The following is a 56,145-nucleotide window of genomic DNA, read 5'->3' on the forward strand; positions in this document are numbered from 1 at the left end:
GGGTTCAAATCCCTATCTCTCCGCCATATCGAAAAAGCCCCGTAGATACCCAATCTACGGGGCTTTTTTTTGCCTGTTTCTCCGACAATGACCATTGGCTTGCGCGCGCGCAGCATTGTTTGACAGCACGTACTACGCTGTCTGACACCGTCTTCCCGGTGCAGCGCTCGCTCTGCCGACCGGGCTGGAGTCTTGCGCAGGAGTCGACCGTTGACCGTCTCTACCTCTACCTCTAGAGCGACGTTGGACACGACCCGTCGATTCACCCACGCCGTGTCAGCTCAACTCGATGCTGCTTTGGGCCATGACTGGCCGCAGTCGGCCATTACGCGCTGCTGCGACAGGCTTGCAACGGCCACGTGCGACATCGCCGAACATGCGCAGCGCCGACACGCCCCGGCGTACCTCGCTGCGCTGTTTCATCGAGCATTGAACGATGCCCGGGCGACCACGCCCTCCGTGCGCCCCGTGCTCGAGACGATGCTGCCGTTATTGGCACATGCCGATTGGATGAAGCGCGAGGCAGCGCCCGGCGAAGACTGCCATTTCGTCGAACGCCATCGTCATGCCTTGCTGCTGGGCCCTCGCACGCCCATCGCGTGCACATCGCTGCTGCTGGGTGTCGCGATCCTAGAGCCGCAGGTCACCTATCCTTTCCATGAGCATCCGCCCGAAGAGTTCTACCTGGTGTTTTCTCCGGGGCGCTGGTACCAGGAGGGGCGGGGCTGGTGGCAGCCGGGGTCGGGCGCAGTGGTGCACAATCCGCCCGGCGTGCGTCACGCGATGGCGGCAGGCGATCAGCCGCTACTGGCCCTGTGGGGGTTGCTGCTCTAGGGCTTGGGCGTCAACGGCTGGGTCGAAACGACCGACAGGCAACCGGGCTTACCACCGCACTTACCGTGAGTTGACAGGCATCCCTTGCTAAGCAATCTGTCGGCCTCGCGCCCCCTGTCTGCCACGGGCAACCACAAGAGGTCGCTGTCATCTGCGTTCGCGACCGGTACAATCGCTCGCTGCCAGCATGGCGACTCCACCCCCTTGCGCCTCAATGACGGCCGATCTCACTCACGAGCCCCAGCATGCCCTTCTCCAACGGTTTCCTCCTCAGCCTCTCCCTTTGCCTGGACATCGGTGTCGCCAACATCGCCATGATCACCCTCGCCATGCAGCGCGGTTTTCTGCAGGGTTTCTGGCTTGGGCTCGGCACCTGCGTGGGCGACCTGATCTACGCCATCGCCGCGCTGGCCGGCATGACCGTGCTGCTGCAATTCGAGGCGGTGCGCTGGGTGCTGTGGCTGGGCGGCTCGGCATTGTTGGTGTGGTTTGCGCTGAAGATGCTGTGGGCCGCCTGGCGCGGTGGGCACGTGCAGGCGCAAGGAGAGGCGAAGGTCGAGTCCGGCTGGCGGGAATTCATGCGTGGCATCGTGCTGGCGATGTCGTCGCCGAGCGCGATTCTCTGGTTCGCGGCGGTGGGCGGGGTGCTGATCTCCCGGTCAGGGGCTGGCGGTGGGATGGAGGCGGGGTTGTTTCTGACGGGGTTCTTCGTGGCTGGGCTGGTCTGGTCGGCCACCTTGTGCTCGGTGGCCAGTCACGGCGGCCGCTTGCTCGGAGCACGTTTGTTGACCTGGTCGTACCTGGTCTCGGCGGGGATCTTCTGTTACTTCGCTGTGTACGTGATTGTTTCGGGCTACCGCGAGTTCATGGTGGCGGGGGGCTAGGCCGCATTGCGGCGGTCGGCCGTGAAGCGGGACGGGGTCAGTAGAGGTCTGTGGTGATGGGCTTGCAGCGCAGCGCGTGTGGTTGCGCCCGTGTAGGCGAGGTGGTCTCAGGAGGATCGCGCTGTCTGAGACGCACAGGCCCTATCGCGCAGGCCTGGGCCGCACGCCATGCGGCTCAGGCCTTTCCCTTCACTGTTGGAACACCTGCTTGAAGAACCGCTGCAGGTCCGCCCAGGCGCGTTGATCGGCGGCCTTGTCGTAACCGATATCAGGCCCGCCGTGCTCGCCATGGCTCAGGCGATCGGCGTCGGGGTTGCTGAAACCGTGTTTGGCGCCTGGCAGGCTGACGAACTCGACATTGGCCTTGGCGTCGGCCATCTCCTGCTTGAAGGCCGCCACTTGCTCAGGGGTGACCATGCTGTCGGCCTCACCGTGCTCTACCAGGATCTTTGCTCTGACCACGCCCGGCTGGGCCGGGGTTTGCGTCACCAGCGCGCCGTGCACGCTCACCACACCGTCAAGCTTTTCCCCGCGCCGTGCCGCATCCAGCACGACCTTGCCGCCGAAGCAGTAGCCTACGGCGCCGATACGGTGCTTGTCGGTCTGCGGTTGCAGCTTGAGCAGGTCCAGGCCGGCGTCGAAGCGGCGCGCGGCGGCCTTGGGGTCTTTCAGGGCGGCGGCCATGAAGGCCTGGGCATCTGCCGGGTGCTCGGTGTGCTTGCCGTCGCCGTACATGTCGATGGCCAAGGCGTTGTAGCCCAGGCCCGCCAGCTCGCGGGCGCGGCGCTTGGCGTAGTCATTCAAGCCCCACCATTCATGCACCACGAGCACCCCGGGGCGTTTGTCGCTGAGCGCGTCGTCGTAGGCGTAGTAGCCGACCAGGCGGTTGCCGTCGGCGTCCTGATAGGGAATTTCTCGGGTCTGCACCGCCGCCTGGGCAAAGGCGGCGCTGCACATCAAGACCAGGGCGAGCGGGAAACGCATGGGCGGTACTCCTAGCAAAAGGTTCGTTCAGCTGAGGTTCAGCCAGGGTTCAGCGGTCGTTCAGTGTGCGCTCCTTACTCTAGCCCTCAGACACATTCAGCGCATCTAAACGGGAGTGACCTTCATGAAAACCCTCAACAGTCTGCTGGCCGCCATGGCCGTGTGCGCCGCCGGTATCGCCACCACCGCCCAGGCCGACGACACCTTCGCCAGCCTCACCTATGGCCAGACCAGCGACAAAGTGCGCAAGTCCGGCCTGCTGCAGCGCAACACCGATCACCTCAACAGCGACGGCATCATCGGCAAGGACAGCACCTGGGGTATCCGCCTCGGGCAGCTGAACGAGCAAGGTCGCTACTACATGACCTACGACAACGTCTCGGGTGAGCACAGCGGTTTGAAACTGCGCCAGGAAAACCTGCTGGGCAGCTATGACCTGTTCTACCCGGTCGGCGACACCACCAAGCTGTTCGGTGGCGTCAGCGCCGGCATGACCAAACTCACCCAGACCTCCTCGGGTGTCAGTCGTGACACCGATTACGGCTATGCGGTCGGCCTGCAGGGCGGTGTGATCCAGCAGCTCACCGACAATGCCTCGGTCGAACTGGGCTATCGCTACCTGCGCAGCAACGCCAGCGTGGAAGTGTCGCCGCATGACGAACCCAAGGCCGGCGCGTTGCGCCTGACCAGCAGTGCACAGACCTACCTCTCGGCCAACTACACGTTCTAGACGCTGTACGAAAGGCCCTGATACTCGTTCATGCTGCGTTGGACACCGCCGGTAGGCCAACGCCGACTGGGCGTACCCGACCAAGCGTCCCCGACTAGGCGTCCCCGACGCACTGCTCATGTACGCCCGTACACGCGCTTGCTCGCCGGTTTTTGCGGGGCCGCCATCGGCCTTGCCTGACCTTCGTCTCAGGGCTCTTCCTGTAGAGCCTGAGCCGCAGCTCGGCTGATATGCTGTGCCGGCTGCCGATGTCGGCCGCTGCCCACCTGTGAGGAGAGACGGATGAAACTGCTGGTGGTCGAGGATGAGGCGCTGCTGCGCCACCACCTCTTCACGCGCCTGGGCGAGAGCGGCCATGTGGTCGAGGCCGTGGCCAACGCCGAGGAAGCGCTGTACCAGGCCAGTCAGTATCACCATGACCTGGCCGTGATCGACCTCGGCCTGCCGGGCATGAGCGGGTTGGAGCTGATCGGCGAGCTGCGCCGCCAGGGCAAGACCTTCCCCATCCTCATCCTCACCGCGCGCGGCAACTGGCAGGACAAGGTCGAAGGCCTGGCGGCCGGCGCCGACGATTATGTGGTCAAGCCGTTCCAGTTCGAGGAGCTGGAGGCGCGCCTCAACGCCTTGTTGCGCCGCTCCAGCGGGTTCACCCAATCGACCATCGCCGCCGGCCCGCTGATCCTCGACATCAACCGCAAGCAGGCCAGCCTTGACGACCAGCCGCTGGGGTTGACCGCTTACGAGTACCGGATTCTGGAGTACCTCATGCGCCATCACCAGCAGGTGGTGGCCAAGGATCGGCTGATGGAGCAGCTGTACCCCGATGACGACGAGCGAGATCCGAATGTCATCGAGGTGCTGGTCGGCCGTTTGCGGCGCAAGCTTGAGGGCGACAGCGGCTTCAAACCCATCGACACCGTACGCGGCCTGGGCTACCTGTTCACTGAGCGGTGCCGATGATTCGTTCGCTGCGCGTGCGCCTGATGCTGGCGGCGGCCGTGCTGGCGGTGTTGTTCATGCTGGCCTTGCTGCCGGCGCTGCAGAAAGCGTTCAGCCTGGCGCTGCAAGAATCCATCGAGCAACGCCTGGCCTCGGACGTGACCACGCTGATTTCCTCCGCACGCATCGAGCATGGCCAGCTGCGCATGCCGGCGCTGCTCCCCGACGAGCGCTACAACCTGCCTGACAGCGGCCTGATGGGTTACATCTTCGACCGCCAGGGCCACCTGGTCTGGCGATCGCGCGCCACCACGGCGCAGAACATCGAGTACCAGCCACGCTATGACGGGCGCGGCAACGAGTTCGCGCGTACTCGGCAGAGCGATGGCGAAGAGTTCTTCGTCTATGACGTGGAAATCAAGCTGCTCGGCGGCAAGAGCGCGGCCTACAGCATCGTCGCCTTGCAACCGGTGCGCGAGTACCACAACACCCTCGATGGCCTGCGTGAAAAGCTCTACCTGGGCTTTGGCGCGGCCTTGCTGGCGCTGTTGATCCTGCTATGGGCCGGCCTGACCTGGGGCCTGCGCTCATTGCGCCACCTGAGCCGTGAGCTCGACCAAGTCGAGGCGGGGGCTCGTGAAGGCCTGAGCCGCGAGCACCCCAGCGAGTTGCTGCGCCTGACCGGCTCGCTCAACCGCCTGCTGCACAGCGAGCGTGAGCAGCGCCAGCGCTACCGCGACTCGCTCGATGACCTGGCGCACAGTCTCAAGACCCCCCTGACCGTGCTGCAAGGGGTGAGCGAAAGCCTGGGCCAGACCCCCGACGAGCGCGAGCAGGCGCGGGTGTTGCAGAGCCAGATCGAGCGCATGAGCCAGCAGATCGACTATCAACTGCAGCGCGCCTCGTTACGCAAGAGTGGCCTGGTGCGCCATCAGGTCGATGTACGGCCGTTGCTCGACAGCCTGTGCAGCACGCTGGCCAAGGTCTACCGCGACAAACACGTGCAGGTCAGCCTGGATATCCCGGCGCAGGCGCAGGCGCAGGTGCCGATGGAGCAGGGCGCCTTGCTCGAACTGCTCGGCAACCTGCTGGAGAACGCCTACCGCCTGTGCCTGCAGCAGGTGCGCGTGAGCCTGCGGCAAAGCTCTGGGCAGGTCGAGCTGTGTGTCGAAGACGACGGCCTCGGCGTGCCGGTCGAGCAGCGCCAGCGCATTCTCCAGCGTGGCGAACGCCTCGATGCCCAGCACCCTGGCCAGGGCATCGGCTTGGCCGTGGTCAAAGACATCATCGACAGCTACGACGCCGAGCTGCGCCTGGATGATTCAACGTTGGGCGGCGCCGCCTTTCGCATCGTTTTCCCCCGCGGCTGAGCGTCGATAGGCGGATTCCCGCCATACCCCTGTACATTTCCCGCCATCGGGCGGAAAACCGCCAGGCGTTACGTGCCGTGTTGCGCCATTGCGGCGCATCGACCCCGCGAAACGCGGGCGCGTGCACCCTGGCTGGGCATATTGGCATCACCTTTGCTTTGTCACTGGCAGAGGCCTGCACCACGCAGCTCGAACACAACGACAAATCCCTCCATGTGCAGGAGGGTTAGCGATTCAGGTGTCACACCGCCCCGCTCAAGGGTGGCGACGGCACACTCGAGGAAATCTGAGCCATGACGAAACGTCAGCCGCTGTACAAGTCCCTGTATATCCAGGTGTTGGTCGCCATCACCATTGGTATTCTGCTCGGCCACTTCTATCCGGAAACCGGTGTCGCCCTCAAGCCGTTGGGTGATGGTTTCGTCAAGCTGATCAAGATGGTCATCGCGCCGATCATCTTCTGCACCGTGGTCAGCGGCATCGCGGGCATGCAGAGCATGAAGTCGGTCGGCAAGACCGGTGGCTACGCGCTGCTGTACTTCGAGATCGTCTCCACTGTCGCCCTGATGATCGGCCTGATCGTCGTCAACGTGGTCAAGCCAGGCGCTGGCATGCACATCGACGTCACTACCCTGAACGCCAGCAGCGTGGCCGCCTATGCCGCCGCCGGCGCGCAGCAGACCACCGTCGGCTTCCTGCTCAACATCATCCCCAACACGGTGGTCGGTGCCTTCGCCAACGGCGACATCCTGCAAGTGCTGATGTTCTCGGTGATCTTCGGCTTCGCCTTGCATCGCCTGGGCAGCTACGGCAAGCCGCTGCTGGACCTGATCGATCGCTTTGCCCACGTCATGTTCAACATCATCAACATGATCATGAAGCTGGCTCCGCTGGGCGCCTTCGGTGCCATGGCCTTCACCATCGGCCAGTACGGCGTTGGTTCGCTGGTGCAGCTGGGCTACCTGATGGCCTGCTTCTACGTGACCTGCCTGCTGTTCGTGCTGGTGGTGCTCGGTGGTATCTGCCGTGCCCACGGTTTCAGCGTGCTGAAGCTGATCCGCTACATCCGTGAAGAGCTGATGATCGTGCTCGGTACTTCGTCGTCCGAGTCGGCACTGCCCCGCATGCTGGCCAAGATGGAACGCCTGGGTGCGAAGAAATCGGTGGTGGGTCTGGTGATCCCCACTGGCTACTCGTTCAACCTCGACGGTACCTCGATCTACCTGACCATGGCCGCCGTGTTCATCGCCCAGGCGACTGACACCACCATGGACATCACCCACCAGATCACCCTGCTGTTGGTGCTGTTGGTTGCCTCCAAAGGCGCTGCGGGTGTGACCGGTTCGGGCTTCATCGTGCTGGCCGCCACCCTCTCGGCTGTGGGTCACCTGCCGGTGGCAGGCCTGGCGCTGATCCTGGGTATCGACCGCTTCATGTCCGAAGCCCGCGCGCTGACCAACCTGGTCGGTAACGCCGTGGCTACCGTGGTAGTGGCCAAGTGGGTCAACGAAATGGACGACGACAAGCTCAAGTCCGAGCTGGACTCTGGCGGTGCACCGCTGGAAGAAAGCCGTCCTACCGATGACCTGGGTGTCGCTGAAGGCCCTGCTCGCTGAGTCGAGCCGCCTGAGGTGAAAAAGCCTGTCTTCGGACAGGCTTTTTCGTTTCTGTGATCGCGCTGGCGGGCCTGCTATGGCGGACGTCACTCGCTGCGCGTTTCGCCGCTGTAGGTGAGCACCTGCCGACACCGCTTGCACACGTAGCGCCGGCCTTTGCGCACCAAGGTGTGGCGCTGGGCGCTGAACGGGAAGTCGCTGCCAGGGCAGGGGCAGCGATAGACGTAGCGTGTGGCAACCCGCCGCTCGACCGCGTAGCTATGGCAGCGGTGGGGCGGCAGTTCATAGACCCCGCGCATGATCAGCTGCCACTCCTGACCATGCGCCTGGATGCTGCCGCCGAACAGTTGATGGGCGACCAGGTGGGCCACTTCGTGGGGGACGGTCTGGCGCAGGAAGTCGTCCTGGTTGGCCTGGTACAGCTGTGGATTGAAGCGCAGCAGGTTGTCGTGCAGGTGGGCAACGCCGGCTTTCTGCCCGCGCAGCTTGAGGCTCACCTCAGGGCGTGGGAAGGTCCGTTTGAAGAAGGCCTCGGCCTGCACGTAGCAGGCTTCGACCCGTTGTCTGAGCAGCTCGGGCATGGGCGGGGGGTCTCCTGGCGGCGCATTATGCCGCACGCCTCGCCTGGCGCCCAAGCCGCTGGTCAGGGTGCACCCGCCAGTGCACTCAGCTGCGCATGCAGGCTCAGCCAATGTACATCGGGCCCATGCCCAGGCCCCAGATGATCACCGTTGCAGCCATGATCGCCACCAGCACCACCAGCCCTACCGCCAGCACCGAGCTTGAGAACAGAAAGCCTTCATCGGCGGGGATGTTCATGAAGGTCGGCAAGCCGACATACAGCAGAAAGACCGTGTAGGTCACCGCGGCGGCGCCGACCAGCATGCCGATCCACACATGCGGGTAGAGCGCCACCAAGCCGCCGATGAACAACGGCGTTGCGGTGTAGGTGGCAAAGGCAATGCAGCGTGCCAGGGAAGGGGTGGCGTCGTAGGTGCGCGCCATCCAGTGAACGAATGCTCCCATGATCGCAATACCCACCAGCATGGCGATGTACGACATCACACTCATCGTCAGGGCGCTCTCCACGGTGAGCAGTACCGGGAGGCGGCCTGCCTGGGTCCAGCCGAACTGTGAGGTGCCAATGAAAGCCGAGACAGCGGGAATGGCGGCGAGGATCAGGGTGTGGGTGAGGTACAGGTGGCTGATGGATTCTTCCTCGCCACGGATTTGCCGCCACTCCTGATCAGGGTGGGTGAAAAGCCCCAGAACGTGATGGATCATGGCGGTCGCTCCTGTCGTCGAAGGCAGGCGCGCGTCGCAGGCGCCTGCAGCCCGTGGCCATGGTACCCACAGGTGCGCGGTAGGCTGGCCATGCTTGGGATTATAGAAGCGGGTTCTGCGCACGAAGGGCGGTGTTTAGAGCAAATTGCGCTTTACAAGGGCGATGTCATTCCCATGCAGTCTTTGTCCGATGGGCCTACGCGTGAGGCGTCTTTGTGCGTAAAATGGCCGGCTTTTGTCACACCTCGCGGATTCAAGCGCTATGGGCACCCTCTCGGTCAACCAGAACAAACTGCAAAAACGCCTGCGTCGTCTCGCTGGCGAAGCCATCACCGACTTCAACATGATCGAGGATGGCGACAAGGTCATGGTCTGCCTGTCGGGCGGCAAGGACAGCTACACCATGCTCGATGTCCTGCTGCACCTGCAGAAGGTGGCGCCGCTCTCGTTCCAGATCGTGGCGGTGAACATGGACCAGAAACAGCCTGGCTTCCCCGAGCACATTCTCCCGGCCTACCTCAAGGAACTGGGCGTCGAGTACCACATCGTCGAGAAAGACACCTACTCGGTGGTCAAGGAACTGATCCCGGAAGGCAAAACCACCTGCTCGCTGTGCTCGCGCCTGCGCCGCGGCACCCTGTACACCTTCGCCGACGAGATCGGCGCGACCAAGATGGCTCTGGGGCACCACCGCGACGACATCGTCGAGACCTTCTTCCTCAACATGTTCTTCAACGGCGCCCTCAAGGGCATGCCGCCCAAGCTGCGTGCCGACGATGGGCGCAATGTGGTGATCCGCCCGTTGGCCTACTGCAACGAGAAGGACATCCAGGCCTACTCGGACATGAAGCAGTTCCCGATCATCCCGTGCAACCTCTGCGGCTCGCAGGAAAACCTGCAGCGCCAGGTGGTCAAGGACATGCTGGTGGAATGGGAGCGCAAGCACCCGGGCCGTACCGAGAGCATCTTCCGGGCGATGCAGAACGTGGCGCCGTCGCAGTTGGCGGACCGCAACCTGTTCGACTTCACCAGCCTGAGCATCGATGAAACCGCCGCGCCACGTTTTCTCGATGTGGTCAATATCTGACCATGCGCGACTATCAGTGGCTGCATGAGTTCTGCCTGAACCGTTTCGGCTCGGCCAAGGCCCTGGAAGCTGCGCTGCCGCACGCGCGCACGGCGGCGCAGCTGCGCGCGATCGCTGCTGACCGTTACCTCTCGACCCTGGCCTTGCGGGTGTTTCGCGCCGGGCTCAAGCACAGCTTGGTGGATGCCAAGTGGCCGGCGTTCGAGCAGGTCTTTTTCGGCTTCGATCCGGAAAAAGTCGTGCTGATGGGTGCCGAGCACCTGGAGCGGCTGATGCAGGACACGCGGATCATTCGCCACTTGGGCAAGCTCAAGAGTGTGCCGCGCAATGCACAGATGATTCTCGACATCGAGCAGGCTCATGGCAGCATGGGCGCGTTCGTCGCCGATTGGCCGGTGACCGATATCGTCGGGCTGTGGAAGTACCTCGTCAAACACGGCAATCAGCTCGGCGGCCTGTCGGCGCCACGCTTTCTGCGCATGATCGGCAAGGATACCTTCGTGCCGAGTGGCGATGTGGCTGCCGCGCTGATCGCACAGAAGATCGTCGACAAAGCCCCCACCAGCCAGCGTGACATGGCTGCGGTGCAGGCCGCGTTCAACCAATGGCATGCGCAAAGCGGCAGGCCACTGTGTCAGCTGTCGGTGATGCTCGCGCATACGGTCAATCATTGAGCCGGAGGCAGCGGGCACAAGGCTGCAACCTCCTATACCTGTCACTGCGCGGGGCCTGAGTCAGGCCGGCGCGATCCGGGGGCTGCTCAAGGCCGTTCAGCGCCCTGATCCAGCCATGACCGGGTTACCCACCTTCCCCCGCCAGCCGCCGCTCTTGTTGGTATTTCCAGCGTACATAGAGCAGCGCCGATAGAAACAACCCCAGGCTCAAGCCGACTTCCAGCGCGCCCAGCACCTGGCGCGCAGGGTCGAACGCCGCCAGTACACCCTTGATGAAATACACGTTGACCACAAAGCAGGTCCAGGCATGGGCGCGGGCGCTACCCAGCAGCACGCCGGGCAGCAGCAACAACAGCGGCAGCAGCTCGATCGCCAGGATGACCCCGGTCCGCGCGCCGTGCAGGTCGGCGAAGAACAGGGTGTTCAGGCTGAGCAGGAGCATCAACCCAAGAAAACACACCAGGCTCAGGACACGCGTCACGGCCACTCGCGGTGCGAGCCACGCCAATGCGGGCAGCGGCTGGCGCGTTTTAGCCACGACGCGGCTCCAGCGCCTTGGCGGTCACGCCGATACGTTGACCCAGGGCGCGGCACAGGCTGATCTCGTGGGCGTCCAGCTCGCGTTTACCGTCGGCGCCAGCATGGTGACTGGCACCATAGGGGGTGCCGCCGCCGCGGGTGTCGATCAACGCCGACTCGCTGTAGGGCAGGCCCATCACCAGCATGCCGTGGTGCAGCAGCGGCAACAGCATCGACAGCAAGGTGCTTTCCTGGCCGCCGTGCAGGCTGGCGGTAGAGGTGAACACCGCAGCCGGTTTGCCCACCAGTTCACCACCCAGCCACAGGCTGCTGGTGCCATCGAGGAAATATTTCAGCGGGGCTGCCATGTTGCCGAAGCGCGTCGGGCTACCGAGGATCAGGCCTGAGCAGTGGCGCAGATCATCTAGGGTGGCGTACAGCGCGCCATTGGCCGGGATGTCCGGGGCGACCGCTTCACATTCGGTGGAAATCGCCGGCACCGTGCGCAGGCGCGCTTCCAGGCCGCTCAGCTCGACACCGCGGGCAATGTGCCGGGCCATTTCGCTGGTGGCGCCGTGGCGGCTGTAATACAGGACCAGTATGTAGGGTGCGCTCACGGCAGGATCTCCAGCAGGTTTTCCGGTGGGCGGCCGATCACGGCTTTGTCGCCGGCGACCAGGATCGGACGTTCGATCAGGATCGGTTGCTCGACCATGGCCGCGATCACTTGTTCGTCGCTGAGGCTGGGGTCGGCGAGGCCGAGGGTTTTGTAGGCGTCTTCGCCGGTGCGTAGCAGTTGGCGGGCGCTGAGACCGAGCTTGATCAGCAACTCGCGCAGCGTCGCAGCGTCGGGCGGTGTGTCCAGATAACGCACCACGGTGGGGGCCAGGCCACGGGTTTCGAGCAGTTCCAGGGCGCTGCGGGATTTCGAGCAGCGCGGGTTATGATAGAGCGTCAGTTCAGTCATGACGGGGGTCGCATCCAGCCGGAGGTGGCCAGCATTCTAACCGCTCGGGCTGGCCCAAGGCTTTTAACTTCGAGAAGGATTGACCCATGGCAAGGCGTTTGGCAGTAGCACTGGCCATCACCGCGAGCCTGTTGCTCGGCGGTTGCGGTGCGGACTATGGCGTAGACCAACATGGCAAGACGGTGAAGGTGGAGCAACTCGACGGTCACTGGCTGGTGCTCAATTACTGGGCCGAATGGTGCGGGCCGTGCCGCACCGAAATCCCGGAATTGAACGCAGCAGCCAAGCAGTGGCAGGCTCAGGGCATCAAGGTCGTGGGGGTGAACTTCGACGGTCTGCAAGGCGCCGATTTGAAAGAGGCGACCGACGCACTGGGTATCGAATTCACCGTGCTGGCGCAGGACCCGGCCGAGCGTTATGAGCTGCCGCGCAGCGAAGCGCTGCCTGTCACCTACCTGATCGACGACAAGGGCAAGGTGCGCGAGCAACTGCTTGGCGAACAGACTTTCGAAGGCCTGCAAGAGAAGATCAAGGCGCTCAAGGGCGGCGCCTGAGGCCATCGCGGCTGCCCAGAGCGGCGGATTGGCCGCCCTATGCGACCGTCGCGGGCAAGACCCGGCGTTCTGCTAGCTGTGCCCTATCTCGGAAACGCGATCCAAGTACAAGCGGCCGGTCCGGCGCTCCGGATGGCTGCGATGGCCGGCGCAGCCGGCCTGACCCAGGCGCCGCGCACTGGCCGGAAAAGCGAGGTGCCAGCGTTTGGCCGGCATAGCCGGCCCGATTCAGGCACCGTGAAACGGCAGGGAAATGGAGGTTGCAGCCTTGGGGCGGCGTTGCAGCCCCTCGCGGCAGTCCGGGGCGCCGGACCGGCCATTCCTACGGTTTGATAGATCAACGATTCAGGTTGTTCTGCGGGAACTTGAGCCCGGATGGGGGGTGGTTCTGAACGCGCTGTCAGCCTTCGTCGGGCCAGAAGCGCAGTGCCTTGCCGTCATGCGGCCAGAAGCGCACTTGCCCTTCATGCGAAACGTCCCAGCGCTGGACAGTTTCCAGTGCCTTGAGAAAACGACCTTCCTGCTCCATCAAGGCCGGTGCGCACAGCTTGCGGGTGCTCCCCACGTGGCCGAAGTGCAGCGCATCGCCGTTCAGGGTGTAAGGCGCGAACCAGTGGTTGCAGCCCGCGTTGCCGTAGGCCCGGCCATCAGCGCCGAGGGTCAGGGTGACATGGCTGAAATCCATCAGCGGCCGCTCGCCGATCCACTCCAGCACGTAGCTGTGGTCTTGTTGCAGCACGTCAGGCGCGCTGGCGCACCCGGCCAGCGTCAGCGCGATCACGGCGCCAGCCAGCCTGGCTTTCATGACGGGTTCGCCTGGCAGCGCGGGCATACATGCCGCTCGCCCTGAGTGACCCAACCCAGCTCACGCAGGCGCGCATTGGCGGCCGGCTGCCGGGCCTTGTTGCCCAACGAAGAGTCCACCGCGAACTCAAGGTCGAGCTGCGTTTCGCAGCGGTCGCACTTGACCTGCCAGGTCAGGATCTCCAACTCCTTGAACGCAGGCCCCGTGGCCGTGGCGACCCACTGCCCCTGCGGGTTGATCAGATGGCGCACGGTCTGCACGGTCAGGCGCATGGACAAGCCCTTGCTGCCTTTGAGGCTGACCAGCAGAACGTCGTCCTTCTTGATCGAGCCGCCGTTGCCGGTCACTTGATAGCGGCCGGGCACCAGCGCGCGGCATTCGATCAGGGTGTGTTGCGGGTTGAAAAGGGTGTAGCGGAAATCGTGCTCGACCATGGGTCCTCCAGAAATGCGGCGTATCCTAGCATCAACCTGGCACTACATTAACTGCGCACCACGTTCTGCGGATTGCCTGCCGTCCAGCCGATCACGTTGGCCAGCGTCGTTGCGGCGATGGCATCCAGCGCCTCGCGGGTCAGAAACGCCTGGTGCGCGGTGATGATCACGTTGGGAAAGGTCAGCAGGCGTGCCAGCACATCGTCCTGCAACGGTTGGTCGGAACGGTCCTGGAAGAACAGCTGCGCTTCCTCTTCATAAACGTCGAGCCCCAGGTAGCCCAGCTGGCCACTTTTCAGTGCCTCGATCAGTGCGGGGGTGTCGACCAGCGCCCCGCGCCCGGTGTTGATCAGCATGGCCCCGTGTTGCATCTGCGCCAGCGATTGCGCGTTGATCAGGTGGTGGCTGTAGTCGTTCAACGGGCAGTGCAGGCTGACGATCCGTGACTCGCGCAACAGCTCGGGCAGAGGCATATAGCGGGCGCCCAGGGCCAGCAGGCGTGGGTTGGGGTAGGGGTCGTGGGCCAGCAGCTGGCAACCGAATCCGGCCATGATGCGCGCGAATGCTTCACCAATCTGCCCTGTGCCGACCACGCCGACGGTCTTGCCGTGCAGGTCGAAGCCGGTCAGCCCATGCAGCGTGAAGTCGCCTTCACGGGTGCGGTTGTAGGCGCGGTGCAGGCGGCGGTTCAGGGCCATCACCAAGGCCACGGCGTGTTCTGCTACGGCGTGCGGCGAATAGGCCGGCACTCGCACTACGGTCAGCCCCAGGCGCTCGGCGGCGGGCAGGTCGACATGGTTATAGCCGGCCGAGCGCAGGGCGATCAGTTGGGTGCCGCCGGCTGCAAGCAGCTCCAGAACGCTGGCATCGAGCTCGTCGTTGATGAACGCGCAGACCGCCGGGTAGCCGTGCGCCAGTGGCGCGGTGTCCAGGGTCAGGCGGGCGGGTTGGAAGTGCAGGTCCATGGGCAGGCCGCTGCTGGCCCGCTCGAAGCTTTCCTGATCGTAGTGCTGGCTGCTGAACAACAGCATGCGCATGGGCGGTACTCCTTAGGCTCTGTCTGAAATGTATCTGCAATCGCCCGTACGGCGTTGAAACGGGACCGCAAGGCCGGCTCCGACCAGGCGTCCTCGATTAGACGTTCCCAGCCAGGCGCTCCCCACTAGGCGTCCGCGACGCAATGCTCATGCCCTCCAGCGCACTGCGCTTGCTTGCCGCATTTCGCGGGGCCGCCACCCGCCTTTGCTGGCCTGCGCGCAGGCACAGTCCAAACAGTGCCAGAGGCGGCAGTGGACAGGCCGGCTGCGCACCGGCCTGTGGGGCGTCAATCGTTTCAGGCACCCAGGTGGGCTTGCGCGGCCAGGCGCCCGATCGCCCGGTCCAGTTCGTCGAGGGCCTGCATCATCTGCGGATGCTCCTGCTTGAGCAGGGTTTCGCTGCGCTGGCAGGCCGCGCGTAACTGCGGCACGCCGCAGTAGCGCGACGCGCCGTTGAGCCGGTGCACGCGCTCGATCATTGCCTGCCGGTCGCCGCTGTCACGGGCGTGGCGGATCGCCTCGCGGTCCGCCTCCAGCGAGGCCAGCAGCATGGCCAGCATGTCGGCCGCCAGGTCCGGCTTGCCGGCGGCCAGGCGCAGGCCTTCCTGCGGGTCGAGCACCTTCAGTTCGATGCTTTCCGTCGCGCGTGGCTGGTCAAGCTCGGGCTGTGGGGCGCCGAGGCTCAGCCCCGTCCACTTCAACACCACTTGCGCCAGCTGCCGCTCGCTGATGGGTTTGGTCAGGTAGTCGTCCATGCCGCTGTGCAGCAGGGCACGCTTTTCGTTGGCCATGGCGTGGGCGGTCAGCGCCACTACCGGCAGGGGTGGATTATCCAGGTTGGCTTCCCAGCGACGGATCTGCTCGGTGCACGCCGGCCCGTCCATGCCGGGCATCTGCACATCCATCAACACCAGGTCGAAGGCTTCGTCTTCAATGGCGCGCAACGCGGCCTGGCCGCTGTCGACGGCCACTACGGTAGCGCCCATGTCTTCGAGCAGGGTCTGTACCAGCAGCAAGTTGGCCGGGTTGTCGTCCACGCACAGAATGCGCGGCAGCCGCTGCCCACTGAGTGGTTGTGAGAGGCGCCGCTGACGCTGCGGCTGCACCAGGTCGAGCAGCACCCGGCGCAACTTGCGGGTGCAGGCCGGTTTGGACAGCAGTTGCCCATGGCCATTGCTCAGGTGCGACTGGTACAGGCCCTGCTCGGTGGTGGGGCAGAGCACCAGGCACTGGCAGCCGTGGCGTTCCAGCTGATCGTTGATGCGGCCCAGGTGTTCAGGGGTGAGACAGCCCAGGTTGACCCCCAGCACGGCAAATTCAAAGGGCGTGCCCGCCAGGGCCGCCGCTTCGACGGCCTGGGTCAGTTGCTCGAAGCTGCCGAAGGCCGTGACGTTCAAGCCGCAGTCCTGCAACTGATGATCCAGGGCCTGGCAGGCCAGCTCATGGCCCTCGACAATGGCCACGCGCCGTTCCAGCAAGGCCTGCAGCGGCGCCTGATCGATGTCGTCGTGGGCCTTGGGCAGGGTCAGGTTGATCCAGAACTGCGAGCCTTCGCCCGGGGTGCTGTCGACCCCGATCTCACCGCCCATCTGCTCGATCAGGCGCTTGGAAATCACCAGCCCCAGCCCGGTGCCGCCCGGCTCGCGGGACAACGAGTTATCCGCCTGGCTGAACGCCTGGAACAGCGTGCGCACATCGCTCGGGGTCAGGCCGATGCCGGTGTCTTGCACGCTGATGCGCAGTTGCACGCTGTCTTCCTGCTCGTCTTCGAGCATGGCGCGGACCACGATGGTGCCTTCGCGGGTGAACTTGATCGCGTTGCTCACCAGGTTGGTGAGGATCTGCCTGAGCCGCAGGGGGTCGCCGATCAGCGACAGCGGCGTGTCGCGGTAGACCAGGCTGACCATCTCGAGCTGCTTGGCATGCGCGGCGGGGGCGAGGATGGTCAGGGTGTCCTGGATCAGGTCGCGCAGGTTGAAGGGGATGCTGTCGAGCACCAGCTTGCCGGCCTCGATCTTCGAGAAATCGAGAATCTCGTTGATGATGCCCAGCAGGTTACCGGCCGATTTCTCGATGGTGCCCAGGTAATCCTGCTGGCGCGGGCTGAGCTCGCCCTTCTGCAGCAGGTGGGTGAAGCCGACGATACCGTTGAGCGGGGTGCGGATTTCGTGGCTCATGTTGGCCAGGAACTCCGACTTGATACGGCTCGCCTCCAAGGCTTCCTTGCGCGCCATGTCCAGCTCGATGTTCTGGATCTCGATGGTTTCGAGGTTCTGGCGCACGTCTTCGGTGGCCTGGTCGATGCTGTGCTGCAGCTCTTCGTGGGCGCTCTGCAGGGTCTGCGCCATGCGATTGATACCAGCCGCCAGTTCGTCCAGCTCATGGCTGCCCATGGCCGGCAGGCGCTCTTCCAGGTTGCCGTCCTTGAGCTGATTGACCGCGTGCTTGATGCGGTTCAGCGGCTGGTTGATGGCACGGCTCATGCGCATCGCCAACAGCCCCGTCAGGCCGAGGCAGAGCAGGATCAGCAGCATGCTGGTGAACAGATTGCGGTAGCCGCGCAGCAAGGTGCCATCGTGGGACAGCTCCACTTCCACCCAGCCCAGCAGGCGTTCGGCCTCGGCGGGCACGGCGTGGGTGACCAGGTCGCGGTGATGGCCGAATACCGGCATCAGGTAACGGGTGGCGTCATTGCCGCCGCGCTCGAGCAGCTGCGTGCCGCTGCCGCCGCTGGGCGGCGGGTTGATCATGCTCGGGCCGGCGTGGGCCAGGCGGCTGCGGTCGGGGGCCAGAAAGGCCACGGCGCGCACATCCACCTGCTCCAGGGCCTCGGCAGCGATGCGCTCGAGCTGCGCCCCGGTGCGCAGCGCCAGCGCCGGCGCGGCCAGCGGCGCCAGTTGCTCCGCCAGCAGGGTGCCGCGTTGCAGCAACTGCGTACGCAGTTCGGCCTGCTGCTGCCAGTTGAAGTAGATGCCCAGCACCAGGGCCATCAGGCTGGCGGGCAGCAGAGCGAGCAACAGCACGCGGCTTCGTATTCCCAGACGATCAAGCACATTGTTCTCCTGTCATGTGCCAGCGCATGCAGCGCGCTGCAATCGCGGAAGGTACTCCGCCAGGGCGGTACTTGCACTGATTTGTGCCAAGGTGGAGGTTCACCTGGACCACCTGGGGCCCATGAGCAGGGCGCCAAGAGCGGTATATAGCCAGTGGCTATAACCTCCAACCATTGCGAGATATGGCCGTTGCAGGTTTGCCGGTATGATAGGCGCCCCTTGTCGCCCGGAATGCGAAATACACCATGACCTCGCAGTACCCAACCATCGCCGATTGCGTCGGCAATACGCCCCTGGTGCGTCTGCAGCGTCTGGGCGGCGACACCAGCAATACGCTGCTGCTCAAGCTCGAAGGCAACAATCCGGCAGGCTCGGTCAAAGACCGTCCGGCGTTGTCGATGATCACCCGTGCCGAGCTGCGCGGCCAGATCAAGCCGGGCGATACGTTGATCGAGGCGACATCCGGCAACACCGGCATTGCCCTGGCCATGGCGGCTGCGATCAAGGGTTACAAAATGATCCTGATCATGCCCGACAACTCCACTGCCGAACGTAAAGCGGCCATGACCGCCTACGGCGCCGAGCTGTTGCTGGTCTCCAAGGAAGACGGCATGGAAGGTGCTCGCGACCTCGCTGACAAGCTCCAGGCCCAAGGCCGTGGCCAGGTGCTTGACCAGTTCGGCAACGGGGACAACCCGATTGCCCACTACCACAGCACCGGGCCGGAAATCTGGCAGCAGACCCACGGCAGCGTGACCCACTTCATCAGCTCCATGGGCACCACCGGCACCATCATGGGTTGCTCGCAGTACCTCAAGGAGCAGAACCCAGCCGTGCAGATCGTCGGCCTGCAACCGATGGACGGCTCGTCGATTCCGGGCATTCGTCGCTGGCCCGAAGCGTACCTGCCGAAGATTTTCGATGCCGCGCGTGTCGACCAGGTCCTCGACATGTCCCAGGAAGAAGCCGAGCAGACCACCCTGCGCCTTGCCCGCGAAGAGGGCATTTTCTGCGGTGTGTCCTCCGGTGGTGCAGTGGCCGGCATGTTGCGGCTGTCCCGCGAGCTGGAAAACGCTGTGCTGGTGGCGATCATCTGTGACCGCGGCGACCGCTACCTGTCCACCGGCCTGTTCGACGCGCCGTGATGTCGAAGAAAAAGAACAGCAGCAGCCTGCGCTTCCAGCCCGCCGGCGGTGAGCGCGCCGCGCAAGTGCCTGTGGGCAAGAAGCAACGCCTGGCCATCGAACGCCTGGCCGGTGACGGCCGCGGCATCGCTTTTCATGAAGGGCGAACCTGGTTCGTCAGCGGCGCGCTGGCCGGTGAAAGCGTCGAGGCGCGGGTGCTCAATGCCCGTGGCAAAGTGGTCGAAGCGCGCCTCGAGCGCCTGCTACAGGCCAGCGCCGAGCGCCGCGAAGCACCCTGCCGGCACTTCCAGCAGTGCGGTGGCTGCAACCTGCAGCATGTGCCCCATGGCGATCAGCTGGCACTCAAGCAGCGCACCTTGGCCGAGCAATTGCAGCGCGTAGCTGGCATTCAGCCGGATTCCTGGGCCGAGCCACTGGCCGGCCCCGAGTTCGGCTATCGCCGCCGCGCCCGTGTCGCGGTGCGCTGGGATGCCAAGGCGCGCCAGTTGCACGTGGGTTTTCGCGCCGAGGCCAGCCAGGACATCATCGCCATCGAAGAATGCCCGGTGCTGGTACAGCCCTTGCAACCGATCATGCGCCATCTGCCCACGCTGCTGCGCAGCCTGAGCAAACCGCAGGCCCTGGGCCATGTCGAGCTGTTCAGCGGTAGCGCCGAGGCGGTGCTGGTGCGGCACGTGGCAGCGTTGCCCGATGAAGACCTGCAGCGTTTGCAGGCGTTCTGCCTTGAGGCCGGCGCGCAGCTCTGGCTGCACGGCGACGGCGAACCGGCACCGTTCATCGCAGGCGCCACGCTGGGCTTCACCCTGGCGCCCTGGCAGTTGCAACTGGCCTGGCGCCCCGGTGACTTCGTGCAGGTCAATACGCCGGTGAACACGGCGATGATCGAACAGGCGCTGGCGTGGCTGGCACCGCAGGCAGACGAGCGTGTGCTCGACCTGTTCTGTGGCCTGGGCAACTTCGCGTTGCCGCTGGCCCGACAGGCTCGCGAGGTGGTCGCCATCGAAGGCGTGCAAGTGATGGTGGAACGAGCGGCGGCCAATGCCCGGGATAACGATGTGCATAACGCCGCGTTTTTTCAGGCCGATTTAACCCAGCCTTTGGCCGGCGCCCAGTGGGCAGCCGAGGGCTTTTCTGCGGTACTCTTGGACCCACCGCGCGACGGTGCTTACGAAGTTGTGCAACACATCGCACAGCTTGAAGCGAAAAGGCTGGTTTACGTGTCATGCAACCCAGCCACCCTCGCGCGTGATGCTCAGGTGCTGGTCAACCAGGGGTACCGGTTAACGAGAGCCGGGATTCTCGACATGTTTCCTCAGACGGCGCATGTCGAAGCCATGGCGTTATTCGAAGCGGGCTAGCGACGCGGCCCGTTCGGTGCGGTGTCCAGGGACTGGAGGCCGCGCAGGTGATAGCCAGTGCGCCCGTGCGGCGCGCTGTATGGAAAGGTAGAACACAGATGGTACAGGTGAGAGTGCACCAGCCGGTCAACACCGACGGCACTATCAATCTCGAAGGATGGCTGGATCATGTAACGAGCGTGGATGCCGCGCTCGATCGTAATGAGCTGGCACTGGCCTGCGAGTTTGCCCAGGAAGTCGAAAAGAATGGCAACCCCGCCAAGCATTCGTGGGCCGACGGTACGTCGAGTTTCCAGGCGGGGCTGGAGATCGCCGAAATCCTGGCCGACCTCAAGCTCGACCAGGATTCGCTGGTCGCGGCGGTCATCTACCGCGCGGTGCGCGAAGGCAAGGTGACCCTCGCCGAGGTTGGCCAACGCTTCGGCCCGGTGGTGTCCAAGCTGATCGACGGCGTGCTGCGCATGGCCGCCATCAGCGCCAGCTTGAGCCCACGCCAGTCGATGGTGCTGGGCTCGCAGGCGCAGGTCGAAAACCTGCGCAAGATGCTCGTGGCGATGGTCGACGACGTGCGCGTGGCGCTGATCAAACTGGCCGAACGCACCTGCGCCATTCGCGCCGTGAAAGCCGCCGACGACGACAAGCGCCTGCGCGTGGCGCGCGAGGTGGCCGATATCTATGCGCCCCTGGCCCATCGCCTGGGCATCGGCCATATCAAATGGGAGCTCGAAGACCTCTCGTTCCGCTACCTCGAGCCCGATCAGTACAAGCAGATCGCCAAGCTGCTGCATGAGCGGCGCCTTGATCGCGAGCGCTTCATCAGCGACGTCATGGGCCAACTGCAGAACGAGCTGCTGGCCACCGGCGTGAATGCCGACATCAGCGGTCGGGCGAAACACATCTACTCGATCTGGCGCAAGATGCAGCGCAAAGGCCTGGAATTCAGCCAGATCTACGACGTGCGTGCGGTACGTGTGCTGGTTCCGGAAATCCGCGACTGCTACACCGCGCTCGGCATCGTCCATACCCTGTGGCGGCACATCCCCAAGGAGTTCGACGACTACATCGCCAACCCCAAGGAAAACGGCTACCGCTCGCTGCACACTGCGGTGATCGGCCCGGAGGGCAAGGTGCTGGAGGTGCAGATCCGAACCCACGGCATGCACGAAGAGGCCGAGCTGGGCGTCTGCGCGCACTGGAAGTACAAAGGCACCGACGTCAAGGGTGGCTCGAACCACTACGAAGAGAAGATTTCCTGGCTGCGCCAGGTGCTGGAATGGCACGAAGAACTGGGTGACATCGGCGGCCTGGCCGACCAGCTGCGGGTGGATATCGAGCCTGACCGGGTCTACATCTTCACCCCCGATGGCCATGCCATCGACCTGCCCAAGGGCGCCACGCCACTCGATTTCGCCTACCGCGTGCACACCGAGATCGGCCACAACTGCCGCGGCGCCAAGATCAACGGGCGCATCGTGCCGCTCAACTACATCCTGCAGACCGGCGAGCAGGTTGAGATCATCACCAGCAAGCACGGCAGCCCGAGCCGCGACTGGCTGAACTCCAACCTGGGTTACGTCAATACCTCGCGCGCGCGGGCGAAGATCGTCCACTGGTTCAAGCTGCAAGCCCGGGACCAGAACGTGGCGGCCGGCAAAACCCTGATCGAACGCGAGCTGAGCCGCCTCGGCCTGCCGCAGGTGGACTTCGAGCGCCTGGCGGAAAAAGCCAACGTCAAGACGGCCGAAGACATGTTCGCCGCCCTCGGCGCGGGCGATCTGCGCCTGGCGCAGATGGTCAACGCCGCGCAGCAACTGCTCGAGCCGGACCGCAGCGAACAGGTCGAGCTGATCACCCGCAAACCGACCAGCCGGTCGACCAAACGCGGCGATATCCGCATCCAGGGCGTGGGCAACCTGCTGACGCAGATGGCCGGCTGCTGCCAGCCGCTGCCGGGCGATGCCATCGTCGGGTACATCACCCAGGGTCGCGGCGTCAGCATCCACCGTCAGGACTGCGCCTCGGTGCTGCAACTCGCTGGCAAGGAGCCCGAGCGGATCATTCAGGTCAGCTGGGGGCCGATTCCGGTGCAAACCTACCCGGTCGACATCGTGGTCCGTGCCTACGACCGGCCCGGCTTGCTGCGTGACGTCTCGCAGGTGCTGCTCAACGAGAAGATCAACGTGCTGGCGGTCAATACCCGCTCGAACAAGGACGACAACACCGCGCAGATGTCGCTGACCATCGAGATTCCCGGCCTTGATGCGCTGGGGCGCTTGCTGGGGCGCATCTCGCAGTTGCCCAACATCATCGAGACGCGGCGTAACCGCACGCCCTGATCCACCGGCGTTCACTGCGCCAGCCTTTGCCGTCATCGGCTGGCGCAGTGAACACCATGAAGGACTTGCCCCATGACTTACTCGCTCACTGACCTCCTGCACCTCATGGCGCGCCTGCGCGATCCGCAGCACGGCTGCCCGTGGGACCTCAAGCAGACCTACGCGAGCATCGTGCCGCACACCTTGGAAGAGGCCTTCGAGGTCGCCGACACCATCGAGCGCGGCGACTTCGAGGACCTGCACGGCGAGCTGGGCGACCTGTTGTTTCAGGTGGTCTATTACAGCCAGTTGGCCCGCGAAGAAGGGCGCTTCGAGTTCGACGGCGTGGTCGATGGCATCACCCGCAAGCTGATCCGCCGCCACCCGCACGTGTTCCCCACCGGCGAGCTGTACGCGACGCTGGACACCCCGCAGCTGAGCGAAGACCAGGTCAAGGAACGCTGGGAGGCGATCAAGGCCGGGGAGCGTGCACAGAAGAGCACGCCCGAGCAGCTGTCATTGCTCGATGACGTACCCACCGCGCTGCCGGCGCTGTCGCGCGCCGCCAAACTGCAGAAGCGCGCCGCCACCGTCGGCTTCGACTGGCCTGAAGCCTTGCCGGTGCTGGACAAGGTGCGCGAAGAACTCGACGAGGTGCTGCAGGCCATGGCTGACGGCGACACCGATGCTGTGCAAGGCGAGCTGGGCGACCTGTTGTTCGCCGTCGTCAACCTGGCCCGCCACCTCAAGCACGACCCGGAACAGGCCCTGCGCCGCGCCAATCGGAAATTCGAGCGGCGTTTTCGTTTCATCGAGCAGGCATTGCGCGAGCAGGGCCTGCCGATCGAAGATCGCACCCTCGACGAACTGGACGCCCTCTGGGGCGAAGCCAAACGTCAGGAAAAGAACCTGCCCAGCTGCGGCTGAGCTGATGCATAAGTGAGTAGACATCGATGAGCCTTTCCCTTCGCGACCAATTGCTCAAAGCCGGTCTGGTCAACCAGAAACAGGTTTCCCAGACCAACAAGGCCGAGAAAAAACAGAAACGCCTGGTGCACAAAGGCCAGGCCGAAGCTGATGACACCCAGCAGCGGCTGGCCAAGGAAGCGGCGGCAGAAAAAGCCAAGCGTGACCAGGAGCTCAACCGCGCCCAGCAGGAAAAGGCCGAGCTCAAGGCGCGTGCTGCGCAGGTCAAGCAATTGATCGAAGCAACCCGCCTGCCAAAACTGACGACCGAGGATTACTACAACTTCGTCGACGACAAGAAGGTCAAGCGCATTGCCGTCAACGCCTTGATGCGCAGCAAGCTGAGCAATGGCTCGCTGGCGGTGGTGTCGCACGGTGGCGGCTACGAGGTGATTCCGCGAGAAGCGGCGGTGAAGATTCAGGAGCGCGATCCGCACCGGATTCTGTTGCTCAATACGCACACCGAGCAAGCCGATGAGTCGGACGATCCCTACGCGGCGTACAAAATTCCTGATGACTTGATGTGGTAACGAGCCAGTCAGGCTGCGCTTACCCGGTTGCAGCATTCGCGGGTGGACCGGCGCTTGGGTTCACTCGCGAATGCTGTTGGTCTGGCGAACTCAATGACGACCTGCAGGGTCAGTGCGCTTCCGCCCGCTGACCTTCCTGCTCTTCCAGTTCGCTGCAGTACTGCTGGGCCTGCTGTTCATCATGGAACATGCCCACCAGCTGACCTTGCTGATGCACATCCCAGATGCGCACGCCGGCAGCCAGACCTTCGTGGGACATTCTCGATTCGTCGCGTTCGGTTACTTGAACTGTCATCGTCAAACTCCACTGCTGGTTGATTGCGACACTGTGTCGCACACCCCAGTTATAGGATTGGTTAGCCGACTAAGTAAATAAAACGCCGATTAAACATCTTTCATGCAACTGCCCGCAGCCGTCCTCGGTCGGCGCGTGCGCAGAGCGCCAGGGCGGGCTTTCTGGACTGCCTGAGCGAGTAATCGCGTACGCTTTTTCGTTCGGTGATGATGTGCACGACGGCCACCCTACCGGGGATGAGCAACGGCGGCTCAAGACACCGCCCACGGGGTTGCGCTCGGTCCCGATCTGCATCAGGTAGAAGGCGTTGCCTGTGTCATCAGGGCGGTGTCGACACTGATCGGCTCCAGGTTGCCCTTGGGGCCAGAGTGAGAAGTGTGCTCGATGAGCGGCTGGCCGCAGGGCGCAACCGCCCGCTGCAGCCCCAAGGCGGGGTGCAGGGTGAGGCGAGGGCGGGGCAAGGTCAACGCACAACGGTGCGGGTGGCGCATCGACAAGGCAGCGGTGAGCCCAGGCAGCGATCAGTGCATGTCAGGCAGGCGTGCCTGATTGCGCACTTCGGTCTTGGCGATGGCTTCGGGCGGCAACGTGATGCGCTGTTTGCTCAGCAACTCGCCCATGTTCGCCAGAATCCGGTACATCGAATACTCCTCGGTGTAGCGCACCTCGGTGTAGCGACGGTTGGCATTGTACAGCTCGTTTTCACTGTCGAGCACATCGAGCAAGGTACGTTGGCCCAGGCCGAACTGGTCCTGGTAGGCGGCGCGTACACGCTGGGTGGTTTCAGCGTACTGGCGGGCGCTTGGCGTCTGCTTGCGTGCGTTGTTCAGCGCGTTCCATGACAGGCCCAGGTTTTCGTTGATCTCGCGCAGGGCATTGTTACGGATGTCCATGGCCTGGTTGATCTTGTAGGAATCAGACTGCAGGCGCGCCTTGTCGCTGCCGCCGCGGAACAGGTTGTAGGTCAGTTCCACACCCGCCTGCCAGTCGTTGTTGCTGTGGCCGCGCTCGCCGCCCTGGTTGTTGTTGGCGCCGGTGGCCAGTACTGCGTCCAGACGCGGGTAGAACGGCGACTTGGCCACTTGGTACTGGCGCTCGGCCGAATCCACGTCGGCTTGTGCCGATTTCAGGTACGGGTTGTTTTCCAGCATGCCCTGGCGAGCAGCGTTGAGGTCGGCCGGCATCATCGGTTTGGCCGACGTCGGCGCTTCCAGTTGGTCAGCCTGCACGCCGACCACGCTGAAGAAGTTGACCTCGGCATCGGCCAGGTCCACTTCGGCGGTGTCCAGGTTGTTTTCCGCCAGTGCGCGGCGGGCCAGGGATTGATCCAGGTCGGCCGTACTGCCAATGCCACGTTCGCTGCGCAGGCCGATCTGGTCGTTGACGCGCAGGTGCGCCTGCAAGTTGTTCTTGGCCAGGGTCACCAGTTCGCGGCGCTTGAGTACTTCGAGGTAGACCTCGATGGCGCGCAGCGCGATGGTTTCGGCCGTGGCCTGGGTGTAATAGGCCCGCGAGTTGGCCACCGCTTGTGTGCGGCCCACTTCGTTGGACGTGTTGAAGCCGTCGAACAGCATTTGCCGCAGGCGCAGTTCGGACTGGGTGTAGTTGAGCGTCTCTTTGTTGTGGTTGCGCGTGTTGTCGGCATTGAAGCCTCGCGTATTGTTGTTGTCGGAACGCTGACGCCCATATCCCGCCACCACGTCGACCGTTGGGAAATAACCCCCGCGCGCGAACTTCACATCTTCATCGGCAGACAAGCGACTGTTCCGGTACTCACTGACTTCCGGGTGCTTGTCGACCGCGCTCTGAACCGCCTCGGTAATGGACATTGCTTGCACCTGCATGCCTGCCGTGGCGAGCAAAATGGCAGCGGTGAGCGGGGCTATAACGCGCATGGGGTACTTCTCCCTGGTGTCGATATACTTTAAATTCGCCAAAAAAATGACATAAAAAGAAGGTGTAACCGTTTCATCTTTGTAACATCACAGCTAAGAACATTTGGCGCCGAAGCTAAGAAGATTTTGTCATAACTATTGTTCCAAAATAAACTTATGCAGGCCCGTCGATAGGCGACATTGTTCACCCAAGAGACGGCGCCAAGTGGCTGTAAATCACGGTTTTACGGCGTCAATTAATGTTCCATCCCTTTTGCAGCCGAGGACGCAGGAGTGGACGGCAAGCGCGGAATTAGGCGACAAAATATTGTCGTTTGCAACCAGTAACTTCTCCGCGTTTGTTGAACCTGCCGCCGGGCGTTTTTGCGTCCCGGCCATCGCAGCGGTGGTCTATGCCGATTGGCGAAGTCCGCTCCAGAGTCACCTGGCACCCCCTTGTTGCAAAAAACCATCCAGACAAGGGAGCAGTGTGCCATGGCGAAGTCCGTAGGCGTGGTCAGCAAGGTGATCGGCGAAGTAGTTGCAGTGCAGGTCGACGGCACTCGCCGCGTGCTCATCGAAGGGGATCGGCTGTTCGCCGGCGAGCAGTTGGAGACCGGCGCTGGCGGTGCGGTGGCCGTGCAGCTGGATAACGGCGCGCTGCTGACCCTGGGCCGCGACAGCAGCGTGGAAATGACCGCAGAACTGCTCAGCCACCAGGCCCCCTCTATCGACACCCCCGATCCCCTGCCCAGCGAAGCCGAGTTGACGGACGTGCTGCGCCTGCAGCGCGCCATTACCGCCGGCGCGGACCCGACGCTGGAAGCCCAAGCGCCAGCCGCCGGCGGCCCCAGGCCCTTGGGGGGCGGGCATGATTTCGTCCTGTTGACCGAAGTGGGCGCTCGCGTCGAGCCGGAAGTCGGCTTTCCAACTGCAGGCTTCAGCTACCTGCCTGAGCCGGGCGGCCGCGAGTTCGGCGGGCGCGATGCCAGCAGCCGTTATCGTGACGGTGTACCCACCTCACCGCCCACCGGCCCCGGCACCGAGCCTCCAGCACAGCCGCCGACCGGCCCCGGCACCGAGCCCCCAGCACAGCCGCCGACCGATCACCCCGTCACCTTGCGTGGCCTGGACGTGGGTCCGGCCGAGGCGGTGCTTGACGAGGCCAACCTGGCGCAAGGCTCCGCCAGCGATGCTGCGGCCCTGACCCAGCGCGGCACCTTTACCGTGGTGGCTCCGGACGGCGTCTACTCCCTTAGCGTTGGCGGCCTGAACGTCGTTACCGCAGGTGTCGTGACCGGCGTCGGCCAGTCGCTGACCAGCCCCTTGGGCAACACCTTGACCATCACCGGCTATAACGCCCAGACCGGTGAAGTCAGCTACAGCTACACCCTCAACGGTGCCGAGCAGCACCCTGAGGGCAGCGGTCGCAATGCCCTCGGCGAGCAATTCGCCGTGCAGGTCAGAGACACCGATGGCGACACGGCCAGCGGTACGCTGGACGTACTGATCCGCGATGACGTGCCCACGGCGGTCAACGATCTCAACGCGACCAGCGCCACTGAACTGCACACGCAACTGACCGGCAGCGTGCTGGTCAATGACATCCAGGGCGCCGACCGGGTCAGTGACGGCAAACCCATCGTTGCCGGGGTCTTCGCCGGCACCTACGGCACCTTGATCCTGGCCGGCGACGGTTCCTACACCTATACCCTCGATGCCAACGGGCAGGCGTTCAAACAACTGCACGGCGGCGCACAGGGCACCGAGGTGTTCACCTACACGCTGCGCGATGCCGATGGCGACACCAGCACCGCCACGTTGACGCTGAACATCAACAACCTCGACGACCCGGTGGTATTGCGTGGCCTCGATGTGCAAGGCGGCGAGCTCACGGTCTTCGAGAGGTACCTCAACGATGGCAGCACGCCCGACCCGACCGCATTGACCCAGGCAGGGACCTTCACGGTCAGCGCGCCGGACGGTCTGCAGGCATTGAAAGTGGGCGGTATCGATGTGGTGAGCGGCGGTGTAGCGGCAGATTTCCCACAAACGATTACCACCGGGCTTGGCAATACCCTGACGATCACGGGGTATGACCCTGGCACTGGCGTGGTCAGCTATCGCTACACCCTGCAGGACAATGCCGCGCATCCCACCGCTGCGGGTGCCAACAGCCTGCAAGAGCAGTTCAGTGTTGTCGCCCAGGACAGCGACGGCAGCACGGCGACCGGCACCCTCGATGTGAACATCGTTGACGATCTGCCTGAGGCCCGAGCGGACGCTGAACACGTCCGCGAAGGCGGCATCGTCAGCGGCAATGTGCTGCTCAATGATACGGTCGGAGCCGATGTAAGGGCCGATGGGCACTATGTGGTTGGGGTGCGGGCGGGGAGTGATACCAGTACGTCAGCAATGGGCAATGTCGGCACCCAGGTTCAAGGCCAATACGGCGTGCTCACCCTCGCCGCCGATGGCAGCGCGACCTACCACGCCAATCCGAATAGCGTGGGCGCAGCAGGCGGTCGCGACGTGTTCGTCTATACCATTCGCGATGCGGACGGGGATGAAAGCACCACCACTGTGACGTTGGACGTGCGGGACAGCGGCCTTGTCGCCTGTCCGGACTTCGACGTGACGGTGTATGAAAAAGCCCTGGATCTGGTGCGCGATGGCAATGACCTGGCGCCCGGTACGGTGGTGGGAAGCGATCCTGGCTCGCGCGGTGAGACGGGCACGGGCACGTTGGTCGGCGCTGTCACCGGCGCAGCGGGCGGGCTGACTTACAGCCTGGTCGGCAACGCCACCGGCCAATACGGTCAGATCGCCATCAACCCGGACGGCACGTATACCTACACCCTGACCTCCGCTCCCAAGAGCCCGGGCAGCCCGAACAACGGGCCGGACGTTCAGAGCGAAACCTTTACCTATCAAGCCGTCGACGCGAATGGGAATAGTGTGACTGGCAGCATTGTGGTGCGCATCGTCGACGATGTACCCAAAGCCCACTGCGACTACGAGCACGTCCGCGAGGGCGGCACCGTCAGTGGCAATGTGCTGCTCAACGACATGGTCGGCGCTGATGTAAGAGCCGATGGGCACTATGTGGTTGGGGTGCGGGCGGGGAGTGATACCAGTACGTCAGCAATGGGCAATGTCGGCACCCAGGTTCAAGGCCAATACGGCGTGCTCACCCTCGCCGCCGATGGCAGCGCGACCTACCACGCCAATCCGAATAGCGTGGGCGCAGCAGGCGGTCGCGACGTGTTCGTCTATACCATTCGCGATGCGGACGGCGACGAAAGCACCACCACTGTGACCCTCAATGTCAAAGACAGCGGCCTGGCCGCCTGCCAAGACTGGGACGTGAAGGTCTACGAAAAAGCCCTCGACCTGAACAAGGACGGCAACGACCTGGCCCCTGGCACCGTCATCGGCAGCGATCCCGGCTCACGCGGCGAAACCGGCACCGGCACCTTGGTCGGTGCTGTTTCCGGCGGCACGGGCGAACTCACCTACAGCCTGGTCGGCAACACTACCGGCCAATACGGCCAGATCGCCATCAACCCGGACGGCACGTACACCTACACCCTGACCTCGGTCCCGAAAACGCCGGGCAGCCCCAACAACGGCCCGGACACGCAAACCGAAACCTTCACCTACCAAGCCACCGACGCCAACGGCAACACTGTGCAAAACACCCTCGTCATCCGCATCGTCGATGACGTGCCCAAAGCCCACTGCGACTACGAGCACGTCCGCGAAGGCGGCACCGTCAGTGGCAACGTGCTGCTCAACGACATGGTCGGCGCTGATGTAAGAGCCGATGGGCACTATGTGGTTGGGGTGCGGGCGGGGAGTGATACCAGTACGTCAGCAATGGGCAATGTCGGCACCCAGGTCCAAGGCCAATACGGCGTGCTCACCCTCGCCGCCGACGGCAACGCGACCTACCACGCCAACCCCAATAGCGTGGGCGCTTCGGGCGGTCGCGACGTGTTCGTCTATACCATTCGCGATGCGGACGGCGACGAAAGCACCACCACCGTGACCCTCAACGTCAAAGACAGCGGCCCTGTTCCTTGCACGCCATGGTTCGGCAAGCCCTCGGTGCTCACACTCGACCGCCCCGACCTGGTCAAGTCCGTAGCCCGTAGCGAGTTCGTCAGCAGTGCCGGCAGCCTCAGCGCCGTGCTGGTGGTCGCTGGGTTGCTGAGTACGGCAGACGTGCACGCCAGCCCCGACTCTCAATCCTTCACCCTTGCCCTGCAGCAGGGCGAACGGCTTACCGTCCAGCACACCGCGGTTGACGGCGGGCTGTCGGTGGCTTGGCAGGACGACGCCGGCAGCGCCCATGGGCTGGCAGAGAATGGCCAGTTCACCGCACCGCATGACGGCCTCTACAGCTTGCACTTATCAGGCCTGTCGGCCAGTGACGCCCCTGCCGCGCAAGGCTATCCACTGAGCCTGGTGATCGATCACCCGCAAGCGACCGTCGATCCCCAGCATCCGCTGAGCACACCTGCCGATCACCCCGACACGGCCACCGTCGCAACCACTGCTACAGCCCATGCGGTCCACGTCGATGCGGCGCAGCCACCTGCGGGGGGTGAAACGCTGGTCGCCACCGACGGCAATGTGCTGCTCGACGGCAGCAGCGGGGACGGGCTGCTGATCAGCGGGCAGGGCAGCGATACCGCGAGCTACGCCGACGCCCGCCACGGCGTGGTGGCCGGCCTGCAACCCAACGGCTCGCCAGATGCAGCGGGTGGCAGGGCCGACACCTTGCACGGGATTCAAAACCTGATTGGCTCCGCTTATGACGACCAGTTGTTCGGCAATGCTCACGACAACCTGTTGGTCGGCGGTCGGGGCAACGATCAGCTGACCGGTGGCGGGGGGCATGACACGTTTGCGTGGGGCCGGGGCGAGCAGGGCCGCGATACCGTGACGGACTTCAAGCCTGGCCAGGACCACCTCGACCTGTCGCAGTTGCTGCAGGGTGAGGGCGCCAACGCAACGTCGCTGGATGACTATCTGCACTTCAAGGTCAGCGGCGAAGGCGCGACACTGGCGACGACCTTGGACGTCACCGGCCCGAGCGACGCGGCGCCGAGCCAGAGCATCGAACTGGCAGGGGTCGACCTGGCCCAGCACTACGGCATCGCACCTGGCGCAGGTGGCGTCATCGCCTCGGGCCATGACACCACCGCGCTGATCAACGCCATGCTTGGCGATCAGTCATTGAGGGTCGACAACGTCTGAGCTGGCAGACGCGGCTCAGGCTTTGCGCGGGCTGAGGATCAGCAAGGTCAGCAGCCCGGCGATGATGCCCCAGAATGCCGAGCCGATGGAGAGCAGGGTGAAGCCTGAGGCGGTGACCATGAAGGTGATCAGCGCCGCCTCGCGTTCGCGCGGCTCGGCCATGGCCACGCTCAGGCCGTTCATGATCGAGCCAAGCAGGGCGAGGGCGGCGATCGACAACACCAGCTCCTTGGGCAGGGCCGCGAACAACGCTGCCAGCGTGGCGCCGAACACCCCGGCGACGCCATAGAAAATCCCGCACCAGACCGCCGCGGTATAGCGCTTGGCCGGGTCTTCGTGAGCATGCGGCCCGGTGCAGATCGCGGCGCTGATCGCTGCCAGGTTCACACCGTGTGCGCCGAAGGGGGCCAGCAGCAGAGAGGCCAGGCCGGTCGCGCTGACCAATGGTGAGGCAGGCACCGAATAGCCGTCGGCGCGCAGTACGGCCATGCCGGGCATGTTCTGTGACGTCATCGCCACCACGAACAGCGGGATGCCGATGCTGATCGTTGCCGCCAGCGAGAAACTCGGCGTGGTCCATACCGGCGTCGCCACTTGCAGATGGAAGCCGCTGAAGTCCAGCAGGCCCAGCGCACCGGCGAGCACGCTGCCGACCACCAGCGCCGCCAGTACGCAATAGCGTGGCGACAGGCGCTTGACCAGCAGGTAACTGAAGAACATACCCAGCACCAGCAGTGTCTGGTGCTGCGCTGCGACGAAAATCTCGCTGCCGATACGAAACAGGATGCCGGCCAGCAAGGCCGAGGCCAGCGACGCCGGGATGCGCCGTACCAAGCGCTCGAAGCTGCCGGTGAGCCCGCACACCAGCACCAGCAGCGCGCAAGTGATGTAGGCGCCGATCGCCTCGCCATAACTGACCCCACCCAGGCTGGTGATCAGCAACGCGGCGCCCGGCGTCGACCAGGCCACCGTCACCGGGGTGCGATAGCGCAGCGACAAGCCGATGCTGCAGACGGCCATGCCGATCGACAGCGCCCAGATCCACGAAGAAATCTGCGCAGTGGTCAAGCCCGCCGCTTGCCCGGCCTGGAACATCAGCACCAGTGAGCTGGTGTAGCCGGTGAGCATGGCGATGAAACCGGCCACCACGGCCGAAGGGGAAGAGTCGGCCAGAGGCCGCAGGCGCGCGGTTTTGACGAGAGACATGCTGCGTTCCCTGTGCGGATGTAAGCATTTTTTGCAAGCCTAACGGCTAGTCCTGCAGCCTGTGCCATACAGCCGCGCGCGGGATTGGCCGTACAGTGTGCGGAGTGTGTTTTTCGTGAGGAGGGGCGGGGTAGGGCTGCTGAACGAGTGGTGGGGCCGGGCGTGCGGGAAGGCTGGCGCCCGACCGATGCGCCCGCCAAGCGATTTCGCCAGGTCAATTGGCGGTGCCTTGACTGCGCGGCTAACCGGAACGCAGGACCCTGTCGCTGACTGCCTCGACCGCGTCTCACTCCAAGCTGCGGCACAGACAGGAGATCGCAAGAACCCGCTCACCGCAGCCCCTTGTAGGAACGGCTACTGCCGCGGTGGGCGGCAAAGCCGCCCTGGTGCTGCGACCTCTATCTACCTGTCATCGCGGGCGCTTAGATAAGGCCGGCTGCGCCAGCCATCGCGGCAATAGCCGCTCAGGATCGTGTGAAGTTCAGGTAATCCGGGTTCCCGTTGGGCCATAGCCGCGATGGATCGCACGGCAGCCTAGCGGATTTCAACTCGGCTTGAATGACCAGCATTGGGCGTACGGCAGCCCTTGCAAACACCGGACGACCCAGCAAGCCCCAAGCGTAGCCGAAACGCCGGATGGCTCACCCGGCCCCAAGCGTAGCCGGAACGCCGGACGACCCAGCGAGCCTCAAGCGTGACCGAAACGCTAGACCACTCAGCAGGCCTCAGAGGGTGCCGAAGCGCTGGTCGAGATAAGCAATGATGTCGTTGGATTCATACATCCAGCGCACGTCGCCACCTTCTTCGATGCGCAGGCAGGGCACCTTGATCCGGCCGCCGCCTTCGAGCAGTGCCTGGCGGTGGTGTGGGTCGTGCTTGGCGTCGCGCAGGGTCATCGGCACGTTGAGGCGGTGCAGGGCGCGGCGGGTTTTCACGCAGAACGGGCAGGCATGGAACTGGTACAGCGCGAGGTGGCGCGCTTGCTCGTCTACCTTGGCCTGGGCGGCAGGGTCGCGCTTGCGCTTGCCCGGGCGGCTGATCCAGTCACCGAAGACGATGAGCTGGCCGAGCCCGTTGCGCAGGGCTTTGACAATCATGGGACTCTCCTGGAGGCATAGAAACGAAAAAGCCGACCTGGACGGCCGGCTTCCAGTCAGCCATGGATCACTTGATCAGACTGAGGAACTCGGTACGGGTGGCGGCGTTGGCGCGGAACTCGCCGAGCATCACCGAGGTGATCATGCTGGAATTCTGCTTTTCCACACCGCGCATCATCATGCACATGTGCTTGGCTTCGATGACCACGGCAACGCCGGCGGCACCGGTCACCTGTTCGATGGCGTCGGCGATCTGCCGGCTGAGGTTTTCCTGAATCTGCAGGCGACGGGCGTACATGTCGACGATGCGCGCGACCTTCGACAGCCCCAGCACCTTGCCCTTGGGCAGGTAGGCCACGTGGGCCTTGCCAATGAACGGCAGCATATGGTGCTCGCACATCGAGTAGAGCTCGATATCCCGGACCACCACCATCTCGCTGTTGTCGGAGCTGAACAGCGCGTTGTTGGTGACCTCTTCGAGGGTCTGCTCGTAACCGCGGCAAAGGTACTGCATGGCCTTTGCAGCCCGCTTGGGCGTGTCGCGCAGGCCCTCGCGAGAGACGTCCTCGCCGATCTGGCCAAGGATCTCGGTGTAGTTCTGTTCCAGGGACATGGATCTACCTGTGGGAGTTTTCGCAAAAATGAAGGGTAAGTCGCAGAACGCGGCGCTGCAAGCGTGACGTTACTCGTCGCGGCCCTCGAGCATGGTTCGCTTGAGCATCACGTAGACCGCGCCGGTGCCACCATGGCGCGGCTGGCAGGAAACGAAGCCAAGCACCTGAGCATGCTGGCGCAGCCAGGTATTGACGTGACTCTTGATCATCGGCCGCTTGCCGTCCAGCCGCGCCGCCTTGCCGTGGGTCACGCGCACGCAGCGCACCTCCAGCTGGTTGGCTTCGGCGATAAAGGCCCACAGGGTTTCACGGGCCTTTTCAACACTCATGCCGTGCAGATCCAGGCTACCTTCAAAGGCGATCTGGCCCAGCTTGAGCTTGCGCAGTTGGGTTTCCTGCACACCGTCGCGGCGCCAGAACAGCTCATCCTCGGCGCCCACGTCGATGACGAACTGGTCGGACAGGCCATCGATCACCAACGACTGATCGCTGCGAAGGGTCGCCTTCTGCCGCAGGCCAGCCAACTGCTGGCGGTCAGCCTTGGGCTTGCCGACCTCGGCGCGGTCGTGGGTGATCCGCTTGACACCACGCACTTCGCTGCGAAAGAGGGAAAAATCGTCGTCTTGCATGCTGCCTCCACGTATGGCGGCGTAGTTTACGCCACTCGGCGCAGCAGCGGCAGTTCTGTAGGCGCCACGATGGCGCAGGCAGCAAACGCCTTGCATCGAACGAATGTGCTGGAAAGCTTCATGGCAGGTCTCTGGAGCGGTGCGGCGGGGGACTCGCAGCCGCTCGACAGGTTGCCGATCCGCCGCCGGGCGCGGCTCAGATCAGGCTGGCGGTGGGCGCGACGCAGGCAAAGTTGTCGGCCATGACCGCCATTTCGTTGCGGTGGATCTGCGCGGCGGGGATCACGCTGTCCTTGAAGGCCAGGTCGCGTGTGGCGGAGGCATCTTCGACCAGGGTGCAGCGGTAGCCATAGTCCTTGGCGCGGCGCACGGTGGTGCTGACGCTGGAGTGGCTCATGAAGCCGCAGACGATCAGGTCGAGGTGGCCAAGGCCCTGCAGGGTTTCGTGCAGCGTGGTGTTCTTGAAAGCGTTGGGCATACGCTTCTCGATCACCACCTCGCCGTCCTGCGGCTCCAGCCCGGGGATGAACTCCCCGCGTGGCCCTTGCGGATCGAACAGGCCACCCACGGTGCCCAGGTGACGCACGTGGACGATCGGACGCCCCGCCTGGCGGGCGGCGGCGAGCAGGCGGGCGATGTTGGCCGTGGCCTCATCCATGCCCGACAGCGCCAAGGGACCGCTGAGGTATTCCTTCTGCGCATCGATGATGATCAGGCTGGCCTGGCTCAGTTTGGCCGGCGGATAATCGCGGCCGCTGAGACGGAGCATGGTGGTTGGAACGGACATCAAGGGCTCCTTTGCGATAGGGCTTTTGCGGGCCATTGTCCTCTGCCGCGACGACAATGGGAATGCTTGACAGCGTAAGCGGCATGGTTACTGGCCTGTGGCTATCTGCCGGGGTGTCTGGGGAATCATTTGCAGGCGTGGGCTGATAGACTTTCGCGCTGCCTTCAAAGGAGTCCACTGTGATCACTTCCCGCTTGCGCACCCTGCGCGACCACATCCGCTGGGCGGTCAGCCGCTTCCACGAACACGACCTGTTCTTCGGCCACGGTGCCGACAACGCCTGGGACGAAGCCCGCCTGCTGGTTCTCGGCGCGCTGCACCTGCCTTGGGAAGTTGCCGACAGCTACCTCGATTGTCAGCTCGAAGACGATGAGCGTGTTCACCTGCAGCACCTGCTCAAGCGCCGCATCGAAGACCGCACGCCCACCGCTTACCTGCTCGGCGAAGCCTGGTTCTGCGGTATGGCGTTCATCGTCGATGAGCGCGTGCTGATCCCGCGCTCGCCCATCGGCCAGTTGCTCGAAGAGCGTCTGGAGCCCTGGCTGGGCAACGAACCGGCACGCATTCTCGACCTGTGCACGGGCTCTGGCTGCATCGGCATCGTTGCCGCCGATGTGTTCCCCGAGGCCGAGGTGGCGCTCGCGGACCTGTCGTTCGAGGCGTTGGAAGTGGCCAACCAGAACATCGAACGGCACGGCCTCGACGCGCGTGTCTACACCGTGCAGGGCGACGGCTTCGGCGGTTTGCCGCAACAGCGTTTCGACCTGATTCTGTCGAACCCGCCGTATGTCGATGCCGAAGATTTTGCCGACATGCCGGCCGAATACCAGCACGAACCTGAGCTGGGCCTGGCCTGCGGCAAAGATGGTCTGGACCTGGTGCGGCGCATGCTGGCCGAGGCGGCGGACCACCTCACCGACAAGGGCTTGCTGATCGTCGAGGTGGGCAACAGCCAGGTGCACGTCGAACAACGCTACCCGGAAGTGGACTTTGCCTGGCTGGAGTTCAAGCACGGTGGCCATGGCGTGTTCATGCTCACCGCCGAACAGTGCCGCCAGCATCAGGACCTGTTCCGCGCTCGCGCCTGATCCCCTGCGCAGCGCCTGCCTCTGGCGGGGCAGGCGTTGGCCTCAGCGGGTGGCGATGAAAATCAGCAAGCCGGCCTGGAACACCGCAAAGGCCACCAGGCAGGTGATGGTGAAGCGCAACCCGCTGTCTTCGCGCTCGACCCGTGCCATGCGTTCGTCGCGCTCACGCAGTTGCGTGGCCATGTCCTGCAACTGCTGTTCGGCGTGCTGAAGCATTGCCGCGGTGTCGAGGATCTGCAGCGCCTGCACCTTGTCTTCGTTCCAGAACGGCCGCAACTGGCTGACCACCGCATCGAGCGTATGGCCCTGGGTGGGCTGGCCGTCGGTGTAGCTGATGTCCAGACCGACGCTACGCAGCACATGGTCGCGGCGCAGGCGCAGGTCGTCGTTCATGGCATCGCGTGCGGGCAGGTCGGCGCCCATCACACGGTAGTCTGGCCAGCGGCTTTGCAGCCACTTGGCGGCCTGGGCCAACAGAAAGCGGCCCAGGCCGCGGTTGCTCGGCTCCAGTTGCAGGCCGTGTTCGCCACCGATCTGCACCTGGCGCAGCGCATGGTCGACACGCACGTCGAGGCGGTTCTGCTCCTTGTGGGTCATCTGCCCAGGCAGGCGAATGTCCAGGCGCAGCAGGCTGTGGGTGCTGCTGTGCCGTTCCACCCGACCCCACTGCACGAAACGCAGCCCGCGCGATCCACCGCGGTCGGTGGGCTGAGCGGTGAGGCGCAGCAGTTGGAAGTCTTCGGTGGCCACCTCGGCCCAGGGCAAGGGCGGGCTGGGCGGGTCTTGCGGCGCTTGGGCCGGTTCTACGCCGGTGGGGGCGACGGTCATCACGGATCCTCGGGTGCGTGTCGGCGTCGGGCCGTTGCCGCGCCGAGGGTTCAAGGCCCCGCTCGCCCACGCAGGCTGGCGCACCACTCCCAGCGCCAGCGCCTGATCCATACGGAGGCGCGGGGGTGGGCCTGTTGGGCGGTTTGCGTGAATCGATCGGGGCACTGGACGAGGGCGCTGACGGCACCGGCGTTGAGCCAATGCCAGTCTATCGGCAGCGACCCACACAACCTGAGGGCTGCTCAGGCGTCGGGCAGGGCCTGAATGAATGCCACCACTTTTTCGCCCAGCTCACGGGCCAGCGGCAGCTGTGGGTTGTTGTAGCTCTCGCGCTGCTCGCTCATGTCGCGGGGGCTGATGCGCAGCATGTGGTTCATGCCGTCGATCAGCACCATGGGCGCATCGGGCTTGGCTGCGTGCAGCCGTTGGGCATCGAGCACCTCGACCTGCACATCGTTGCGCCCCTGGATGATCAGCGCCGGCATGTTCAGCCGGCCAAAGGCGGCCGCCGGGTCCTGGCGCAGCAGGGAAATCAGATACGGCTGCACGCTGGGGCGAAACGCCTGGCGCAGCGGTGTCGGCACGTCCAGGCTGGTCTGCCCGGCCATCAGGCGGTCGAGCAGCAGGTTGCCGCGCAGCATGTCGGCCGGGCTCAGGCGTTTGGCCAGCTGCTCGCGCAGCACCTGATCGATCGGCCGACCGCTGCCGGCCAAGGTAATCACGGCACTGGCGCCGGCTTCCTGGGCGGCGAGGCTGGCAATCAGCGCGCCTTCGCTGTGGCCGATGATGATCAGCGGCCCGAAGCGTGGGTCGGCACGCAGTTGCTTGCCCCAGGCGACGGCGTCGGCGACATAGCCTTCGACGCTGAGGTCGCGTTCATCGGGTGTCGCCGGCTGGCTGGCAGCCACGCCACGCTTGTCATAGCGCACGCTGGCGATGCGCTGTTTGGACAGCATCAGGGCCAGGCGCTTGAGGTTGTCGACGCGCCCGCCCGCCGGATTGTTGCCATCACGGTCGGTGGGGCCGGAGCCGGCAATGATCAGCACCACCGGTGGCGGGGTGTCTTGCTGCGGCAACAGCAGGCTGCCGTGCAGCACGCCGAGGCCGGTGTCCAGCTCGATCGGGCGTTGTGACACGGTAGGGGCGGCGGCGTAGGCCGCGTTGATACTCAGGCACAGCAGGAGCAGGGCGATGAAACGCGAGGTCATGGAGGGGCGCTACGTGGAGAGATAGAGCTCAGACCCAGCGGCCTCTGGAAGGTTCTGCGCCGCCGCAGGTGCTGCAGGCCGGCAAACCAGGCGACGGCACCTACACCGATTACGGCCAATTTCCGTATACTCCCCGCTTCGTTCACCTCAGGCAGATTCGCGGAGCGTCCATGTCCGGCAATACCTACGGCAAGCTGTTCACTGTCACCACCGCAGGCGAAAGCCATGGCCCGGCGTTGGTCGCCATTGTCGATGGGTGCCCACCGGGCCTCGAGCTGTCCCTGGACGACCTGCAGCACGACCTTGACCGGCGCAAGCCCGGTACCAGCCGGCACACGACCCAGCGCCAGGAAGCCGATGAGGTCGAGATCGTCTCCGGCGTGTTCGAAGGGCGCACCACGGGTTGCTCGATCGGCTTGTTGATCCGCAACACCGATCAGAAATCCAAGGACTATTCGACGATCAAGGACCTGTTCCGCCCGGCCCACGCCGACTACACCTACCACCACAAGTACGGCACCCGCGACTACCGCGGCGGCGGTCGCAGCTCGGCGCGCGAAACCGCCATGCGTGTGGCGGCCGGCGCCATCGCCAAGAAGTACCTGGCGACCCAGGGTATCCGCGTACGCGGTTACATGAGCCAGCTCGGCCCCATCGACATCCCGTTCCAGACCTGGGACAGCGTCGAACAGAACGCCTTCTTCAGCCCCAACCCTGCCAAGGTGCCAGAGCTGGAGGCCTACATGGACCAGTTGCGCCGTGACCAGGACTCGGTCGGGGCGAAGATCACCGTGGTTGCCGAAGGCGTCATGCCAGGCTTGGGTGAGCCGATCTTCGACCGCCTGGACGCCGAACTGGCCCATGCGCTGATGAGCATCAACGCGGTCAAAGGCGTGGAAATCGGCGCCGGCTTTGCCAGCGTTGCCCAGCGCGGCACCGAACACCGTGACGAGCTGACGCCAGACGGATTCCTCAGCAACAACGCCGGCGGCATACTGGGCGGCATTTCCTCAGGCCAGCCCATCGTCGCGCACCTGGCCTTGAAGCCCACCTCCAGCATCACCGTGCCGGGCCGCTCCATCGACGTCGACGGCAATCCGGTCGACGTCGTCACCAAGGGCCGCCACGACCCGTGCGTGGGCATCCGCGCCACGCCGATCGCCGAAGCGATGATGGCCATCGTGCTGCTGGACCACCTGCTGCGTCACCGTGGGCAGAACGCCGACGTGCGAGTCGCCACGCCCGTACTCGGTCAGGCCTGAGCCTCAGGCGCTGCGGCGGGTTGCCTCAGCGCCCGCCCGCACCTTGTGTTCAGCGCTCCCCGCATCACCTCGCTGCGTTGCTCACCGGCGCAGCCCTGCCTTAGCCGTGGAGCCCATGCCCACCATTCCGTATTGGCGCCTGTCCAGCTTCTACCTCTGTTACTTTGCGCTGCTGGGCGCTACTGCGCCGTTCCTCGCGTTGTACTTCGATCATCTGGGCTTTGCCCCGGCGCGCATCGGCGAGCTGGTGGCCATTCCCATGCTCATGCGCTGTGTGGCCCCCAATCTATGGGGCTGGCTCGGTGACCGTAGCGGGCAGCGGCTGTTGATCGTACGGCTCGGCGCGCTGTGCACCCTGGCCAGTTTCTCGCTGATCTTCTTCGGCCACAGCTATGCCTGGCTGGCCCTGGTGATGGCCCTGCATGCGTTCTTCTGGCACGCAGTGCTGCCGCAGTTCGAGGTCATCACCTTGGCGCACCTGCACGGGCAGACGGCGCGCTACAGCCAGGTGCGGCTGTGGGGTTCGATTGGCTTCATCCTCAGCGTGGTCGGCCTGGGCCGGCTGTTGCAGTGGCTAAGCCTGGACATCTACCCCGTGGCCCTGGTGGCGATCATGGGCGGTATCGTGCTCGCCAGCCTGTGGGTGCCCAACGCCCAGCCGGTCGAGCATGGACAGCGGCCGGGGGCCGAGGGCTTCGTGCGGCAACTGCGCGCCCCTGGGGTACTGGCCTTCTATGCCTGCGTGGCGTTGATGCAGCTCAGCCACGGGCCTTACTACACCTTCCTCAGCCTGCACCTGGAACACCTGGGCTATGACCGCGGCGCGATTGGCCTGTTGTGGGCGCTTGGGGTCGTGGCGGAAGTGTTGATGTTCCTGGTGATGAGCCGGGTGTTCGCCCGGGTCTCGATCCAGGCGGTGCTGCTGGTCAGCTTCGCGCTGGCGTCGGTGCGCTGGCTGCTGCTGGGGACGCTGGCGGATGTGCCGGCTGTGCTGGTCCTGGCGCAGCTGATGCACGCCGCCACGTTCGGCTGCTTCCATGCGGCCAGTATCGCGTTCGTGCAATCGAGCTTCGGCCCGCGCCAGCAGGGCCAGGGGCAAGCGTTGTACGCCGCGTTGTCGGGCATCGGCGGCGCCCTGGGTGCGTTGTACGCCGGTTACGCCTGGAGCCTGCTGGGCGCGACCTTCACCTTTGCCGTCGCCAGCCTTGCTGCGCTGGCGGCTGCCCTTATCACGGCGTTCGCCCTGAACGCCTCCCGGAGCCTTTCGCGATGAGCATTCTCAGCGTCTTTCACTGCACCCGTCCCCAGCAGCCCAATAAAGTCCTCACCCATGCCACCGACATTGCCACTACCCTGGCCGAACACGGCGTGCAGCTCAGTCAGGTTGAACTCACCGGCCAGCCACGCCCAGGCTGTGGGCAGCCTGGGGTGCTGCAAGCGCTGGGCAGTCAACTGGAGGCCTTGTCGAGCGCCCACGGTTGCTCGGCGGTCAGCGTGATCGACTGTGACGGTTCGAGTGAAGTGCTCACGTTGCCAAGCGGCGAACATGCCTACGACACGCCGGAAACCTTCGTGATCGTCAGCGGACGCGCGCAGGTGAGCGTGCGCAGAGGCGACTGGGTACTGGCGGTGCTGTGTGAGCGAGGTGACGTGCTGCAGGTGCCGAGCGGCAGCGGGCGCTGGCTGAGCCTGGGCGACCATCCGTTCTGCGTGGCACTGCGGCTGCGAGCGGGGAAGGGCGAATCGATACCGGTGGTCAGCGAACATGCAGGCCCGAGCGAATTTCCGGGCATGGATGAACTCTGAGGTATTAGTGGGGCCATAGGCATGGCCCCAGGTCATGTACTACGGGGTTTAGCGGTAGGTCGGCAGGGCGAAGCGCTGTTGGCTCTGCAGCATCGAGATCACTGGCAGTTCGCTGGCTTGTTCGGCGAGGTCACGGCGGATGGCGCTGATGGCCCACGACAGTTGTTCGGCACTGTGCAGCTGAGCGTACGACAGCACGCGGCGGCTCACTTTGCTGTCAGCGGCGCGCAAGGTCAGCAGGATGCCACCGTCAGGACGGGGCTGCGTGTTGACTTGGTACCCTGGGAAGACGGAAGTGAATTTCTGTTGAATAAGGTCCATGTCGAGCTCCTGAACGGTAAGGGTTGCAGATTCTGTACAGGGGAGTTGCAGCGAGCGTGCCAGCTTTGGGTTTCATTAAAAAACCTTTAAAATCAATGACTTATTATGTTTCAGAATTATTTGCGCGTTGCAGCCTGCAAGGTCGTGCAATTTGCACAGTGCATTTTGCAATGCCGGGGTGGCACATAGCCCTGGCCTGTCACGGCGATAGATTCTGAACCTTTGTCTTCTGGTAGCGGCCTGACACATCATTGGGTGATCAATCTGCCAGGAGATCCATCATGCAAGACGCTGCCCCCGCCACGATGACCGACGACGAAACCGCCATCTTTGCCGAACAGGTGTTCGACTGCGCCCGCCGCGGCGATGCCGACCTGCTGACGCGCCTGCTCGGGAGCGGCCTGCCGGTCAACCTGCGCAATGGCAAGGGCGACACGTTGCTGATGCTCGCCAGCTATCACGGCCATTTCAAGGCGGTGCAGGTGTTGCTCAAACATGGCGCTGACCCCCTTCTGGCCAATGACAACGGCCAGATGCCGATTGCCGGGGCTGCGTTCAAGGGTGATCTGCCGATGATCAAGCTGTTGCTGGAGCACGGCGTGCCGGTAGACGCTGCAGCAGCCGATGGCCGTACCGCGCTGATGCTGGCGGCGATGTTCAACCGCAGCGAGATTCTCGAATTCCTGTTGGCTCACGGCGCAGATCCGTCTCTTCAGGATGCACGCGGCGCAACTGCCCTGGTGGCCGCACAGACCATGGGCGCCGTGGATGCCGCGGCTCGGCTGCAAGCGCTGGCCGGCTGACCCGGGCGGGGGTATTCTTGGCGCCTTTTTCCACCTGCCAGGCTACCCCTCCCATGAAAAACCCGTTGCGCGAACTCATCAGCCTCATCGGCGCGGGCTGCATGCCTGAACAGGACATCGAGCGCATCGCCGACGAAGCTGCCCAGGCTTACGCCGATCCGGCCGCCTTCCTGGCCGCCAACCCCGACATCAATTACGACGACAGCTTTCCTATCCCACTGGGTGAATGGGTCGTGGTCGGTAGCCTGCCAGACACCGTGCTGTTCCAGGCCGAGACGTATCAGCAATTGTTCGAGGCCATCAGCGGCTCGTTCGATCAGAGCGTCGCCTTCAACCTCAAACCCAAGCAACTGGCCCGCACCGAGCCACTGACCGCGCTGAACCGCATTCAGGTGCAGATGGGCGCGTTGAATAAAGAAGGTGGCGGCTACGTGTTGCTGAACTTCAGCCAGGTGCTGGATGACCCGCTGCAGATGGTGATCGCCGCGCGTAATGACCTGGAGCGCATCCTGGCGCTGGCCGCCGAAGTGGGCATCGCCGCCGAGCCCGCGCTGGAGGCACTGAAGGCCGCACAGGCCTGACCCGGAAACGACCCCTGATGTGCGGGCGTCCTGGCGCAGTCGAACCGCGACGTCGCCATTGAGGTCCATCGCGAGCAAGCTCGCGCCTACAGTAGGCTCGAGCCGTAGACCAGACTGGGTCGCCGCAGCAACCTGTATGGATTGCCGGCAGCAGCCTGGAAAAGCGAACTTGCTCGCGAAAAATGCCCAGGCACCGCGCTGTGTCAGGCGTTCGCTTTATCGTTGAGGTCCATCGCGAGCAAGCTCGCGCCTACAGTGGGCTCGAGCCGCAGTCCAGACTGGATCGCCCGCAGCAACCTGAAGGCGCGAGCTTGCTCGCGACAGATGCTTCTTCCGGCTCACCCGCACCTGTTGCAGAGGCCGATCCGGCGCTCGCTACCATCAGGCTGTGTTGCAGCCAGCGCGACCGACGTCGCACACATGAATCCGTGATCCGCCCAGCGGCGTACTCCTTTGTACCTTGCGCACGCTGGGCGGCTCACTTGGCCAGGTATTTCATCCCGTCTTCGAGCCCCTGCAGCGTCATTGGAAACATCCGCGCTTCCAGCAGCTCGCGCACCAGCCCGATCGAAGTGGTGTAGTCCCACGCCCGGGTTGGGTAGGGGTTTATCCAGATGACCTTGCGAAATTTCGCCAGCACCCGCTGCATCCACACGTAGCCGGCTTCTTCGTTCCAGTGCTCGACGCTGCCGCCGGGCTGGGTGATTTCATAAGGCGCCATGGCCGCATCGCCAACGAACACCACGCAGTAGTCATCGCCGTACTTGTGCAGCAGGTCGAAGGTGGCCATGCGCTCGTTGCTGCGGCGCTGGTTGTTCTTCCACACCGACTCGTAGATGAAGTTGTGGAAGTAGTAGTACTCCAGGTGCTTGAACTCACTGCGGCAGGCCGAGAACAGCTCTTCGCACACCCGCACGTGGGCATCCATCGAACCGCCGATGTCGAACAGCAACAGCAGCTTCACGGCATTGCGTCGCTCCGGGCGCATCTGGATGTTCAGCAGGCCGGCGTCGCGCGCGGTGTGGTCGATGGTGCCGGCGATGTCGAATTCTTCAGCCGCGCCCTGGCGGGCGAATTTGCGCAAGCGGCGCAGGGCCAGCTTGATGTTGCGTGTGCCCAGTTCCACTTGATCGTCGAGGTTCTTGTACTCGCGCTGCTCCCAGACCTTCACCGCCTTGCCCTGACGCTCGCCGGCATCGCCCACGCGAATGCCCTCGGGGTTGTAACCGCCGGAGCCGAATGGGCTGGTGCCACCGGTGCCGATCCACTTGTTGCCACCGGCATGGCGCGCCTTCTGCTCGGCCAGGCGCTGCTTGAAGGCTTCGATGAGCGTGTCCAGCCCGCCGAGGGACTGAATCTGCGCACGCTCTTCAGCGCTCAGCGAGCGCTCGAATTCCTTGCGCAGCCAGTCTTCGGGAATCAGCGCCTGTAAATGCCGGTCAAGGTCGACCAGCCCGTCGAAGTACGCGGCGAACGCCCGGTCGAACTTGTCGAAGTGGCGCTCGTCCTTGACCAGAATCGTACGGGCGAGAAAGTAGAACTGCTCCATGTCGGCAAACACCACGTGCTGCTCCAGGGCGGCATGCAGGTCGAGCAGTTCGCGCAACGACACCGGCACCTTGGCCGCGCGCAGTTCGGTAAACAGGTTGAGCAGCATGGTGGGCTCCTCAGCGGTTGCCGCGGCGGCTCATGAAGGCCAGGCGCTCGAGCAGTTGCACGTCCTGTTCGTTTTTCACCAGCGCCCCCGCCAGCGGTGGGATGGCCTTGGTCGGATCACGTTCGCGCAGCACGGCCTCACCGATGTTGTCGGCCATCAGCAGCTTGAGCCAGTCGACCAGCTCCGAGGTGGAGGGCTTTTTCTTGAGGCCCGGCACCTTGCGCACATCGAAGAACACATCCAGCGCCTCGCTTACCAGCGACGCGCTGATGTTCGGGTAATGCACATCGACGATACGTTGCAGGGTGGTGCGGTCAGGGAAGGCGATGTAGTGGAAGAAGCAGCGGCGCAGGAACGCGTCGGGCAGCTCCTTTTCGTTGTTCGAGGTAATGATGATGATCGGCCGGTGGCGGGCCTTGATGGTTTCATCGGTCTCGTAGACGTAGAACTCCATGCGATCAAGTTCTTGCAGCAGGTCGTTGGGGAATTCGATGTCGGCCTTGTCGATTTCATCGATCAGCAACACCACCCGCTCATCGGCCTCGAAGGCCTCCCAGAGCTTGCCCTTCTTCAGGTAGTTGCGCACATCGTGGACCTTCTCCACGCCCAGTTGCGAGTCGCGCAGGCGGCTGACCGCATCGTACTCGTACAGCCCTTGCTGGGCCTTGGTGGTCGACTTGATGTGCCAGGTGATCAATCGTGCGCCAAATGAGGCAGCCAGCTGTTCGGCCAGCAAGGTCTTGCCGGTGCCCGGCTCGCCCTTGACCAGCAACGGGCGTTGCAGAGTGATCGAGGCGTTGACCGCAAGTTTCAGGTCGTCGGTGGCGACGTAGTCGCGGGTCCCTTCAAATTTCATCGAGCGTTCCTCATGGCCGGCAATGGGCAGTGCGGGGACTATAACCGCACCCTGGTCTGCAAATACAACCCAGGCTGCGCAGGGTAACGCCAGTCAGTCGAGTGATCGGGCCCAGTGTGGCCAACCGGGGCGCCGGACCGGTCAGCCGCGATGGGCTGCAAGGCAGCCCCAACCGTCAAAACGCGGGCCAACCGACGGGCATCGGGCAGAGCGGGGCTTCATTCGGCGTCGGGTTTTGGCTGCTCGTAGCGGGCATTGAACGCCTGCACGAAGCCGTTGCGCAGGATCTGCAGGAAAGCCTGGAAGGCGCTGATGTCCTGCTGGTGCACGCTGCCGCTGAGATTGACACGGGTGGCGAACTGGTTCTTCGGCTGGTTCTTCAACACGTTCTGGCTGGCGCCGACCACCGCTTCCCAGACCGAGCGGAAGAACCCCTTGTCCTTGTTTTCCACATCCTGCTGCCAATTGAACACCTCTACATCGCGCAGCAGCGGCTTGATGTAGCCATTGAGCCGACCGTTCTCGGCCTGGGCCTCGATCACCACTTCGCCGTGGCCGGCGTTGAAGTCGAACTTGCCGTAAGCGCTGGCGAAGTCGTTGAGCTGGCGCAGGGTGATGTCGCGGGCGCGTAGGCGGAACTGGAAGTCATCGAAGTCGCTGAACGGGTCGAACGTGGCGTTGCTCTCGACCTTGGCGTCGCCGAACAGCCGCGCCTTGGCCTCGAAGCTGGCATCGCGGCGGCCTGCCTGGTCGCGCACGTTGGTCAGGTTGTGGATGCTGGCTTCGAGCTGGGTGGCCTGCAGGCGTACCGGGGGCTTGGACTGGAAGTTGCGGAAACTGAGGGTACCGTCATGAATCAGCACTTCGTTGAGGGTGATAGGCAACAACTTGTCCAGCTGCTGACGCCAATCGGTGCCCTGGCCGGACTGAGACGTCTGCTGGCTGCCACCGTCGACGAAGTTGATCACCGGGCTGTCGAAGGTCACCTGGGCCACCACCGCCTGGTCGTACCAGAGCGAATGCCAGCTCACCGAAACGTCGATCACCGGGGCTTCGAGCAGCGGCACCGGCACCTTGCCACTGGTCTTGACGATCTTCAGGCCGTTGATCGTGTACGCACCGCGCCACCAGGCGAGGTCGACGTCGCTCACCTGGCCCCGGTATTCGCCCATGTCGGCCAGTTTCTCGTTCAGGTAGTCGCGCACCAGCCACGGCAGCGCCAAGTGCAGGGCCACCAGCAGCACGAGCAGGCTGGCAAGGCTGATCAGTGGCCAGCGGTAACGGGCTTTCATCGACAGTGCTCCATGGTGCCTCTCCAGATGCGGTAGGTGGTTGACCGTGAGCGCTTGCCGCGAGTTCGACAGGCTTTACGGGCTACCGGGGCAGGCTTACCCTGAGCGTCTACATCGCCTGCCAAAGGACCCAGCATGAGCCGCATCTACGCAGACAACGCCCACTCCATCGGCAACACGCCCCTGGTACAGATCAACCGCATCGCCCCGCGCGGGGTGACCATCCTGGCCAAGATCGAAGGGCGCAACCCCGGCTACTCGGTCAAGTGCCGGATCGGCGCGAACATGGTCTGGGAGGCGGAAGCCAGCGGCAAACTCAAGCCGGGCATGACCCTGGTCGAGCCCACCTCGGGCAACACCGGCATTGGCCTGGCCTTCGTCGCCGCTGCCCGTGGCTACAAATTGCTGCTGACCATGCCCGCTTCGATGAGCCTGGAGCGGCGCAAGGTGCTCAAGGCGCTGGGCGCCGAACTGGTGCTCACCGAGCCGGCCAAAGGCATGAAAGGTGCCATTGAGAAAGCCAGCGAAATCGTCGCCTCCGACCCTTCTCTCTACTATATGCCTGGCCAGTTCGAGAACCCGGCCAACCCGGCCATCCATGAGAAGACCACCGGCCCGGAAATCTGGAACGACACCGACGGCGCCATCGATGTGCTGGTCGCAGGCGTCGGCACCGGCGGCACCATCACTGGCATTTCGCGCTACATCAAACACACCGCAGGCAAGCCGATCCTGTCGGTGGCGGTGGAGCCTGCCAGCTCGCCGCTGATCACCCAGACCCTGGCTGGCCAGGAACTGCAACCGGCCCCTCATAAAATCCAGGGCATTGGCGCCGGTTTTGTGCCGAAGAACCTCGACCTGACCATGGTCGATCTGGTCGAGACCGTCACCGATGAAGAGTCCAAGGCCATGGCCCTGCGGCTGATGCAGGAGGAGGGCATTCTCTGCGGGATTTCCTGCGGCGCGGCGATGGCTGCGGCTGTGCGCCTGGCGGAAAAGCCGGAAATGCAGGGCAAGACCCTTGTGGTGATCCTGCCGGATTCCGGCGAGCGCTACCTGTCGAGCATGTTGTTCAGTGACTTGTTCAGCGAGCAGGAAAACCAGCAGTAAGCCCAGCGTCGCTCTGCACCACTGATCCGGCGCAATGCCGGATCGGCGCACGACGCGCACACTCTTGATCGGACGCATCGCCCCGGGTTGTTTTTCCCTGGGGCGGATGGGTTTATGATGTCCGGCGATTTCTGGCAGCCATCGCCTGTTTTCCTCTCCAAGGAGTGTTGCATGACGTTTTCCTTCATCGCCAAGGCGGGTGTCCTGCTGGTGTTCATTGGCAGCGTGCTGTACGTGCACCTGCGCGGCAAGGCGCGCTTGCCGGTCCTGCGCCAGTTCGTCAACCATTCGGCGCTGTTCGCCCCCTACAACGCGCTGATGTACCTGTTCTCCGGCGTGCCATCCAAGCCGTATCTGGATCGCCAGCGCTTTCCCGAACTCGACGTGCTCAAAGACAATTGGCAGGAAATCCGTGTCGAGGCCATGCGCCTGTTCGACGAGGGCTATATTCGCGCCGCCGAGAAAGACAACGACGCAGGCTTCGGTTCGTTCTTCAAGAAGGGCTGGAAGCGCTTCTACCTGAAGTGGTACGACAAACCGCTGCCGTCTGCCGAGGCGCTGTGCCCGCGCACCGTGGAGCTGGTCAGCAGCATCCCCAACGTCAAAGGCGCGATGTTCGCCCTGTTGCCGGGCGGCAGCCACCTCAACCCGCACCGCGATCCGTTCGCCGGTTCCCTGCGCTATCACCTGGGCCTGTCGACGCCGAACTCCGACAACTGCCGCATCTACGTCGACGGCCAGCCGTACGCCTGGCGTGACGGCGAAGACGTGATGTTCGATGAAACCTATGTGCATTGGGTAAAGAACGAAACCGACATGACCCGGGTGATTCTTTTCTGCGACGTCGAGCGCCCGCTCAACAGCCCGCTGATGACCCGCCTCAATCGCAAGGTCAGTGCCTTCCTCGGTCGCGCTACCGCGCCGCAGAACACGGACGACGAGCGCGTCGGCGGGATCAACCAGGCTTATGCCTGGAGCAAGCGCTTCAGCAACACATTCAGCGCGCAGGTAAAGCAATTCAAGCGTGCCAATCCCAAGGCCTACCGCGTGCTGCGCCCGGTGCTGGCGGTGCTGGTGGCGTATTTGCTGTACCGCTGGCTGTTCTAAACCCGTTCCGAGCCTGTTCTGAGGCTCAGCGCGCGCCGGGCAGCAGACCGTCCGGTAGCGCGTGCCGCAGTACCCCTTCCTCGAAGTCGACGATCCCGGCCTCGCGCTGTACCAGCAGAAAGTACAGCAGCGGGGCGATGCTGGCCTGCGCCGGGACGTGAATGGCCAGCAGCCGTGTCGAGCGCTCCAGCTCGCAGGGGCAGGCGAAGTCCTGGAGCGCGGCGTGCACCTCATCCAGGTCATCGTTGGCCTTGACCCTGACGCGCAACATCGAAGCGCCGCTGCTGCGCAGCAGGGTGTCGAGCCACAGAGCTTCGCCGTCGCGGCGCACGCTGATGAGGTCGCCAGGCGCGATGTCATAGGCGTGGAAGGGCAGGCTGTCGATCCGGTAGCCGGTCTCGGTGCGCTGCGCCCACAGGCCTTCTACCGAGGCGGTGGGGTAGCCGTTGGCGTCGTGCGGCAGGCGCACCAGAACCTTGCAGAAGTCACTGAGGCCTTCGCTCATGCCGGATCCAGAGATTTGGCGCGGGCAGGGCGCAGTACCAGCCACAGCGCCAGGCTGATCAGCACGCCGCCGTACAGGTGGCCGAGCGACAGCGGCTCATCCAGCAGCCACGCGCCCCACAGCACGCCAAACACCGGGATCAGGAAGGTTACGGTACTGGCTCGCACCGGGCCGATGTCGCTCAGCAGGCGGAAATACAACACGTAGGCAAACGCCGTGCACAGCAGGCCCAGGCCCAGCAGTGAGCCCCAGACCGACCAACCGCCCCAGCTGGCCGGCGGCTGGGTGGTGACGCTCCACAGAAACGCCGGGGTCAGCAGTAACGTGGCCCCTAGCATGCTGCCAAGCGCCGACAGTCGACTGTCCAGCCCGCCCAGCCAACGCCGCGCCAGAAACCCCGCAAAGCCATAGCAAGTGGTGGCCGCCAGGCAGGCGAGGGCGCCTTGTATCAGCGCCGCATCCAGCGCCACGGGCCCCGCACCGCTGAGGATGGCGACGCCGAGCAGGCCGAGGAAGATGCCGATCAGCTTGGGCAGGGTCATGCGTTCATGGAAGAACAGCGCACCGATCAGCACGCCCATCAGCGGCGTGGTGGCGTTGAAGATCGCTGAGTAGCCGGCCGGCAACACTTGCGCGGCCACTGAATAGAAGGTCGCGGGAACCCCGGAGTTGATCATCCCCAACACCAGGCACGCTTTGAGCTTGCCCTGGAAATGCCAGCCCACCGGAGACGCGGCGACGATCGCGATCAGGCCCAGGCAGGCGATGGACACGCGAAAGAACGCAGTGGGTACGGTGCCAAGCTCTGGGGCGATGATCCGCATGAACAAGAAGCTCGCACCCCAGACGGCGGCGAGCAGGATCAGGCGGATGAGGGACGTGGCGGGCAAGGATGACTCCAGGAGAAAGGCAGGGTCTCGTTATGTGAATCAAGGTTGTTAGCACTGGGCCGGCTTCGCCGGTCATCGCGACTGACCGGGGCGCCGGACCGGCCGCTCCAGCCGAGGCACGGGATAGTTGAAGTTCACACGATCCTGTATCAGGCTTCAACCGCGATGGCCGGCAACGCCGGCCCCCTGGCTGCCACCCGATTCGACCACGCTACCGCTTCCCTTGGGCTGAACCAACAACGCCGGCCCATTCACCCAGCGTGTCCTCACTGCGCGTTCAGCGCCTGCCCATTCACGTTCTTGCTGTCCGGCCCCATCAGGTACAGGTACACCGGCAGGATGTCTTCGGGCAGTGGGTTGTTCTGCGGGTTTTCGCTGGGGTAGGCCTGGGCACGCATGCTCGTGCGGGTCGCCCCGGGGTTGATGCTGTTGGAACGCACCGGCGCCACGCCGTCCAGCTCGTCGGCCAAGGTCTGCATCAGGCCTTCGGTGGCGAACTTCGACACGCCATAGGCGCCCCAGTACGCCCGGCCGACACGGCCCACGCTACTGGAGGTGAACACCACCGAAGCGTCTTCCGACAGTTTCAGCAACGGCAGCAAGGTGCTGGTGAGCATGAACGTGGCGTTGACGTTGATGTGCATCACGCGCATGAAGTGGTCGCCCGACAACTGCTCCACCGGCGTGCGCGGCCCGATGATCGAGGCATTGTTGAGCAGCCCATCGAGGCGCCCGAACTGGTTCTCGATCATCACTGCCAGCTCGTCGTACTGGTGCGGCAGGGCGGTTTCCAGGTTGAACGGGATCACCACCGGCTGCGGATGCCCGGCGGCCTGAATCTGGTCGTACACCTCATTCAGGTTGGCCTCGGTCTTGCCCAGCAGCAGCACGGTGGCGCCCAACGCAGCGTAGGCCTTGGCGGCGGCGGCACCGATGCCGCGACCAGCACCGGTGACCAGGATCACGCGATCCTTGAGCAGCTCGGGGCGGGCGGTGTAGTCGAACATGGCAAACGTCCTTGCATTCGGAAATGGGAAAGCGGCGCGCTCAGCAGCCACACAGCGCGCTGTCGAGCACCTTGCGCAGGTCCAGCGGATGGTCCACCACCACATCGGCGCCCCAGTTGTTGGGGTTGTCCTCGGGGTGGATATAGCCAAAGCGCACGGCGGCGGTACGGGTGCCGGCGTCACGACCCGACTCGATATCGCGCAGGTCGTCACCGACGAACAGCACACTGGCCGGGTCCAGCTTGAGGGTGGCGCAGGCCAGAATCAGCGGCTCGGGGTCGGGCTTGCTGTTTTTCACGTGATCCGGGCAGATCAGCAGCGCCGAGCGCTCGGCCAGGCCCAGGCGCTGCATGATCGGCTCTGCGAAGCGCAGCGGCTTGTTGGTCACCACACCCCACAGCAGGCCGCCTTTCTCGATGTCGTCGAGCACGGTTTCCATACCGTCGAACAGGCGGCTGTGCACCGCGCAGTCGCGCTGGTAGCGCTCGAGAAACTCCAGGCGCAAGGGCTCGAAGCGCGCATCCTCGGGCTCGATGCCGAAGGTTGCGCAGACCATCGCCCGCGCACCGCCCGAGATCACGTCGCGGACGGTCTTGTCAGCGACAGGCGCCAAGCCACGCTCGGCGAGCATGGCCTGGGAGATGGCGATGAAGTCTGGCGCGGTGTCCAGCAAGGTGCCATCCATGTCGAAGAGAACAGCTCGCAAACGCATGCTTAAGCCTCGCGCAGGGTCTGGATCATGTAGTTGACGTCAACATCGCTGCTGAGCTTGTAGTGCTTGGTCAGCGGGTTGTAGGTCAGGCCGATGATGTCCTTGACCTCCAGGCCAGCTGTACGGCCCCACGCGCCCAGCTCGGACGGGCGAATGAATTTCTTGAAGTCGTGGGTGCCGCGCGGAAGCATCTTGAGGATGTATTCGGCGCCGACGATGGCCAGCAAGTAGGCCTTGGGGTTGCGGTTGATGGTCGAGAAGAACACCTGGCCGCCTGGCTTGACCAAGCGTTTGCAGGCCTCGATGACCGAGGACGGGTCCGGCACGTGTTCGAGCATCTCAAGGCAGGTGACCACATCGAACTGGCCGGGCATTTCGTCAGCCAGCGCTTCGGCGGTGATCTGCCGGTAGTCCACTTGCACGCCGGATTCCAGCTGGTGCAGGCGAGCGACCGACAGCGGCGCCTCGCCCATGTCGATGCCAGTGACGCTAGCGCCACGCAGGGCCATGGCTTCGCTGAGAATGCCGCCGCCGCAACCGACGTCGAGCACCTGCTTGCCCGACAGGCCGACGCGCTCGTCGATCCAGTTGACGCGCAGTGGGTTGATGTCATGCAGCGGCTTGAACTCGCTCTCGCGGTCCCACCAGCGATGGGCGAGGGCCTCGAACTTGGCGATTTCAGCGCGATCAACGTTGCTCATTGAACCATTCCTCGGAAGATCTTCATTAATAAGGGTGCCTGCAGCGCTGCCCTGTCATGGGCGCTGCGCGCGCATGCGCTCGCCCCAGGCCCGCGCGGTGGCGGCCAGGGCGTTGGCGTCCATGCGGGTCAGGCGGCGGTCGTCGAGCAGTTGCTGCCCTTCGACCCACACGTGCCGCACGCAATCGCGGCCCGTGGCATAAATGAGTTGTGACACCGGGTCATGCACCGGTTGTTGCGCCAGGCCAGACAAATCGAACACCACCAGGTCCGCAGCCTTGCCGACTTCCAGCGAGCCGGCGTGCGCCTCGATGCCCAAGGCGCGGGCGCCATTCAATGTGGCCATGCGCAGGGCGCGATGGGCGTCCAGGGCACTGGCGGAGCCGGCCACGGCCTTGGCCAGCAACGCAGCGGTACGGGTTTCACCGAGCAGGTCGAGGTCATTGTTGCTGGCCGCGCCATCGGTGCCGACCGCGACATTCACGCCGGCCTGCCACAGCTGCTCCACCGGGCAGAAACCGCTGGCCAGCTTGAGGTTGGACTCCGGGCAGTGCACCACGCTGGTGTTGCTTTCTACCAGCAAGGCCAAGTCGTCATCGCTGACCTGGGTCACGTGCACCGCCTGCATGCGCGGGCCAAGCAGGCCCAGGCGGCTGAGCCGGGCCAGGGGGCGCTCACCGTGCTCGCTCACGGCCTGCGCCACTTCGCTAGCGGTTTCGTGCACATGCATCTGCAGCGGCGCGTCGAGCTGGTCGGCGATGACGCGGATCTTTTCCAGGCTGGCATCGCTCAGCGTATACGGTGCATGGGGCCCCAGCGCCAGGGTGATGCGCGAGTGCTGGCGCAGGTCGTCGAACAGTTCGATGGCGTGATGCAGCCCCTCGTCCACGGTACGCGCGCCGGGGATCGGGAAGTCCAGCAAGGGGACGGCGATCTGCGCGCGGATGCCGCTGCGCTGCACGCGGTCGCAGGCTTGGCGCGGGAAGAAATACATGTCGGCGAAACAGGTGATGCCGCCGAGCAGCTGTTCGGCAATGGCCAGGTCGGTCCCGTCGCGCACGAAGGCTTCGTCGACCCAGCGCGCCTCGGCCGGCCAGATGTGCTGTTCGAGCCAGGTCATCAAGGGCAGGTCGTCGGCCAGGCCGCGAAACAGGCTCATGGCGGCATGGCCGTGGGCGTTGATCAGCCCAGGCGCGAGCAGGCAATCAGGCAGTTCGCGCACGTGCGTGGCTGCGGGCGCCCGGTGGCGCGGACCGATCCAGGCGATCAGACCGTCACGCACGCCCAGGGCATGCTCAGTCAGCACCACGCCTGCGGGTTCGACCGGCACCAGCCATTGGGGAATCAGCAGCAGGTCGACAGGGGGCGCGGCACTGGGCATGCAGGGTGTACCTGAATTTCGGCAGAACGCGGAGTATACCGCAATGCCAGAGGGTTGAGCTTCCCCGGCAGGGCCCGCCGAAGACGCGGGCAAGCGTTTCCCGAGCACCCGTGCAGACAGCTCGGTATACTTCGCCGTTTTTCACAGGCCAACGACGGGGAGAAGCAATGCGCGAGCGACTTTTGGCGGCAGAGAAGGTGATCGGCATCCGCTGGCGCGATGGCGCGCTGCACCTGCTCGATCAGCGCCTGTTGCCGGCTCACGAGCATTGGCTGGTCTGCACCGAGGTGGGCGAGGTGGTCGCGGCGATCCGCAACATGGCCGTGCGCGGCGCGCCGGCCATTGGCATCAGCGCCGCGTATGGGCTGGTGCTGGCGATGCGCGAGCGGCTGGCAGAGGGCGAGGGCTGGGAGCAGTCCCTGGAAGAAGACTTCATGGCCCTGGCCGAGTCGCGCCCGACGGCCGCCAACCTGTTCTGGGCGCTCAGCCGCATGCGCGAGCGCTGGTTGCGGGTGCGCCCTGGCGAAAATGCGCTGGCCGCGCTCGACGCCGAAGCCGTGGCGATCCACGAGAGCGACCGTGAAGCCAACCTGACCATGGCCCAGTACGGGGTCGAGCTGATCCGTCGGCACCAAGGCAGCGAGCAGACCTTTTTCACCCACGGCAATGCCGGCGCCCTGGCCAGCGGTGGCATCGGCACGGCGCTTGGGGTGCTTCGCGCCGCGCAGCTCGAAGGCATGGTCGAGCGCGTCTACGTCGATGAAACCCGGCCCTGGCTGCAAGGTTCGCGACTGACCGCCTGGGAGCTGGCCAACGAAGGCGTGGCGGTGACGCTGTGCGCGGATTCCGCCGCTGCTCACCTGATGAAGACCAAAGGCATCACCTGGGTGGTCGTCGGTGCCGAATGCATTGCGGCCAACGGTGACGTCGCTGCCAAGATCGGCACGTATCAACTGGCAGTGGCGGCCATGCACCACGGCGTGCGTTTCATGGTAGTGGCGGCCAGTACCAGCATCGACCTGAACCTGGAGAGCGGCGACGATATCGTGCTGGAGGAGCGTCATGCCGACGAGCTGCTGGATGTGGCCGGTGAGCGCGTAGCCGCTTGTGTGGAAGTGGCCAATCCCGTGTTCGATGTGACCCCGGCTGACCTGATCGATGTGATCGTGACCGAACGCG

Annotated in this window: 52 protein-coding genes, 1 tRNA gene and 2 pseudogenes (2 of these 55 only partly in view); 26 read left to right on the top strand and 29 right to left on the bottom strand. The window is 64.3% G+C overall.

The window, feature by feature from the left end:
- From SJI00_RS01065 to SJI00_RS01075, 3 genes are all read left to right on the top strand, one after another.
- Positions 1-26, top strand: a tRNA-Ser gene (locus SJI00_RS01065) (it extends 64 nt beyond the left edge of the window).
- Positions 27-243: 217 nt separating this feature from the next.
- Entirely contained in the window at positions 244-834 is a 591-nt protein-coding gene (locus tag SJI00_RS01070) for a dimethylsulfonioproprionate lyase family protein (protein WP_322459915.1), read from the top strand.
- 245 nt (positions 835-1,079) lie between these two features.
- Positions 1,080-1,718 carry a LysE family translocator gene (locus SJI00_RS01075; RefSeq protein WP_322459916.1) on the top strand — a complete coding sequence of 213 codons (639 nt, stop codon included), beginning with the start codon at positions 1,080-1,082 and terminating at the stop codon, positions 1,716-1,718.
- A 189-nt stretch (positions 1,719-1,907) separates the two neighbouring features.
- Here the strand turns inward: SJI00_RS01075 and SJI00_RS01080 are convergent, their stop codons facing one another.
- On the bottom strand, positions 1,908-2,702 hold the full coding sequence (locus tag SJI00_RS01080) for a dienelactone hydrolase family protein (RefSeq protein ID WP_322459917.1): 795 nt from the start codon (positions 2,700-2,702) through the stop codon (positions 1,908-1,910).
- A gap of 124 nt (positions 2,703-2,826) precedes the next feature.
- Between SJI00_RS01080 and SJI00_RS01085 the strand changes: the two genes are divergently transcribed.
- From SJI00_RS01085 to SJI00_RS01100, 4 genes are all read left to right on the top strand, one after another.
- Positions 2,827-3,432 (top strand): outer membrane protein, encoded by a 606-nt coding sequence (locus SJI00_RS01085; protein ID WP_322459918.1) that lies wholly within the window; start codon positions 2,827-2,829, stop codon positions 3,430-3,432.
- Positions 3,433-3,714: 282 nt separating this feature from the next.
- The gene (locus tag SJI00_RS01090) at positions 3,715-4,392 is read left to right on the top strand and encodes a response regulator (protein ID WP_322459919.1); all 678 of its coding nucleotides are present in this window, start codon (positions 3,715-3,717) and stop codon (positions 4,390-4,392) included.
- Positions 4,389-5,741: an ATP-binding protein gene (locus tag SJI00_RS01095; protein ID WP_322459920.1), complete on the top strand. Its 1,353-nt coding sequence runs from the start codon at positions 4,389-4,391 to the stop codon at positions 5,739-5,741. The genes SJI00_RS01090 and SJI00_RS01095 overlap by 4 nt, the downstream gene beginning before the upstream one ends.
- Positions 5,742-6,034: 293 nt before the next feature.
- On the top strand, positions 6,035-7,357 hold the full coding sequence (locus tag SJI00_RS01100; RefSeq protein WP_322459921.1) for a dicarboxylate/amino acid:cation symporter: 1,323 nt from the start codon (positions 6,035-6,037) through the stop codon (positions 7,355-7,357).
- A gap of 86 nt (positions 7,358-7,443) precedes the next feature.
- Here SJI00_RS01100 and SJI00_RS01105 read toward each other — a convergent pair whose 3' ends face one another.
- A complete protein-coding gene (locus tag SJI00_RS01105; protein WP_322459922.1) occupies positions 7,444-7,938 on the bottom strand; it encodes a SprT family zinc-dependent metalloprotease in 495 nt (164 codons plus the stop codon).
- A gap of 103 nt (positions 7,939-8,041) precedes the next feature.
- Positions 8,042-8,641 (bottom strand): Yip1 family protein, encoded by a 600-nt coding sequence (locus SJI00_RS01110; RefSeq protein WP_322459923.1) that lies wholly within the window; start codon positions 8,639-8,641, stop codon positions 8,042-8,044.
- 262 nt (positions 8,642-8,903) lie between these two features.
- Here SJI00_RS01110 and ttcA point away from each other — a divergent pair, with 262 nt between their 5' ends.
- Complete coding sequence (gene ttcA, locus SJI00_RS01115; RefSeq protein WP_322459924.1) at positions 8,904-9,728, top strand: tRNA 2-thiocytidine(32) synthetase TtcA; 825 nt, start codon at positions 8,904-8,906, stop codon at positions 9,726-9,728.
- Positions 9,729-9,730: 2 nt separating this feature from the next.
- Positions 9,731-10,402 carry a DNA-3-methyladenine glycosylase I gene (locus SJI00_RS01120; RefSeq protein ID WP_322459925.1) on the top strand — a complete coding sequence of 224 codons (672 nt, stop codon included), beginning with the start codon at positions 9,731-9,733 and terminating at the stop codon, positions 10,400-10,402.
- Positions 10,403-10,526: 124 nt separating this feature from the next.
- On the opposite strand, the gene SJI00_RS01125 is transcribed toward SJI00_RS01120, so the two are convergent.
- From SJI00_RS01125 to arsC, 3 genes are read right to left on the bottom strand one after another with little or no spacing between them, the layout of a single operon-like run.
- Positions 10,527-10,940: a DUF2069 domain-containing protein gene (locus SJI00_RS01125; protein WP_322459926.1), complete on the bottom strand. Its 414-nt coding sequence runs from the start codon at positions 10,938-10,940 to the stop codon at positions 10,527-10,529.
- Positions 10,933-11,538 carry an NAD(P)H:quinone oxidoreductase gene (wrbA, locus tag SJI00_RS01130; protein ID WP_322459927.1) on the bottom strand — a complete coding sequence of 202 codons (606 nt, stop codon included), beginning with the start codon at positions 11,536-11,538 and terminating at the stop codon, positions 10,933-10,935. The genes SJI00_RS01125 and wrbA overlap by 8 nt, the downstream gene beginning before the upstream one ends.
- Complete coding sequence (gene arsC / locus SJI00_RS01135) at positions 11,535-11,888, bottom strand: arsenate reductase (glutaredoxin) (RefSeq protein ID WP_322459928.1); 354 nt, start codon at positions 11,886-11,888, stop codon at positions 11,535-11,537. The genes wrbA and arsC overlap by 4 nt, the downstream gene beginning before the upstream one ends.
- A gap of 86 nt (positions 11,889-11,974) precedes the next feature.
- On the opposite strand from arsC, the gene SJI00_RS01140 reads away from it, so the two are divergent.
- Positions 11,975-12,442: a TlpA disulfide reductase family protein gene (locus tag SJI00_RS01140; protein ID WP_322459929.1), complete on the top strand. Its 468-nt coding sequence runs from the start codon at positions 11,975-11,977 to the stop codon at positions 12,440-12,442.
- 400 nt (positions 12,443-12,842) lie between these two features.
- Here SJI00_RS01140 and SJI00_RS01145 read toward each other — a convergent pair whose 3' ends face one another.
- From SJI00_RS01145 to SJI00_RS01160, 4 genes are all read right to left on the bottom strand, one after another.
- On the bottom strand, positions 12,843-13,247 hold the full coding sequence (locus SJI00_RS01145; RefSeq protein ID WP_322459930.1) for an META domain-containing protein: 405 nt from the start codon (positions 13,245-13,247) through the stop codon (positions 12,843-12,845).
- Positions 13,244-13,681 (bottom strand): hypothetical protein, encoded by a 438-nt coding sequence (locus SJI00_RS01150; RefSeq protein ID WP_322459931.1) that lies wholly within the window; start codon positions 13,679-13,681, stop codon positions 13,244-13,246. The genes SJI00_RS01145 and SJI00_RS01150 overlap by 4 nt, the downstream gene beginning before the upstream one ends.
- Before the next feature lie 47 nt (positions 13,682-13,728).
- Entirely contained in the window at positions 13,729-14,718 is a 990-nt protein-coding gene (locus SJI00_RS01155; protein ID WP_322459932.1) for a 2-hydroxyacid dehydrogenase, read from the bottom strand.
- Between the two features lie 296 nt (positions 14,719-15,014).
- A complete protein-coding gene (locus SJI00_RS01160) occupies positions 15,015-17,771 on the bottom strand; it encodes a response regulator (protein ID WP_322459933.1) in 2,757 nt (918 codons plus the stop codon).
- A gap of 245 nt (positions 17,772-18,016) precedes the next feature.
- On the opposite strand from SJI00_RS01160, the gene cysM reads away from it, so the two are divergent.
- The 5 genes from cysM (at position 18,017) to SJI00_RS01185 (ending at position 24,085) form a co-directional block, all read left to right on the top strand.
- Positions 18,017-18,916: a cysteine synthase CysM gene (cysM, locus tag SJI00_RS01165; RefSeq protein ID WP_322459934.1), complete on the top strand. Its 900-nt coding sequence runs from the start codon at positions 18,017-18,019 to the stop codon at positions 18,914-18,916.
- Positions 18,916-20,274: a 23S rRNA (uracil(1939)-C(5))-methyltransferase RlmD gene (rlmD, locus tag SJI00_RS01170; RefSeq protein ID WP_322459935.1), complete on the top strand. Its 1,359-nt coding sequence runs from the start codon at positions 18,916-18,918 to the stop codon at positions 20,272-20,274. Before cysM ends, rlmD begins: the two co-directional genes overlap by 1 nt.
- Before the next feature lie 98 nt (positions 20,275-20,372).
- Positions 20,373-22,610: a GTP diphosphokinase gene (relA, locus tag SJI00_RS01175; RefSeq protein WP_322459936.1), complete on the top strand. Its 2,238-nt coding sequence runs from the start codon at positions 20,373-20,375 to the stop codon at positions 22,608-22,610.
- 72 nt (positions 22,611-22,682) lie between these two features.
- Complete coding sequence (gene mazG, locus SJI00_RS01180; RefSeq protein ID WP_322459937.1) at positions 22,683-23,516, top strand: nucleoside triphosphate pyrophosphohydrolase; 834 nt, start codon at positions 22,683-22,685, stop codon at positions 23,514-23,516.
- A gap of 26 nt (positions 23,517-23,542) precedes the next feature.
- Entirely contained in the window at positions 23,543-24,085 is a 543-nt protein-coding gene (locus tag SJI00_RS01185) for a DUF2058 domain-containing protein (protein WP_322459938.1), read from the top strand.
- A 109-nt stretch (positions 24,086-24,194) separates the two neighbouring features.
- Here SJI00_RS01185 and SJI00_RS01190 read toward each other — a convergent pair whose 3' ends face one another.
- Positions 24,195-24,380, bottom strand: coding sequence for a hypothetical protein (locus tag SJI00_RS01190; RefSeq protein ID WP_322459939.1), 186 nt, complete (start codon positions 24,378-24,380; stop codon positions 24,195-24,197).
- Positions 24,381-24,901: 521 nt separating this feature from the next.
- The gene (locus tag SJI00_RS01195) at positions 24,902-26,275 is read right to left on the bottom strand and encodes a TolC family outer membrane protein (protein ID WP_322459940.1); all 1,374 of its coding nucleotides are present in this window, start codon (positions 26,273-26,275) and stop codon (positions 24,902-24,904) included.
- A gap of 474 nt (positions 26,276-26,749) precedes the next feature.
- Here SJI00_RS01195 and SJI00_RS01200 point away from each other — a divergent pair.
- Positions 26,750-30,340, top strand: a pseudogene (locus tag SJI00_RS01200) (retention module-containing protein); the annotation flags it as partial.
- A gap of 732 nt (positions 30,341-31,072) precedes the next feature.
- Positions 31,073-31,519: pseudogene (locus SJI00_RS22480) on the top strand (type I secretion C-terminal target domain-containing protein); the annotation flags it as partial.
- Between the two features lie 15 nt (positions 31,520-31,534).
- Here SJI00_RS22480 and SJI00_RS01205 read toward each other — a convergent pair.
- From SJI00_RS01205 to SJI00_RS01225, 5 genes are all read right to left on the bottom strand, one after another.
- Positions 31,535-32,725: a benzoate/H(+) symporter BenE family transporter gene (locus SJI00_RS01205; protein ID WP_322459942.1), complete on the bottom strand. Its 1,191-nt coding sequence runs from the start codon at positions 32,723-32,725 to the stop codon at positions 31,535-31,537.
- Positions 32,726-33,450: 725 nt separating this feature from the next.
- A complete protein-coding gene (locus SJI00_RS01210; protein ID WP_322459943.1) occupies positions 33,451-33,822 on the bottom strand; it encodes a glutaredoxin family protein in 372 nt (123 codons plus the stop codon).
- A 67-nt stretch (positions 33,823-33,889) separates the two neighbouring features.
- A complete protein-coding gene (folE, locus tag SJI00_RS01215; protein ID WP_322459944.1) occupies positions 33,890-34,435 on the bottom strand; it encodes a GTP cyclohydrolase I FolE in 546 nt (181 codons plus the stop codon).
- A gap of 69 nt (positions 34,436-34,504) precedes the next feature.
- Positions 34,505-35,065: a Smr/MutS family protein gene (locus SJI00_RS01220; protein ID WP_322459945.1), complete on the bottom strand. Its 561-nt coding sequence runs from the start codon at positions 35,063-35,065 to the stop codon at positions 34,505-34,507.
- A gap of 196 nt (positions 35,066-35,261) precedes the next feature.
- Positions 35,262-35,852, bottom strand: coding sequence for a cysteine hydrolase family protein (locus SJI00_RS01225; RefSeq protein ID WP_322459946.1), 591 nt, complete (start codon positions 35,850-35,852; stop codon positions 35,262-35,264).
- 179 nt (positions 35,853-36,031) lie between these two features.
- On the opposite strand from SJI00_RS01225, the gene prmB reads away from it, so the two are divergent.
- Complete coding sequence (gene prmB, locus SJI00_RS01230; RefSeq protein WP_322459947.1) at positions 36,032-36,940, top strand: 50S ribosomal protein L3 N(5)-glutamine methyltransferase; 909 nt, start codon at positions 36,032-36,034, stop codon at positions 36,938-36,940.
- A gap of 42 nt (positions 36,941-36,982) precedes the next feature.
- On the opposite strand, the gene SJI00_RS01235 is transcribed toward prmB, so the two are convergent.
- Together SJI00_RS01235 and SJI00_RS01240 are read right to left on the bottom strand one after the other, a co-directional pair.
- Positions 36,983-37,768: a hypothetical protein gene (locus SJI00_RS01235; RefSeq protein WP_322459948.1), complete on the bottom strand. Its 786-nt coding sequence runs from the start codon at positions 37,766-37,768 to the stop codon at positions 36,983-36,985.
- Positions 37,769-38,010: 242 nt separating this feature from the next.
- A complete protein-coding gene (locus SJI00_RS01240; RefSeq protein WP_322459949.1) occupies positions 38,011-38,976 on the bottom strand; it encodes an alpha/beta hydrolase in 966 nt (321 codons plus the stop codon).
- 170 nt (positions 38,977-39,146) lie between these two features.
- On the opposite strand from SJI00_RS01240, the gene aroC reads away from it, so the two are divergent.
- The 3 genes from aroC to SJI00_RS01255 all read left to right on the top strand — a co-directional run bounded on the left by aroC (position 39,147) and on the right by SJI00_RS01255 (position 42,044).
- Positions 39,147-40,238, top strand: coding sequence for a chorismate synthase (gene aroC, locus SJI00_RS01245; RefSeq protein WP_322459950.1), 1,092 nt, complete (start codon positions 39,147-39,149; stop codon positions 40,236-40,238).
- Between the two features lie 115 nt (positions 40,239-40,353).
- Complete coding sequence (locus SJI00_RS01250; protein ID WP_322459951.1) at positions 40,354-41,511, top strand: MFS transporter; 1,158 nt, start codon at positions 40,354-40,356, stop codon at positions 41,509-41,511.
- Entirely contained in the window at positions 41,508-42,044 is a 537-nt protein-coding gene (locus tag SJI00_RS01255) for a cupin domain-containing protein (protein WP_322459952.1), read from the top strand. Before SJI00_RS01250 ends, SJI00_RS01255 begins: the two co-directional genes overlap by 4 nt.
- A gap of 48 nt (positions 42,045-42,092) precedes the next feature.
- Here SJI00_RS01255 and SJI00_RS01260 read toward each other — a convergent pair whose 3' ends face one another.
- Entirely contained in the window at positions 42,093-42,365 is a 273-nt protein-coding gene (locus SJI00_RS01260) for a DUF3509 domain-containing protein (RefSeq protein WP_312931079.1), read from the bottom strand.
- 278 nt (positions 42,366-42,643) lie between these two features.
- On the opposite strand from SJI00_RS01260, the gene SJI00_RS01265 reads away from it, so the two are divergent.
- On the top strand, positions 42,644-43,168 hold the full coding sequence (locus SJI00_RS01265; protein WP_322460448.1) for an ankyrin repeat domain-containing protein: 525 nt from the start codon (positions 42,644-42,646) through the stop codon (positions 43,166-43,168).
- 53 nt (positions 43,169-43,221) lie between these two features.
- Positions 43,222-43,749, top strand: coding sequence for a hypothetical protein (locus tag SJI00_RS01270; protein ID WP_322459953.1), 528 nt, complete (start codon positions 43,222-43,224; stop codon positions 43,747-43,749).
- Positions 43,750-44,227: 478 nt separating this feature from the next.
- Here SJI00_RS01270 and SJI00_RS01275 read toward each other — a convergent pair whose 3' ends face one another.
- The 3 genes from SJI00_RS01275 to SJI00_RS01285 all read right to left on the bottom strand — a co-directional run bounded on the left by SJI00_RS01275 (position 44,228) and on the right by SJI00_RS01285 (position 47,554).
- Positions 44,228-45,406 carry a vWA domain-containing protein gene (locus tag SJI00_RS01275; RefSeq protein WP_322459954.1) on the bottom strand — a complete coding sequence of 393 codons (1,179 nt, stop codon included), beginning with the start codon at positions 45,404-45,406 and terminating at the stop codon, positions 44,228-44,230.
- Between the two features lie 10 nt (positions 45,407-45,416).
- Positions 45,417-46,262 (bottom strand): AAA family ATPase, encoded by an 846-nt coding sequence (locus tag SJI00_RS01280; protein WP_322459955.1) that lies wholly within the window; start codon positions 46,260-46,262, stop codon positions 45,417-45,419.
- Between the two features lie 218 nt (positions 46,263-46,480).
- Entirely contained in the window at positions 46,481-47,554 is a 1,074-nt protein-coding gene (locus tag SJI00_RS01285; RefSeq protein WP_322459956.1) for a DUF748 domain-containing protein, read from the bottom strand.
- A 135-nt stretch (positions 47,555-47,689) separates the two neighbouring features.
- Here SJI00_RS01285 and cysK point away from each other — a divergent pair, with 135 nt between their 5' ends.
- Both cysK and SJI00_RS01295 read left to right on the top strand, forming a co-directional pair.
- On the top strand, positions 47,690-48,664 hold the full coding sequence (gene cysK / locus SJI00_RS01290) for a cysteine synthase A (protein WP_322459957.1): 975 nt from the start codon (positions 47,690-47,692) through the stop codon (positions 48,662-48,664).
- A 171-nt stretch (positions 48,665-48,835) separates the two neighbouring features.
- The gene (locus SJI00_RS01295) at positions 48,836-49,771 is read left to right on the top strand and encodes an aspartyl/asparaginyl beta-hydroxylase domain-containing protein (protein WP_322459958.1); all 936 of its coding nucleotides are present in this window, start codon (positions 48,836-48,838) and stop codon (positions 49,769-49,771) included.
- A gap of 25 nt (positions 49,772-49,796) precedes the next feature.
- On the opposite strand, the gene SJI00_RS01300 is transcribed toward SJI00_RS01295, so the two are convergent.
- From SJI00_RS01300 to SJI00_RS01325, 6 genes are all read right to left on the bottom strand, one after another.
- On the bottom strand, positions 49,797-50,276 hold the full coding sequence (locus SJI00_RS01300) for a DUF4265 domain-containing protein (RefSeq protein ID WP_322459959.1): 480 nt from the start codon (positions 50,274-50,276) through the stop codon (positions 49,797-49,799).
- Complete coding sequence (locus SJI00_RS01305) at positions 50,273-51,166, bottom strand: DMT family transporter (RefSeq protein ID WP_322459960.1); 894 nt, start codon at positions 51,164-51,166, stop codon at positions 50,273-50,275. The genes SJI00_RS01300 and SJI00_RS01305 overlap by 4 nt, the downstream gene beginning before the upstream one ends.
- 266 nt (positions 51,167-51,432) lie before the next feature.
- Positions 51,433-52,173, bottom strand: a complete 741-nt coding sequence (locus tag SJI00_RS01310; protein WP_322459961.1) for a YciK family oxidoreductase — start codon at positions 52,171-52,173, stop codon at positions 51,433-51,435.
- A 40-nt stretch (positions 52,174-52,213) separates the two neighbouring features.
- Positions 52,214-52,885: an N-acetylmuramic acid 6-phosphate phosphatase MupP gene (gene mupP / locus SJI00_RS01315; RefSeq protein ID WP_322459962.1), complete on the bottom strand. Its 672-nt coding sequence runs from the start codon at positions 52,883-52,885 to the stop codon at positions 52,214-52,216.
- A 2-nt stretch (positions 52,886-52,887) separates the two neighbouring features.
- Entirely contained in the window at positions 52,888-53,586 is a 699-nt protein-coding gene (gene ubiG / locus SJI00_RS01320) for a bifunctional 2-polyprenyl-6-hydroxyphenol methylase/3-demethylubiquinol 3-O-methyltransferase UbiG (RefSeq protein ID WP_322459963.1), read from the bottom strand.
- A gap of 54 nt (positions 53,587-53,640) precedes the next feature.
- A complete protein-coding gene (locus SJI00_RS01325) occupies positions 53,641-54,966 on the bottom strand; it encodes a TRZ/ATZ family hydrolase (RefSeq protein WP_322459964.1) in 1,326 nt (441 codons plus the stop codon).
- 167 nt (positions 54,967-55,133) lie between these two features.
- Here SJI00_RS01325 and mtnA point away from each other — a divergent pair, with 167 nt between their 5' ends.
- Positions 55,134-56,145, top strand: partial view of an S-methyl-5-thioribose-1-phosphate isomerase gene (gene mtnA / locus SJI00_RS01330; protein ID WP_322459965.1) — the 5' portion only. 65 nt of this gene lie beyond the right edge of the window; only the first 1,012 of its 1,077 coding nucleotides appear in the window; the start codon lies at positions 55,134-55,136; its stop codon lies off the right edge, out of view.

This window comes from Pseudomonas gebzensis (genome assembly GCF_034427815.1).
Taxonomy (GTDB): Bacteria; Pseudomonadota; Gammaproteobacteria; order Pseudomonadales; family Pseudomonadaceae; genus Aquipseudomonas.

Bases quoted from the DNA above. Each gene is read 5' to 3' on its own strand.
- SJI00_RS01260 (WP_312931079.1), bottom strand. From the start codon at position 42,365: ATGGACCTTATTCAACAGAAATTCACTTCCGTCTTCCCAGGGTACCAA.
- SJI00_RS01145 (WP_322459930.1), bottom strand. From the start codon at position 13,247: ATGAAAGCCAGGCTGGCTGGCGCCGTGATCGCGCTGACGCTGGCCGGG.
- mupP (WP_322459962.1), bottom strand. From the start codon at position 52,885: ATGCGTTTGCGAGCTGTTCTCTTCGACATGGATGGCACCTTGCTGGAC.
- SJI00_RS01250 (WP_322459951.1), top strand. From the start codon at position 40,354: ATGCCCACCATTCCGTATTGGCGCCTGTCCAGCTTCTACCTCTGTTAC.
- SJI00_RS01080 (WP_322459917.1), bottom strand. From the start codon at position 2,702: ATGCGTTTCCCGCTCGCCCTGGTCTTGATGTGCAGCGCCGCCTTTGCC.
- SJI00_RS01300 (WP_322459959.1), bottom strand. From the start codon at position 50,276: ATGAGCGAAGGCCTCAGTGACTTCTGCAAGGTTCTGGTGCGCCTGCCG.
- SJI00_RS01310 (WP_322459961.1), bottom strand. From the start codon at position 52,173: ATGTTCGACTACACCGCCCGCCCCGAGCTGCTCAAGGATCGCGTGATC.
- SJI00_RS01225 (WP_322459946.1), bottom strand. From the start codon at position 35,852: ATGTCCGTTCCAACCACCATGCTCCGTCTCAGCGGCCGCGATTATCCG.
- SJI00_RS01255 (WP_322459952.1), top strand. From the start codon at position 41,508: ATGAGCATTCTCAGCGTCTTTCACTGCACCCGTCCCCAGCAGCCCAAT.
- aroC (WP_322459950.1), top strand. From the start codon at position 39,147: ATGTCCGGCAATACCTACGGCAAGCTGTTCACTGTCACCACCGCAGGC.
- SJI00_RS01220 (WP_322459945.1), bottom strand. From the start codon at position 35,065: ATGCAAGACGACGATTTTTCCCTCTTTCGCAGCGAAGTGCGTGGTGTC.
- SJI00_RS01185 (WP_322459938.1), top strand. From the start codon at position 23,543: ATGAGCCTTTCCCTTCGCGACCAATTGCTCAAAGCCGGTCTGGTCAAC.
- SJI00_RS01210 (WP_322459943.1), bottom strand. From the start codon at position 33,822: ATGATTGTCAAAGCCCTGCGCAACGGGCTCGGCCAGCTCATCGTCTTC.
- SJI00_RS01100 (WP_322459921.1), top strand. From the start codon at position 6,035: ATGACGAAACGTCAGCCGCTGTACAAGTCCCTGTATATCCAGGTGTTG.
- SJI00_RS01270 (WP_322459953.1), top strand. From the start codon at position 43,222: ATGAAAAACCCGTTGCGCGAACTCATCAGCCTCATCGGCGCGGGCTGC.
- mazG (WP_322459937.1), top strand. From the start codon at position 22,683: ATGACTTACTCGCTCACTGACCTCCTGCACCTCATGGCGCGCCTGCGC.
- SJI00_RS01105 (WP_322459922.1), bottom strand. From the start codon at position 7,938: ATGCCCGAGCTGCTCAGACAACGGGTCGAAGCCTGCTACGTGCAGGCC.
- SJI00_RS01150 (WP_322459931.1), bottom strand. From the start codon at position 13,681: ATGGTCGAGCACGATTTCCGCTACACCCTTTTCAACCCGCAACACACC.
- SJI00_RS01110 (WP_322459923.1), bottom strand. From the start codon at position 8,641: ATGATCCATCACGTTCTGGGGCTTTTCACCCACCCTGATCAGGAGTGG.
- SJI00_RS01295 (WP_322459958.1), top strand. From the start codon at position 48,836: ATGACGTTTTCCTTCATCGCCAAGGCGGGTGTCCTGCTGGTGTTCATT.
- SJI00_RS01205 (WP_322459942.1), bottom strand. From the start codon at position 32,725: ATGTCTCTCGTCAAAACCGCGCGCCTGCGGCCTCTGGCCGACTCTTCC.
- SJI00_RS01195 (WP_322459940.1), bottom strand. From the start codon at position 26,275: ATGCGCGTTATAGCCCCGCTCACCGCTGCCATTTTGCTCGCCACGGCA.
- folE (WP_322459944.1), bottom strand. From the start codon at position 34,435: ATGTCCCTGGAACAGAACTACACCGAGATCCTTGGCCAGATCGGCGAG.
- cysM (WP_322459934.1), top strand. From the start codon at position 18,017: ATGACCTCGCAGTACCCAACCATCGCCGATTGCGTCGGCAATACGCCC.
- SJI00_RS01140 (WP_322459929.1), top strand. From the start codon at position 11,975: ATGGCAAGGCGTTTGGCAGTAGCACTGGCCATCACCGCGAGCCTGTTG.
- SJI00_RS01240 (WP_322459949.1), bottom strand. From the start codon at position 38,976: ATGACCTCGCGTTTCATCGCCCTGCTCCTGCTGTGCCTGAGTATCAAC.
- SJI00_RS01325 (WP_322459964.1), bottom strand. From the start codon at position 54,966: ATGCCCAGTGCCGCGCCCCCTGTCGACCTGCTGCTGATTCCCCAATGG.
- SJI00_RS01285 (WP_322459956.1), bottom strand. From the start codon at position 47,554: ATGAAAGCCCGTTACCGCTGGCCACTGATCAGCCTTGCCAGCCTGCTC.
- rlmD (WP_322459935.1), top strand. From the start codon at position 18,916: ATGTCGAAGAAAAAGAACAGCAGCAGCCTGCGCTTCCAGCCCGCCGGC.
- SJI00_RS01075 (WP_322459916.1), top strand. From the start codon at position 1,080: ATGCCCTTCTCCAACGGTTTCCTCCTCAGCCTCTCCCTTTGCCTGGAC.
- SJI00_RS01120 (WP_322459925.1), top strand. From the start codon at position 9,731: ATGCGCGACTATCAGTGGCTGCATGAGTTCTGCCTGAACCGTTTCGGC.
- arsC (WP_322459928.1), bottom strand. From the start codon at position 11,888: ATGACTGAACTGACGCTCTATCATAACCCGCGCTGCTCGAAATCCCGC.
- SJI00_RS01155 (WP_322459932.1), bottom strand. From the start codon at position 14,718: ATGCGCATGCTGTTGTTCAGCAGCCAGCACTACGATCAGGAAAGCTTC.
- SJI00_RS01095 (WP_322459920.1), top strand. From the start codon at position 4,389: ATGATTCGTTCGCTGCGCGTGCGCCTGATGCTGGCGGCGGCCGTGCTG.
- SJI00_RS01190 (WP_322459939.1), bottom strand. From the start codon at position 24,380: ATGACAGTTCAAGTAACCGAACGCGACGAATCGAGAATGTCCCACGAA.
- SJI00_RS01275 (WP_322459954.1), bottom strand. From the start codon at position 45,406: ATGCTGCTCAACCTGTTTACCGAACTGCGCGCGGCCAAGGTGCCGGTG.
- SJI00_RS01280 (WP_322459955.1), bottom strand. From the start codon at position 46,262: ATGAAATTTGAAGGGACCCGCGACTACGTCGCCACCGACGACCTGAAA.
- cysK (WP_322459957.1), top strand. From the start codon at position 47,690: ATGAGCCGCATCTACGCAGACAACGCCCACTCCATCGGCAACACGCCC.
- SJI00_RS01085 (WP_322459918.1), top strand. From the start codon at position 2,827: ATGAAAACCCTCAACAGTCTGCTGGCCGCCATGGCCGTGTGCGCCGCC.
- SJI00_RS01235 (WP_322459948.1), bottom strand. From the start codon at position 37,768: ATGACCGTCGCCCCCACCGGCGTAGAACCGGCCCAAGCGCCGCAAGAC.
- ubiG (WP_322459963.1), bottom strand. From the start codon at position 53,586: ATGAGCAACGTTGATCGCGCTGAAATCGCCAAGTTCGAGGCCCTCGCC.
- ttcA (WP_322459924.1), top strand. From the start codon at position 8,904: ATGGGCACCCTCTCGGTCAACCAGAACAAACTGCAAAAACGCCTGCGT.
- relA (WP_322459936.1), top strand. From the start codon at position 20,373: ATGGTACAGGTGAGAGTGCACCAGCCGGTCAACACCGACGGCACTATC.
- SJI00_RS01090 (WP_322459919.1), top strand. From the start codon at position 3,715: ATGAAACTGCTGGTGGTCGAGGATGAGGCGCTGCTGCGCCACCACCTC.